This is a genomic window from Arthrobacter sp. MW3 TE3886 (assembly GCF_041262145.1).
Taxonomy (GTDB): domain Bacteria; phylum Actinomycetota; class Actinomycetes; order Actinomycetales; family Micrococcaceae; genus Arthrobacter.
This window is the reverse complement of record NZ_JBGCAN010000001.1, coordinates 4,574,813-4,618,505: the sequence shown is the minus strand read 5'-3', so window position 1 is coordinate 4,618,505 and position 43,693 is coordinate 4,574,813. Positions and strand designations below refer to the sequence as shown.

Below are 43,693 nucleotides of genomic sequence, written 5' to 3'. Positions count from 1 at the left end.
CGCCGGGCGTTATGTCCGTGTGGTGGGGTTGTCAGGAGTACGCCCGTTGCGCAGACGCTAGTTCTGCGGCGGGTGCTCACGGGTGGAATATCAACAAATAGCGGCCGCCGGTTCTTCGCCGGCACCCAGTACGGACACCCGCCCTTGCGGCGGTGGTCCTGGAACGGTGCGGGAGAGGGGTCAGCGGTTTAGTGTTTGGCACACTGTTGGGTCCTGAGACAACAGGACCGGGAGGGTTTTTCCTTTCCGGGACTTGTGTTTCTGGTTTCCTGGCTGCACCGAGCATGCATGTTTCGGCCCCTTGGGGTTGTGTGTGTGGGGTGTGTGGTACGGGGTTGTTGTTTGAGAACTACATAGTGGACGCGAGCATCTTTTATAAGAAGCAATTTCCAAGAATATGAACCTGGATCTGTGCTGTTGCTCCGGTGGTGCCTTTTGGTGTTGCTGTGGTGATGGTGTGGTTTCTGTGGTTCTCTCGAAAATTACTCCTTGATCTTTTGTGGTCAAGTTTTTAAGAGCACACGGTGGATGCCTTGGCATTAGGAGCCGAAGAAGGACGTAGGAATCTGCGATAAGCCTGGGGGAGTCGATAACCGGACTGTGATCCCAGGGTGTCCGAATGGGGAAACCCCGCCAGGGGCGCGAGCTGCCTGGTGACCCGCATCTGAACACATAGGGTGCGTGGAGGGAACGCGGGGAAGTGAAACATCTCAGTACCCGCAGGAAGAGAAAACAATAGTGATTCCGTCAGTAGTGGCGAGCGAACGCGGATCAGGCTAAACCGTTCCATGTGTGATAGCCGGCGGGCGTTGCATGGTCGGGGTTGTGGGACTTCCCACTCCAGCTCTGCCGGGCTGGGAAGGTGAGAGTGCTGGCATAGGTGAACGGTCTTGAAAGGCCGGCCGTAGAGGGTGTGAGCCCCGTAACCGAAATGTTGTGCACCGCCTGGTGAAGTATCCCAAGTAGCACGGGGCCCGAGAAATCCCGTGCGAATCTGTCAGGACCACCTGATAAGCCTAAATACTCCCTAATGACCGATAGCGGACCAGTACCGTGAGGGAAAGGTGAAAAGTACCCCGGGAGGGGAGTGAAACAGTACCTGAAACCGTGTGCTTACAATCCGTCGGAGCCTCCGCAGCTTGCTGTGTTGGGGTGACGGCGTGCCTTTTGAAGAATGAGCCTGCGAGTTAGTGTTACGTCGCGAGGTTAACCCGTGTGGGGAAGCCGTAGCGAAAGCGAGTCTGAATAGGGCGTTGCAGTGGCGTGATCTAGACCCGAAGCGAAGTGATCTACCCATGGCCAGGTTGAAGCGACGGTAAGACGTCGTGGAGGACCGAACCCACTTCAGTTGAAAATGGAGGGGATGAGCTGTGGGTAGGGGTGAAAGGCCAATCAAACTTCGTGATAGCTGGTTCTCCCCGAAATGCATTTAGGTGCAGCGTTGCGTGTTTCTTACCGGAGGTAGAGCTACTGGATGGCTAATGGGCCCTACAAGGTTACTGACGTCAGCCAAACTCCGAATGCCGGTAAGTGAGAGCGCAGCAGTGAGACTGTGGGGGATAAGCTTCATAGTCGAGAGGGAAACAGCCCAGACCACCAACTAAGGCCCCTAAGCGTGTGCTAAGTGGGAAAGGATGTGGAGTTGCGAAGACAACCAGGAGGTTGGCTTAGAAGCAGCCATCCTTAAAAGAGTGCGTAATAGCTCACTGGTCAAGTGATTCCGCGCCGACAATGTAGCGGGGCTCAAGTACACCGCCGAAGTTGTGGATTTCAGACATTAGCCAAGCCCTTGTGGTTCAGGCGTCTGGAGTGGTAGGGGAGCGTCGTGTGGGCAGTGAAGTCGCGGTGGAAACCAGCGGTGGAGCCTACACGAGTGAGAATGCAGGCATGAGTAGCGAAAGACGGGTGAGAAACCCGTCCGCCGGATGATCAAGGGTTCCAGGGTCAAGCTAATCTGCCCTGGGTAAGTCGGGACCTAAGGCGAGGCCGACAGGCGTAGTCGATGGACAACGGGTTGATATTCCCGTACCGGCGAAAAACCGCCCATGCTGAACAGGGGATACTAACCGCCCGAAACCTGCCTGACCGCCCTTGTGGTGGAAGGGTTTTGGTGGAGCGCGGGACCTGATCCTGGGAGGCAAGCGTATTAACAGGTGTGACGCAGGAAGGTAGCCGAGCCGGGCGATGGTTGTCCCGGTCTAAGGATGTAGGGCGAACGGTAGGCAAATCCGCCGTTCATGATGCCTGAGATCTGACGGGACCCCCGTATGGGGGGATTCGGTGATCCTATGCTGCCGAGAAAAGCATCGACGCGAGGTTTTAGCCGCCCGTACCCCAAACCGACACAGGTGATCAGGTAGAGAATACTAAGGCGATCGAGAGAATTATGGTTAAGGAACTCGGCAAAATGCCCCCGTAACTTCGGGAGAAGGGGGGCCCCAACCTTGAACACCACTTGCTGGTGGGAGGGGATCGGGGCCGCAGAGACCAGGGGGAAGCGACTGTTTACTAAAAACACAGGTCCGTGCGAAGTCGCAAGACGATGTATACGGACTGACTCCTGCCCGGTGCTGGAAGGTTAAGAGGACCGGTTAGCCGCAAGGCGAAGCTGAGAATTTAAGCCCCAGTAAACGGCGGTGGTAACTATAACCATCCTAAGGTAGCGAAATTCCTTGTCGGGTAAGTTCCGACCTGCACGAATGGAGTAACGACTTCCCCGCTGTCTCAACCATAAACTCGGCGAAATTGCAGTACGAGTAAAGATGCTCGTTACGCGCAGCAGGACGGAAAGACCCCGAGACCTTTACTATAGTTTGGTATTGGTGTTCGGAGTGGCTTGTGTAGGATAGGTGGGAGACGTTGAAGCCCGGACGCCAGTTCGGGTGGAGTCATCGTTGAAATACCACTCTGGTCACTTTGGACATCTAACTTCGGCCCGTAATCCGGGTCAGGGACAGTGCCTGATGGGTAGTTTAACTGGGGCGGTTGCCTCCTAAAAAGTAACGGAGGCGCCCAAAGGTTCCCTCAGCCTGGTTGGCAATCAGGTGTCGAGTGTAAGTGCACAAGGGAGCTTGACTGTGAGAGAGACATCTCGAGCAGGGACGAAAGTCGGGACTAGTGATCCGGCGGTACATTGTGGAATGGCCGTCGCTCAACGGATAAAAGGTACCTCGGGGATAACAGGCTGATCTTGCCCAAGAGTCCATATCGACGGCATGGTTTGGCACCTCGATGTCGGCTCGTCGCATCCTGGGGCTGGAGTAGGTCCCAAGGGTTGGGCTGTTCGCCCATTAAAGCGGTACGCGAGCTGGGTTTAGAACGTCGTGAGACAGTTCGGTCCCTATCCGCTGCGCGCGCAGGAAATTTGAGAAGGGCTGTCCTTAGTACGAGAGGACCGGGACGGACGAACCTCTGGTGTGTCAGTTGTACTGCCAAGTGCACCGCTGATTAGCTACGTTCGGATGGGATAACCGCTGAAAGCATCTAAGCGGGAAGCTCGCTTCGAGATGAGATTTCCATACACCTTGTGTGTGAGAGGCCCCCAGCCAGACCACTGGGTTGATAGGCCGGATGTGGAAGCGAGGACTAACGACTCGTGAAGCTGACCGGTACTAATAGGCCGATAACTTACACCACACACCACCCCGCAAACGGATTCAAAAGCGTTTGCACCCAGGGGTGGTACAAAGAAACAAGACTGCTTGCGTCCACTATGTGGTTCCCAACCAACAAACCCGTTGCTTGAGGAACAAAACCACAACCAAATAACAACACCACAGATGTTGTAACCACAGTTTTCCCCACCCCCAACACACGGGTGCGTGGCGGAGCAAGGGTTACGGCGGTCATAGCGTGGGGGAAACGCCCGGTCCCATCCCGAACCCGGAAGCTAAGACCCACAGCGCCGATGGTACTGCACCCGGGAGGGTGTGGGAGAGTAGGTCACCGCCGGAACACCATTCAGGTCGAGGACCCCAACCACCAGGTTGGGGTCCTCCCGCATTTAACCCCCCTTTCCGGGCTTGACCCGGCGCTCCCGGCGGCTAGCTCCTGCTCAGATGCCCTCCGGGCGGCGCACCGGTAATTCGTGCCGCCGGCACCGTCTCTCGAAAACTTGGCCAGCGGCAATTCGCCCTCGACCACGCTGTTGCCCCCGGCTTCATTCGGCTTCGGGCACGCCGTCCCCTGACCCTTCCGCTGACTTGAGCTTCCGGCGTCTGCGCCGGCGCCAGGCGATCACTAGGCCGAGCACGACGAAGGGGACCAGCACCCAACCGCCGATGTCGAGAGCGTCACCGATTGCATTGGCCAGTGCCCCGGCCAAATAGGCGAGAACGCTGAGGCTCGCGACCCAGGCAATGGACCCCGTGATAGTCCAGAGCAGAAAATTGGGCCACGGCATCTTGGCAGCCCCTGCGGCAATGGCGCCCCAGAGCCGAACGACAATGACCCAGCGGCCGAAGAACAAGGCCTTGCCGCCGTGCCGTTCGAAGAACGACTCCAGCTGGATGATGCGATTCTCATCGGCGTGGAAGCGCTGTGCAAGTCGCAGCATGAATGGACGACCTCCCACCCGCCCAAGTACGTAGCCAATAGTGCTCCCGAGCATGGCGCCCAGGCTGCCGACGGCGATAACGGCGGCAAGGTTCAGATCTCCATGGCGCGCCGAGGCGTAGGCTCCAAGCAGTACGGCCACGGCGGGAAGCGGTACGCCGGCACACTGGGCCAGCACAATCACAAAGACGCCGAAGTAGTACGCCCAATCGTCCGCAGTCCCTGCTTCCGTCGCGACGTAGCCTGCCCAGCCGAGCGCCATGAAGCGGAGGGCAGCCAATCCGGTCATCGCTCACACCTCACTCCCGCTCCGCCGTGGTTCATCATGGCGGTCCCCGCACTGCCCGCGTTAGTTATGCGGTCGCGACCCCCGCGACGACACCGGGATGGCCCCTGTATACGCTTGTGCCCCGGGCCGCGTCAAGAGCACGCTGCGGAGACAGCGCGGCCCGGCTCGCCCTGGTTCGGGGACGACCCAACTTCCGCTGGACCACGCCCCGCGCAGCACTCCCTACGCTCCGGTCCCCGCATGGCACCACCAGTGGCCGCCTGACTGGCCAGCGATGGGTCGCGGCGCATCCGACTGGGGTTAATCGCTCGGGGGGCGTCGGGTCCTTCGACGCGGACACGGTCTTGCGTGAATTCAACGCTGCCCGCCTCCGGATGGACTGGGAGCCCAAGAGCAGCTGATCTTTCTGCGTCACAGAGTGGCTTGCCATATATGTGATTCCATAGCGGCATGTTGATACTTCCAAGCACAGAGGACTCCCTCCTGGTGCGCACGACCTTCGGCAACGAAGACGCCTGGATGGATGCGCTTTCCACTGTGCTTAGCGAGAATGACGATGGATTCCGCGCCTACGTGAAGGTCGTTGATGACATTGCCTGGGATCAGGTCGGCTGGGAACAAGTTCGCCAGGCGGCTATGGCCGGCAATGAACACGCATCGGTCCTGTTCATTGTGGACAGTGTCGCTCTTGAACCGGGGCATCCGATACAGGTCATTGATCTGAGCACGGAATCGCGCCGGCCGTTCCGATGCATTGCGCGCGAACTCTGGGGAGTCGATAACAACCTAAGCATCGCGAACATGGACTGGCAAGAGTTCGCAGATAGGACAGACGGTGGCGGTGTCTTCAGGGGTTTTGCCTGACAGTTCTTGCGGCTTCGGTGTATTGGGATAGGGCCGAAGCCCTGGGATGACCGCGGCGGATCCAGAGCCGCGAGGGGTCAGGCAACCGGCAGGCGTCCGGGAACCCGGCTGCGCCACCTCTCGAACGACACCTCGAAGGCCGCGCCCGTGCTTCGAGGCCGCGCGACCACAGCCGGCATCCGCGGATTCACATGTTCCCAACCCCTGTAGTACCCGTGCCCAAAGTGGCTACAACATGCGAAAGTCGCTGCAGAGCTCAAACCCTGCCAGGCGGGAGGGTTGGATCGCAGTCTGGACCAGACGGCATCGGGAGTAGTCCGCCAGTGTCACGGCCCCTTTGCGGCGGGCGTCCGACGACACGATGGTCTGCTTCGCTGCCGTTGCCTGGGGACGCCATGCCGGGGCTGTGCTGCTGCCGGCGGGGGTTAGGCCGTGATCGTCCATGCCCGGTTGCGTGCCGTGGTGATGCACTGCACAGTGGTGGTTTGTGGGGGTGGTGGGTCTGGTGGGGTTGTTTTGGGTGGGTTTGGGTTGTGGTGGCGGGGTTTTTGGGTGGTGGGGTGGGTGTGGGGGGTGGAGTTGCGGTGGGGGCGTGGTGGGTGTATTGTTTTCTAAGTCGCCGCGAGGGAGACCAGCGGAAATGCTGGGAACCGGAGGCGGCCAATCCCCTAAATTTCAAGACCGGATCTGGTCGGCGTTTTGTGCGCTCCGGGTTCGGGTGGGGCGGGTCGGATGGTTTGCGGGTCGCGGAAACGCTGATTTGCAAAGCGGTCCGGACTCGGGTAAGTTTGAAAAGTTGCTCCGGAGCGATCCTCGACCGAAAAGGTTGTGGTGGTGCCGGGTGTGTCTGTTGTTTGAGAACTCAATAGTGTGCCAAGTTTGTTGATACCAATTTATTGTATTGAATTGGTTGAATTTGCCGGGCCCGCCACCCCGTGGTGTGGTCTGGTGTTATTTGGCTGGTTTCAAATTTTGTGCAGCGTGTGCATCCCGTTTTCCCGGGGGCGCATGTTGTGTCTGTTTTACTTCAACGGAGAGTTTGATCCTGGCTCAGGATGAACGCTGGCGGCGTGCTTAACACATGCAAGTCGAACGATGATCCGGTGCTTGCACCGGGGATTAGTGGCGAACGGGTGAGTAACACGTGAGTAACCTGCCCTTAACTCTGGGATAAGCCTGGGAAACTGGGTCTAATACCGGATATGACTCCTCATCGCATGGTGGGGGGTGGAAAGCTTTATTGTGGTTTTGGATGGACTCGCGGCCTATCAGCTTGTTGGTGAGGTAATGGCTCACCAAGGCGACGACGGGTAGCCGGCCTGAGAGGGTGACCGGCCACACTGGGACTGAGACACGGCCCAGACTCCTACGGGAGGCAGCAGTGGGGAATATTGCACAATGGGCGCAAGCCTGATGCAGCGACGCCGCGTGAGGGATGACGGCCTTCGGGTTGTAAACCTCTTTCAGTAGGGAAGAAGCGAAAGTGACGGTACCTGCAGAAGAAGCGCCGGCTAACTACGTGCCAGCAGCCGCGGTAATACGTAGGGCGCAAGCGTTATCCGGAATTATTGGGCGTAAAGAGCTCGTAGGCGGTTTGTCGCGTCTGCCGTGAAAGTCCGGGGCTCAACTCCGGATCTGCGGTGGGTACGGGCAGACTAGAGTGATGTAGGGGAGACTGGAATTCCTGGTGTAGCGGTGAAATGCGCAGATATCAGGAGGAACACCGATGGCGAAGGCAGGTCTCTGGGCATTAACTGACGCTGAGGAGCGAAAGCATGGGGAGCGAACAGGATTAGATACCCTGGTAGTCCATGCCGTAAACGTTGGGCACTAGGTGTGGGGGACATTCCACGTTTTCCGCGCCGTAGCTAACGCATTAAGTGCCCCGCCTGGGGAGTACGGCCGCAAGGCTAAAACTCAAAGGAATTGACGGGGGCCCGCACAAGCGGCGGAGCATGCGGATTAATTCGATGCAACGCGAAGAACCTTACCAAGGCTTGACATGGGCCGGACCGGGCTGGAAACAGTCCTTCCCCTTTGGGGCCGGTTCACAGGTGGTGCATGGTTGTCGTCAGCTCGTGTCGTGAGATGTTGGGTTAAGTCCCGCAACGAGCGCAACCCTCGTTCCATGTTGCCAGCGCGTAATGGCGGGGACTCATGGGAGACTGCCGGGGTCAACTCGGAGGAAGGTGGGGACGACGTCAAATCATCATGCCCCTTATGTCTTGGGCTTCACGCATGCTACAATGGCCGGTACAAAGGGTTGCGATACTGTGAGGTGGAGCTAATCCCAAAAAGCCGGTCTCAGTTCGGATTGGGGTCTGCAACTCGACCCCATGAAGTCGGAGTCGCTAGTAATCGCAGATCAGCAACGCTGCGGTGAATACGTTCCCGGGCCTTGTACACACCGCCCGTCAAGTCACGAAAGTTGGTAACACCCGAAGCCGGTGGCCTAACCCCTTGTGGGAGGGAGCTGTCGAAGGTGGGACTGGCGATTGGGACTAAGTCGTAACAAGGTAGCCGTACCGGAAGGTGCGGCTGGATCACCTCCTTTCTAAGGAGCACCTACAACCACCCTGCCGGGCGTTATGTCCGTGTGGTGGGGTTGTCAGGAGTACGCCCGTTGCGCAGACGATTGTTCTGCGGCGGGTGCTCACGGGTGGAATATCAACAAATAGGTGCCTGGCGGCACAGGCCGGCAGCAAGTACGGATCCTCGCTCTTCTTCGGAAGTGAGGGGGTCTTGGAACGCAGGCCGGAATGAACTGCTGGGTAGTGTTTGGCACACTGTTGGGTCCTGAGACAACAGGACCATGGCCTGCGGGCCGCGGTGTCTTCCCTTCGGGGAGGGTGCGCGGGTTGCGGGGTGTGGGACTTGTGTTTCTGGTTTCCTGGCTGCACCGATCATACGGTTGGTCCCTTTTGTGGGGCTCGTGTGGGGTGTGTGGTACGGGGTTGTTGTTTGAGAACTACATAGTGGACGCGAGCATCTTTTATAAGAAGCAATTTCCAAGAATATGAACCTGGATCTGTGCTGTTGCTCCGGTGGTGCCTTTTGGTGTTGCTGTGGTGATGGTGTGGTTTCTGTGGTTCTCTCGAAAATTACTCCTTGATCTTTTGTGGTCAAGTTTTTAAGAGCACACGGTGGATGCCTTGGCATTAGGAGCCGAAGAAGGACGTAGGAATCTGCGATAAGCCTGGGGGAGTCGATAACCGGACTGTGATCCCAGGGTGTCCGAATGGGGAAACCCCGCCAGGGGCGCGAGCTGCCTGGTGACCCGCATCTGAACACATAGGGTGCGTGGAGGGAACGCGGGGAAGTGAAACATCTCAGTACCCGCAGGAAGAGAAAACAATAGTGATTCCGTCAGTAGTGGCGAGCGAACGCGGATCAGGCTAAACCGTTCCATGTGTGATAGCCGGCGGGCGTTGCATGGTCGGGGTTGTGGGACTTCCCACTCCAGCTCTGCCGGGCTGGGAAGGTGAGAGTGCTGGCATAGGTGAACGGTCTTGAAAGGCCGGCCGTAGAGGGTGTGAGCCCCGTAACCGAAATGTTGTGCACCGCCTGGTGAAGTATCCCAAGTAGCACGGGGCCCGAGAAATCCCGTGCGAATCTGTCAGGACCACCTGATAAGCCTAAATACTCCCTAATGACCGATAGCGGACCAGTACCGTGAGGGAAAGGTGAAAAGTACCCCGGGAGGGGAGTGAAACAGTACCTGAAACCGTGTGCTTACAATCCGTCGGAGCCTCCGCAGCTTGCTGTGTTGGGGTGACGGCGTGCCTTTTGAAGAATGAGCCTGCGAGTTAGTGTTACGTCGCGAGGTTAACCCGTGTGGGGAAGCCGTAGCGAAAGCGAGTCTGAATAGGGCGTTGCAGTGGCGTGATCTAGACCCGAAGCGAAGTGATCTACCCATGGCCAGGTTGAAGCGACGGTAAGACGTCGTGGAGGACCGAACCCACTTCAGTTGAAAATGGAGGGGATGAGCTGTGGGTAGGGGTGAAAGGCCAATCAAACTTCGTGATAGCTGGTTCTCCCCGAAATGCATTTAGGTGCAGCGTTGCGTGTTTCTTACCGGAGGTAGAGCTACTGGATGGCTAATGGGCCCTACAAGGTTACTGACGTCAGCCAAACTCCGAATGCCGGTAAGTGAGAGCGCAGCAGTGAGACTGTGGGGGATAAGCTTCATAGTCGAGAGGGAAACAGCCCAGACCACCAACTAAGGCCCCTAAGCGTGTGCTAAGTGGGAAAGGATGTGGAGTTGCGAAGACAACCAGGAGGTTGGCTTAGAAGCAGCCATCCTTAAAAGAGTGCGTAATAGCTCACTGGTCAAGTGATTCCGCGCCGACAATGTAGCGGGGCTCAAGTACACCGCCGAAGTTGTGGATTTCAGACATTAGCCAAGCCCTTGTGGTTGGTTCAGGCGTCTGGAGTGGTAGGGGAGCGTCGTGTGGGCAGTGAAGTCGCGGTGGAAACCAGCGGTGGAGCCTACACGAGTGAGAATGCAGGCATGAGTAGCGAAAGACGGGTGAGAAACCCGTCCGCCGGATGATCAAGGGTTCCAGGGTCAAGCTAATCTGCCCTGGGTAAGTCGGGACCTAAGGCGAGGCCGACAGGCGTAGTCGATGGACAACGGGTTGATATTCCCGTACCGGCGAAAAACCGCCCATGCTGAACAGGGGATACTAACCGCCCGAAACCTGCCCTAGCACCCTTCGGGGTGTGTGGGTTTTGGTGGAGCGCGGGACCTGATCCTGGGAGGCAAGCGTATTAACAGGTGTGACGCAGGAAGGTAGCCGAGCCGGGCGATGGTTGTCCCGGTCTAAGGATGTAGGGCGAACGGTAGGCAAATCCGCCGTTCATGATGCCTGAGATCTGACGGGACCCCCGTATGGGGGGATTCGGTGATCCTATGCTGCCGAGAAAAGCATCGACGCGAGGTTTTAGCCGCCCGTACCCCAAACCGACACAGGTGATCAGGTAGAGAATACTAAGGCGATCGAGAGAATTATGGTTAAGGAACTCGGCAAAATGCCCCCGTAACTTCGGGAGAAGGGGGGCCCCAACCTTGAACACCACTTGCTGGTGGGAGGGGATCGGGGCCGCAGAGACCAGGGGGAAGCGACTGTTTACTAAAAACACAGGTCCGTGCGAAGTCGCAAGACGATGTATACGGACTGACTCCTGCCCGGTGCTGGAAGGTTAAGAGGACCGGTTAGCCGCAAGGCGAAGCTGAGAATTTAAGCCCCAGTAAACGGCGGTGGTAACTATAACCATCCTAAGGTAGCGAAATTCCTTGTCGGGTAAGTTCCGACCTGCACGAATGGAGTAACGACTTCCCCGCTGTCTCAACCATAAACTCGGCGAAATTGCAGTACGAGTAAAGATGCTCGTTACGCGCAGCAGGACGGAAAGACCCCGAGACCTTTACTATAGTTTGGTATTGGTGTTCGGAGTGGCTTGTGTAGGATAGGTGGGAGACGTTGAAGCCCGGACGCCAGTTCGGGTGGAGTCATCGTTGAAATACCACTCTGGTCACTTTGGACATCTAACTTCGGCCCGTAATCCGGGTCAGGGACAGTGCCTGATGGGTAGTTTAACTGGGGCGGTTGCCTCCTAAAAAGTAACGGAGGCGCCCAAAGGTTCCCTCAGCCTGGTTGGCAATCAGGTGTCGAGTGTAAGTGCACAAGGGAGCTTGACTGTGAGAGAGACATCTCGAGCAGGGACGAAAGTCGGGACTAGTGATCCGGCGGTACATTGTGGAATGGCCGTCGCTCAACGGATAAAAGGTACCTCGGGGATAACAGGCTGATCTTGCCCAAGAGTCCATATCGACGGCATGGTTTGGCACCTCGATGTCGGCTCGTCGCATCCTGGGGCTGGAGTAGGTCCCAAGGGTTGGGCTGTTCGCCCATTAAAGCGGTACGCGAGCTGGGTTTAGAACGTCGTGAGACAGTTCGGTCCCTATCCGCTGCGCGCGCAGGAAATTTGAGAAGGGCTGTCCTTAGTACGAGAGGACCGGGACGGACGAACCTCTGGTGTGTCAGTTGTACTGCCAAGTGCACCGCTGATTAGCTACGTTCGGATGGGATAACCGCTGAAAGCATCTAAGCGGGAAGCTCGCTTCGAGATGAGATTTCCATACACCTTGTGTGTGAGAGGCCCCCAGCCAGACCACTGGGTTGATAGGCCGGATGTGGAAGCGAGGACTAACGACTCGTGAAGCTGACCGGTACTAATAGGCCGATAACTTACACCACACACCACCCCGCAAACCCACCTTCAAAAGGGGTTTGCACCCAGGGGTGGTACAAAGAAACAAGACTGCTTGCGTCCACTATGTGGTTCCCAACCAACAAACCCGCTACCGCGGCACGTTGCACAGGAACCGACAACAAAATAACAACACCACACCTGCGGCCACACGCCGCAGCGAACATGTTGTAACCACTAGTTTTCCCCCACACCCAACACACGGGTGCGTGGCGGAGCAAGGGTTACGGCGGTCATAGCGTGGGGGAAACGCCCGGTCCCATCCCGAACCCGGAAGCTAAGACCCACAGCGCCGATGGTACTGCACCCGGGAGGGTGTGGGAGAGTAGGTCACCGCCGGAACACCATTAACGGTCGAGGACCCCAACCACCAGGTTGGGGTCCTCCCGCATTTAACCCCCCTTTCCGGGCTCGGGCCCGTGGCTCCCGACGGCCCGGCCCCGGGGACCGGCCCCCGCCAGACCCGGGCATACGTGCCCAGTCAGGCCCGGGTTAGGGCCGGCGAGAACATCGGTCACAGGGCCCGCCACGAGCGCTTCGCGGGTCCCGCGCAGCAGGCAGTGGCATCCATAGCGCGCGCCGGCGTCGTGTCTGCAGACACACAGTCGCGGCCGACCAGGACCCTGGGGCCGGTCCCCAACTGGCAGCCCCCGGCTGGCTATCCGGCGGCGGAAAGTCCGCCGGTGGGGACCTCGGCGGATCCCGCGGAAGCGGCGGCGACGAGGGGGCTTCCGCTCTCGGCGCAATTTGACCGCGATCGGCGCCGATTCCAGTGATTTTCTCCAAAAAAGGCCGAAAACACGCGGAATTTGCCACCTCTGAGGCGCCAAGCTGGTAAGTTTTCGAACAGTGGTTTGTACGCATGCCGTGTGCAGGCTCCAAAAATCGTGACCGTCCAGGAGGACATAAATGGCTAAGAACCGTAGTGAACTTGTTGCAGAGGTAGCAGGCAAGGCCGGCACCAGCCAGGCAGCAGTCAACTCCGTGCTCGACGCACTGTTCGAGGTCTTCGAGACCTCCGTCGCCGCGGGCGAGAAGATCACCATCCCGGGCTGGCTCGCCGTCGAGCGCACCGACCGTGCAGCTCGCACCGGCCGCAACCCGCAGACCGGCGAGACCATCCAGATTGCCGCTGGCCACAGCGTCAAGCTGACCGCCGGCTCCAAGCTGAAGGCTGCAGTCGCCAAGAAGAAGTAGTCTTCTTCGCGGGCTTGAAAGGAGCGGCAACCCTCGGGTTGCCGCTCCTTTTGCGTCCCCGGCCCCCGGAGGCCCAACCGCCGGGACCGATTCGCCGCGCAAGGCGGCGTAGCGGACAATGGAGGTGTGCCTTCCGCAGTAAATCCCACGCCCACAACCGCAGCGCCCGTTCCCCCCGGGGACGCACGCGGCCCTGGCTCCGGTCCCGCCGGGATTGCCCGGCCTTGGCTGATCGCAGGCCTTGGCGCGTTGTTTATTGGTCTGGTAGCGGCACTCATCTTCTCCGGCGCAGCAGCCGCCCGCGAGGTCTCAGATCCCGGCGCACTCGTGCGCTGGGGGCTTCCGGTGAGCAAAGCGATCCACAACGTCGCCGTAGCCACCGTGATCGGCGGCCTCATCTTCGCCGTCGGCATCCTCCCGCAGAACAGGAGCGGCTCCCGGTCCAAGGAACAGGACGCCCCCGAACATCCGGCCTTCACCCGGGCACTTGCCGTGGCAGCGGCCGCCGGCGCTGTCTGGACGCTCTCCGCGATCACCGTGCTGGTCCTGGGCTACGCGGACATTGCAGGGCAGGGCATCTCCGGGGACCCGGAATTCACCCGCTCCCTCGTGTACTTCATGACGGACATCGAAACCGGACGCGCGTGGCTGGCTGTCGTGATCATCGCCGCCGTCGTTACCACCGCCCTGTTCGGCGTGCGGTCCCGCGGAGGCCTGGCACTGACGCTGGTCCTTTCGCTGATCGGGCTGGTCCCCGCCGCCCTGATCGGACACTCCTCAAGCTCCAGCGACCACGAGGGCGCCATCAACTCGCTCGGCCTGCACCTGGTCGGCGTATCGGCCTGGGTGGGCGGCATCATCATGCTCGCAGTCCTCTCCGGTGTCCTGGAAGGCACACGCGCCGGCGGCCGCACCTCAGGCGCGGCCCCGGGGACCGCAGACATCACCGAGCCAACCCTGCGCAGGTTCTCATCGCTGGCCGGCTTTGCCTTCGCCCTGGTCTTCGCCTCAGGCGTGATCAACGCCAGCATCCGCCTCACCAATTGGGCAGACCTCTTCGGCTCGGCCTACGGGCAACTCATCCTCGCCAAGACGGCAGCGGTCCTGGTGCTGGGCGGCATCGGGCTCATGCACCGCCGCTGGGTCATCCCGCAGCTGGGCAACCGCGCCATGGGCAGGTCCGCGCGCCGGGTGCTGTGGCAGCTGGTGATCGTGGAGCTGATCATCATGGGAGCGACGTCCGGGATCGCCGTCGCGCTGGGGCGCTCGGCCCCGCCGCAGCCCACCACTTTCGCCCCCGACGCTTCGCCGGCCTTCATCCTCTCCGGCTATGAGCTGCCGCCGGAACTGACCCCGGACCGGTGGCTCACGGAGTGGCGGCTCGACTGGCTCTGGATCGCCGTCGCCGTATTCGCCCTGGTGTCCTACCTCCTCGGCGTACGAAGGGTGCTGAAGCGGGGCGACTCGTGGCCCTGGTTCCGGACGGTCAACTGGGTGATCGGACTCGTGGTCCTCACCTACGTGACGTCGGGGCCGCCGTCGGTCTATGGCAGGGTACTGTTCTCGGCGCACATGGTGGACCACATGGCCCTGACGATGGTGGCCCCCATCTTCCTGGTCCTCGGCGCCCCCGTGACGCTGGCACTGCGGGCGCTCACACCGCGGCGTGACAGCTCCCGCGGCCCGCGAGAGTGGCTCATGATCTTCATCCACTCCAAGTTCTCGCAACTGGTCACCCACCCGCTGTTCGCTGCCGCCAACTTCGCCGGTTCCATTGTGCTCTTCTACTACTCGGACGCGTTCGGCTACGCGATGCGGGACCACGTGGGCCACGAACTCATGAACCTGCACTTCGCCCTCACCGGCTACATCTTTGTGCTCACCATGATCGGCACCGATCCGTTGCCGCGCCGCGCACCGTACCCCATGCGGCTGCTGCTCCTGTTGGCCACCATGGGCTTCCACGCGTTTTTCGGCGTCGCCATCATGGGCGGCACGGGGCTGTTGGCCGCCGACTACTTCGGCAACCTCGGCCGGACCTGGGGTCCTTCGGCCCTGCTGGACCAGCAGATGGGCGGCGCGGTGGCCTGGGGCATCGGGGAAGTGCCCACGCTGCTGGTGGCGATCGGTGTCGCCGTTCAGTGGTCCCGCTCCGACGCGCGCGAGTCCAAACGCACCGACCGGGCGGCGGACAGGAATAACGACGCCGATCTCACCGCTTACAACGATATGTTTGCCAAGCTGGCCGAGCGCGACGCCAGGCTTGCCGAACGCAATTCAAAGCTGGAAGGACGCTCATGACCGAAACCGTACGCACCCACCTCCGGGTCCGGGCCTCCGAACTGGTGGGCCGCAACTGGCTGAACACCGGTGGCAAGTCCCTGGACCTTGAATCCCTGCGCGGCAAGATCGTGCTGTTGGACTTCTGGACGTTCTGCTGCATCAACTGCCTGCACGTCCTGGACGAACTCCGCCCGCTCGAGCAGCAGTACTCGGATGTCCTCGTGACGGTCGGCGTGCATTCGCCCAAGTTCGAGCACGAGGCCGATCCCGTGGCGCTGGCGGCCGCCGTCGAACGCTACGAGATCCGCCACCCTGTCCTCGACGACCCCGAACTGGACACCTGGAAGGCCTATACGGCCCGGGCCTGGCCGACCCTGGTGGTCATCGATCCGGAGGGCTACATCGTGGCGCACCTCTCCGGTGAAGGCCACGCGGACGGGCTCGCCGTGCTGATCCCCGAATTGATCGCCGAACACGAGGCCAGGGGCACCCTGCACCGGGGCGACGGACCCTATGTGGCGCCGGAACCGACGTCGGGTACGCTGCGCTTCCCGGGCAAGGCCCTCTTCCTGCCCGCCGGCCGCGGCGTCGGTAGCGCTGGCGACGGCTCGTGGCTGGTGACCGACACCGGCCATCACCGGCTCGTGGAACTCTCCACCGACTTTACGACCGTGCTGGCCACGTACGGCTCCGGTGAAAAGGGCCACGCCGACGGCAACGCCGCCACCGCCCGGTTCAATGAACCGCAGGGCCTGGTGCTGCTCCCGGAGGACGTCGCCGCGGAGACAGGCTACGACGTCGTCATTGCCGACTCCGTGAATCACCGGCTCCGCGGGCTGTCCCTCGCGGACGGAACCGTCCGGACGCTGGCCGGAAACGGCGTACAGCGGCTGCTGGAAACCGGCCCGGCCCGCGTGGACGAGGAAGGCGCCGCGTACGGTACCCGGCTCGAGGCAGACCCGCTCGCGGTGTCCCTGAGTTCGCCGTGGGACGTCGTCTGGTCCAGCAAGCTCAACGCCGTGGTGGTGGCGATGGCGGGAGTGCACCAGATCTTCAGCTTCGAGCCGACCTCCGGCGCCGTGAAGATCATCGCCGGCAACGGCCTCGAAGGACTCCTGGACGGCCCGGCCGCTGAAGCCTGGTTCGCCCAGTCCTCCGGCCTCGCCGAAGACGCCGACGGCAGCATCTGGGTGGCTGACTCAGAGACCTCCGCACTGCGCAAGCTCGTGATTGATGACGCCGGCAGCATCACCGTCGAGTCGGCGGTGGGCAAGGGCCTGTTCGACTTCGGCTTCCGCGACGGCCCCGCCGCGGAGGCGCGGCTGCAGCACCCGCTCGGCGTCACGGTGCTCCCTGACGGTTCGGTGGCCATCGCGGACACGTACAACGGCGCAGTCCGCCGCTACGACCCCGCAACGGGCACGGTCTCCACGCTGGCCCGCGGACTCTCCGAGCCCTCGGACGTGATTGTGGACCACACCCAGGTCGCCGGATCCGAGCCGTTGCTGGTGGTGGTCGAGGCCAACAAGCACCAGCTCGTGTACGTGCCCATCCCGAAGGAAGCCCAGCAGGTGGACGAGGGTGCGGCGCAGACCCACCGGCCCAAGAGCCCCGTGGCTCCCGGGCCGCTCGAACTGGCGGTCCGCTTCACGGCGCCCACCGGGCAGAAGCTGGACGACCGCTGGGGCGATCCCACCCAGTTGAAGATCTCGTCCACACCCCCGGAACTGCTGGTCTCCGGCGGCGGGACGTCCGTGGGGCTCCTGCGCACCCTGGAGCTATCCTCCGACGTTCCCGAGGGCGTCCTGCACATCACCGCCCGCGCGGCGGCGTGCGACGGACCCGCAGACGCCGACGGCGAGATCCCGGACCATGCGGCCTGCCACCTCTACCAGCAGGACTGGGGAATCCCCGTGCTCCTGCAGGCCGACGGCGACACCGAGCTGGTCCTGGACCTGCGCGGGATGGACTGAGCCGCTGCGCCAAGGCTGATCAAAAGGCTGCCGTCCGTGACCTGGTGTCACGGACGGCAGCCTTTTGGCTTTCTTCGGGCCCCCGGGCCGCGGAATCCCGGCGCCGGTGGACACCCGGGGCTCAAAGTCTGCCCTGCGTGACGCGGAATTATCCACATACGACTGCCGGCCGGTCGCGGCGCCTGTTTGGCAGGGCGAATCATGAGCTCATGGATGTCTTCACGGCTTTGACCATCTGCGGAGGAGCGGCCCGGCGGCCGTCCCTCGCCGGCTTGGGCATTGACGACGCCGCATTGCGGCGGGCGGTGCGAGCCGGCGTCGTGCAGCCGTGCCGCGGACTGTACGCACTTCCGACGGCGGAGCCCGACTATGTCGCGCTGCTGCAGCACAGGCAGTTGCTTACATGCGTGAGCGCCGCGCCCTTCTATGGGCTTTGGGCCCTGGAGCAGACCGGGGCCCGGCACGTCTACCACCGGCGTGGAAACGGCGCAGCCGGAGGACCGGGACACGGTGGACTGCTGCTTGCGCCGCATCCGCACCGGCCGGTTGCGGCCCTGGGCGACGTCCTCATACATGCGCTGCGGTGCCTGCCGTTCCGCGAGTCCCTGGTGATGGTTGAGTGTGCCGTCGGCAGGGGCGATATGACGCTGGATTTCCTACGACGGCGACTGCCGGGGGCGCGCAACGGGCGGGCCCGGGAGGTCCTCACCTGGGTGGACCTGGGCGCGGAATCCCTGCTGGAGACCCTGGCGCGAACGTACTTCCGACAAGCCGGAATCAGGGTGGAGACGCAGGTGCACGTCGAGGGCGTCGGCCACGTGGATCTGCTGCTGGAGGGCAGGCTAATCGTGGAGCTCGACGGCCGTCATCACGGAGAATGGGCTCAGGTGAAGAAGGACCAGCGCCGCAACAACCGCTCCGTGGTCCGGGGCTACGCAGTGCTCCGCTACTACTATGCCGACGTCGTTCACTATCCGGCGGCGATGGTCGCCGAGGTTCTGGCCGTTCTTGCCCGGGTGAAGGCGCCATAGGTGTCACGGTCTGCAGCTTTTCGGGCACCGGGAGAGAAAGGATCCGCAGTTTCTTGGGGAGCCGGGGACACGAGGGGCTCAAAGTCTGCCCCGCGTGACGGGCAACGGTGCAGCCGCGGAATCCCTTGGGTGCTAGTAGTCCAGCTGTGGCGTGAGTTTGACGGTGTCGCCGTCGATGTCCAGCCGGGTCGTGAAGCTGAAATCGTGGACGGAGTCGATGTCGGACACGGCGCCCGAGAACAGGTCCTGTTGGCGGGCCTTGATCCGGGCCTTGCCGTCGAGGGGCGCCACCACCCAGCGGCCGCCGAACGGCTCGATGCTGACGCTCGGGTAGTCCGTGATGCTCCAGTCGATGGTCCCGTCCATCACGCGGTTGTTGGTGGCATGGTAGAAGGGGCAGTTGGGCTGCAGCTTCTGCTGCTGGTCGGCCTCGTCGGCGCAGGAGTCCAGGAACTCCTTGACCTTGCTGCTCACAGCTTCCTTCAGGGCGCCCGTGGCCTCGGTCAGCAGGTTCAGCGAGGCCGGACGCGCGTCCCCGCCCGACACGGTGGCGCGGGTGGCCGGGGCGGAGAAGTACTGGCCGTTCAGGGTCGCCTCATACTCGCCGGGGTAGAAGACGGCGAAGGAGTTGCGGCCGTTGGGCATGTTCACCGGTACCCCGTTGAGGGTGGCCTCGCTGGAGTTGACCACGGTGACGTCCAGGACGGGCAGCTCAGAGGGGACGAAAGACCATTTGTGGAAGAACAGCCACTCGGTGCCGGAGCGTTCCAACAAGAACTCGGTCCGCAACGGGTTGCCGTCGATGGTGTAGTCCATGGGCACCATGACCTGGTTGGAGCCGCGCTCTTCCGCGGCGCCAAGCTTGACGTCGGAGATGCGGGCCGCCGCCGTTTGCAGGGCCGTGCCGTCGAGCATCGCCGGGTTGCTTTGTGGCACGGAGGCACGCAACAGGCCCAGCGCCTTTTCGCCATCGCCCTTTTGCAGGGCACTCAAATATTCGCGGACTGGTTGCTGGGGCCCGGCAAGGGAGTCGTTCACCAGGTTGATCGACACGATGGCCCCGGCGACGGCAAGCATCAGTCCGAGCAGCCACACTGCCGCGATTTTGACCAACGCCTGACTCATCTGCACCATTCTTACGTTACCTGTACCCCACAGGAATCCCGGTGTCACGGTCCGCATCTGTGACGCGGAGCATGGCTGAAGGCCGCCCGGGCCGGCTGGCCGGGAGCGTTCGGTTGGATGCCGCCGCGGTGATCCCTAGCGGCGGCGGCGCTTGGAGGACGTGCCGAAGACGCCGCGGAGCAGCTCCCTGCCAAGCTGGGTCCCCAGCGAGCGGGCCATGCTCTGGAGGCCACCGCCGAGGGCCCCCGCGAGGTCGCCGCCGATGCCCCCGCCACCGCCGGCCTGCGGCTGCGCCGGCCGGGGGGCGCGCCGCTCGGGCACGTTGTCATTGTCGGGCATCCTGGGCGCCGGCGCGGGGCGGCTGCTGGGTCGGCCAAGGATTTCTTCCTCGATCCGTCGGGCTTCGGCGTCGATGGCGCTGGGGTCCAAACCGCCGCCCTGGGCTCGGTCCGGGGCTCCGCCCTGGTGTGCGGTCCCGGCGGCCGGTCCGGTGGGGGCAGCACCTGTGTAGTCACCGCCTTCGGCGGCGATCTTCTCGTAGGCCGAGATGTTGTCGACGGCGGTGCCGTACTTGGGCAGCAGGGCCGAGGCTGCGACGGTACTGGAGATCAGCTCGTCGGAGCTGGGACCCATCACGGACTCCGGAGCACGGAGCCGGGTCAGCGCCACGGGGGTCGGCGCGCCGTTCTCATTCAGAACCGTGATGACGGCCTCGCCGATGCCGGCGGTGGTGAGGGTCTCCTCGAGGTCGTAGTCGCTGCTCGGGAAGGTGGAAACGGTGGCCCTGAGGGCCTTGGCGTCCTCCGGGGTGTAGGCGCGGAGGGCGTGCTGCACCCGGTTTGCCAGCTGGCCGAGGACGTCGGCAGGGACGTCCTTGGGGGTCTGCGTCACGAAGAAGATTCCGACTCCTTTGGACCGGATGAGCCGGACGGTGGTGGTGATCGCATCAAGGAAGGCTTTCGAGGCGCCGTTGAACAGCAGGTGCGCCTCATCGAGAAAGAAGACGAGCTTGGGCTTGTCAAGGTCCCCGGCCTCGGGCAGGTCCTCGAAGAGGTCGGCGAGCAGCCACATGAGGAACGTCGAGAAGAGCATGGGCTTGGTCTGCAGGGTCGGAAGCTCCAGGCAGCTCACCACGCCGCGGCCGTCCGGCGCGGTCCGCAGCAGTTCGGCGGTGTCGAACTCGGGTTCGCCGAAGAACTTCTCCATGCCCTGCGCCTCGAGCGTGATCAGTTCGCGCAGGATCACGCCGGCGGTGGCCTTGGAGAGGCCGCCGAGTTCCTCAAGCTCGTCCTTGCCCTCGGCCGAGGTCAGGAACTGGATCACGGCCCGCAGGTCCTTGAGGTCGATCAGCTCAAGGTTTTTCTTGTCCGCGAAATGGAAGACGAGCTGCAGGCTCGATTCCTGGGTCTCGTTCAGGTCCATGACGCGGGAGAGCAGGATGGGACCGAAGGAGGTGATGGTGGCGCGGACCGGTATGCCGTTGCCGTCGCCGCCGAGCGCAAGGAATTCCACCGGGAAAGTCTTGCCGGCCCACACCTGGCCGAGGCTCTCCGTGCGGGCGAGGAGCTTTTCGCTGCCCGTGGCCGCAGTGGCCAGACCGGAGAGGTCACCCTTGATGTCGGCCAGGAACACGGGCACACCCGCGGTGGAGAGCTGTTCGGCGATCATGTGCAGCGTGACGGTCTTGCCCGTGCCCGTCGCCCCCGCCACGAGGCCGTGCCGGTTCATCATCGCGAGCGGCAACCGGACCGGCGCCTCCTTGCGGAGCTCGCCGTCGACGATCGCCGCGCCGAGCTCGATCGTCGGGCCCTCCAGGGTATAGCCCTGGACGATCGTGGCAACTTTGTCTGCAGTGGATTTGATGGCCATGCGGTTAGCTTAGCCGGGCCCGGGGTTCCCGGACCCGGCCGGGACAAGCCTATTCGGCGAGGGCCTTGAGGACCTCCTTGGCCACATCCTCGCTGGACTGCGGGTTCTGTCCGGTGATGAGGTTTCCGTCCCGCACAACATGCGACGTCCAGGCCGCGCCGTTCTCCACTACCGCGCCCTTCTCCGTCAGGACGTCCTCCACGAACCACGGCGTATTGGGTCCCGTGCCGCCGCCCAGCTCCTCCTCATTGGTGAAGACGGTCAGGCGCCGTCCGGCGAAGGTGAACGCGCCGTCGTCGTCCGTGGCGCTCAGCAGCCCGGCCGGGCCGTGGCAGAACGGCGCGATGATCTTGGCGGCCGCGTTGGCGCCGGAGAGGATACTGCCGAGGTCGGCATCCCGGTACAGATCGGCCATGGGCCCGTGGCCACCCGGCATGACGACGGCGTCATAGTCGGCGACGTCGACGCCGCCCAGCACCAGCGGGGCGGAGAGCTCGGCGTCGATCGACTCAAGGTATTTCCGGAAACCGTCGGCACGGTCCTGGCCGCCCGCGGACTCGGCCGCGAGGCTGACCTCATCCACCGTGGGCTTCCGGCCTCCGGGGGTGGCGATGTGCACGGTGTGACCCGCGTCGAGGAGGGTCTGGTGGGAGACGACGAGTTCCTCGGCCCAGTAGCCGGTGGGGTGTTCGGTGCCGTCGCGCATGGTGAGGGAATTTGCGGCCGAGACGACCATCAGGATGTTAGCCATGGTGTTGTTCCTGTTCTGCCGGCAGGGGCCGGCGGGTGGTGGAAGGGGTTAGCGGGCTGCTTGGAGTTCCGCGAAGGTGGCATCGTCGAGCACGACGCCGGCCGCCGCGAGGTTTTCTTCCAGGTGCTTCATGGAGCCGGTGCCGGGGATGGGCATTATGACGGGGGAGCGGCGCAGCAGCCAGGCCAGCGCGACCTGGGAGGTGGTGGCGCCGAGCCGCGTGGCGGCCGCGTCCAGCGGACCGCCCGGCCGGGCGAGTTCGCCGGCGGCGATGGGCGCCCATGGAATGAAGCCGATACCGTTCTCCTCGGCGTACTCGAGGACGTCCTCGGAGCTGCGGTCGGTGAGGTTGTACCGGTTTTGCACCGTGGAGACCGTGAAGTACTTCCCGGCTTCCTCCAACTCCTCCACGCTGACCTGAGACAGGCCGAGGGCCTTGACCTTGCCTTCCTTTTGCAGATCGCGAAGCACGGTGAACTGCTCCTCGCGGTCCACTTTGGGATCGATCCGGTGCAGCTGCAGGAGGTCCAGGGCATCGACCTTGAGCTTGCGCAGGCTCAACTCCGTCTGCTGGCGCAGGTATTCGGGCCGGCCGACCGGAACCCACACGTTGGGTCCGGTGCGCGCGAACCCCACCTTTGTGGCGATCTTGAGGCCGTCCCGGTAGGGGTGCAGCGCCTCGGCGAGGATTTCCTCGCTGACGTTGGGACCGTATGAGTCGGCGGTGTCAATGAAGTCGATGCCAAGCTCCACGGCACGGCGTACGACGGCGACCGCGGCCGCGCGGTCCGCCGGCTCGCCCCAGACGCCGTCGCCGGTGATCCGCATGGCGCCAAAGCCCAGCCGGTGGACGGTTCCGAGGTCCTGCAGGGCGATCGTGGCGGATGGTTCGGGATGTTGTGAATTGTCGGGGCTCATAGGTACGGGAACCTCCTCAGCCTGCTGACTATTCCAAGGGTTCCCGACCGGACGGTCCCGGCCCGGGTGATGCGGGGCCCTGCGCAGCGCCCGGCCGGTTCGAAGATATCTGCCCTGCAGGGTTACGCTACCGATTGGAATTTATGCTTTAGACTGTGGCATGCCCAACTCGCTCACGCGCATCGTACTGGCCATCGTTGTGACCCTAGGCCTTGTCTCCATGGGTGGAAGCCCGGCCTCGGCCGCCACTTCCCCGGGGCCGGGGATCGACGTGTCCTGGCCGCAGTGCGGCAAGGTCCTGCCCAAGCAGCCCATGTTCGCGATTGTCGGCGTCAACAACGGCCTTGCCAACACGACGAACCCCTGCCTGGCGAGCCAGCTGGCCTGGGCGAAGACCGCCAAGTCGCCCGCGGCAACGTCGCAGCCGAGGGTGGCCCTGTACGTCAACACCGCCAACCCCGGCCGACAGGGGTCCTGGTGGCCCACATCGAACACCTACAACGGGGTGAAGGTCACCAACCCTTACGGCAACTGCGCCTTGGGGTCGTTCAAAGCCTGCTCCTACATGTACGGGTGGGCCAAGGCCTCCGACGACGCCAGGCGCCGCGGGGTCAGCAGCCCGCAGTCCTACCTCTGGTGGCTGGATGTGGAAACGGAAAACACCTGGCAGACAGACAAAGCCGCCAACGTCGCCGTCCTGGAAGGTATGACCGCCTATTTCAAGCGGATCGGCGCCCGGGTGGGCCTCTACTCCACGGGTTACCAGTGGGCGCAGATCGCCGGAACCGTGAAGTCGACCAGCCCGCTGGCAGGATTGCCAAGCTGGCTGGCCGGTGCCGCATCGGCGTCCCGCGCCAAGTCAAACTGCGCCTTGCCCGGACTCACGCCGCGCAGCCGCGTCTCCATGACGCAGTACATTTCCGGCGGCCTGGACTACAACTACTCCTGCGGCTGAGCCGCCTGCAGAAATATCCCGGGGGCCGCCGTCGTTGACCCCAGTGTGCCCGCGCCGGAAACCCGGTGCCGCCCGGGACCGCAGTCCACACTCCGGCCCGCACACTGCTCCGCTACGAAAGGCCGGCTTTTCCGTGACTGTTCCGCTTTCCATTCTTGATCTCGCTACCATTGGCCCGGGCCAGACGGCGGCGGAGAGCTTCGCCGGCAGCGTGGCCATGGCGCAGCTCGCCGAGGACCGGGGCTACCGGCGGATCTGGTACGCCGAGCACCACAACATGTCCGCGATCGCCTCGTCCGCCACGAGCGTGCTGATCGCCCACGTCGCGGCCCACACCTCCAGCATCCGCCTCGGCGCCGGCGGCGTGATGCTGCCCAACCACTCGCCGCTGACCATCGCGGAACAGTTCGGCACGCTCGAGACCCTGCACCCGGGCAGGATCGACCTCGGCCTGGGCCGGGCGCCGGGCAGCGACCAGAACACCATGCGAGCCCTGCGCCGCGATCCGATGTCGGCAGACAGCTTCCCGCAGGACGTCCTGGAGCTCCAGGGCTACCTGACCGGCCCCACCCGCATCCAGGGCGTAGAGGCCACCCCGGGCAAGGGCACCAACGTGCCGCTGTACATCCTGGGTTCCTCCCTGTTCGGCGCCAGGCTGGCCGCGCAGCTGGGCCTGCCCTACGCGTTCGCGTCACACTTCGCGCCCAACGCGCTGCAGGATGCGGTTGCCGTCTACCGCCGCGAGTTCCGGCCCTCCGCGCAGCTCGACGCCCCGCACGTGATCGCCGGAGTCAACGTCATTGCCGCGGACTCGGCCGCCGAGGCGCAGGCGATGTTCCAGGCCACCAAGCGGGCCAGGGTCTCCCTGTTCTTCGGCAATGGCCGCGTGTTCAGCGACGACGAGGCGGACATGATCCTGGACTCGCCCCAGGGCCAGCACATGGCTCAGATGATGAAGTACTCTGCTGTTGGCACCCCCGATGCCGTCCTGGCGTACCTGGAGGAGTTCACGGCGCACGCCGACGCCGACGAACTGATCGTGGCGCACCAGAGCACCGGCACCGAAGCCCGGCTCCGTTCCGTGGAACTCCTGGCCGACGCGGCCCGGCTCGTGCGGGCATAAGGCCCCGGAGTCTTCCCGGGCTACAGTTCCCGGCGGGCGCCCTCGGACGCGGTGACGGGGAAAATATGCGGGGCCGTGTACCCGGCCCGGGCGAAGTCGCGGGCGACGCCCGCGGCCACCGCCGCGGCGTCGTCGTTGCGGACCAAAGCGATGGCGGCGCCACCGAAACCGCCGCCGGTCATCCGCGCGCCGATGGCGCCCATTTCCTGCGCGCGGGCCACGGCGAGGTCGAGCTCCGGGGTGGAAATCTCGAAGTCGTCGCGCATGGACAGATGCGATTCGTTGAGGAACCGCCCGATCGCGGCGGCGCCGGAGGTCCGCAGTGCCGTTACGGTGTCCAGCACGCGCTGGTTTTCCGTGATGATGTGGCGGACCCGGCAGTAGGTCTGTCCGTCGAGCTGTGCTGCGGCGCGGGGGAGATCGGCCGGGCCCAGCGCCCGCAGGCTTCCGACGCCCAGGCGGCGGGCGCCGTCCTCGCAGGAACGACGGCGGCTGGCATAGCCGCCGTCGGCATGCGAATGGCTGGTGCGGGTATCGATCACGAGCAGCCCCACGCCCGCGCCGGCGAAGCCGAGGGCAACCGCCTCGGTCGTCAGGTTCTGGCAGTCGAGCAGGATGCCATGATCGGGCTCGCCCAGGAGCGATGCCGACTGGTCCATGATGCCGGTGGGCGCGCCGACCACCCTGTTCTCGGCCAGCTGGCCGATCCGGGCCAGTTCCGGCCTGCCCATCCCCAAGTCCCAGAGATCGTTCAGGGCCAGGGCCACCGCGCATTCGACGGCGGCAGAGGAGGACAGCCCGGCACCGGCCGGGACATCCGAGGTCAGCGCCAGGTCCAGGCCGGACAGCCGGGACGGGACGCCGGAACCGGCCTCGGAACCGGCTGCGGAACCGGCGCCGCCGGCCGCCGCCCGGGACATCGCCCAGGCCACGCCGAGGGGGTACGCGGCCCAGCCGGTGAGGGCATCCGGGTCAAGGTGGTCGAGGCTTACCTCTATGACGCCGGGGAAGGAGCTGCTGGTGACCCGGAGCAGACGGTCTGCGCGGACGCGGGCCGCCACCGTGGTGCGCTTGTCGATAGCGATCGGAAACGCGAAGCCCTCGTTGTAGTCCGTGTGCTCGCCGATCAGGTTGACCCGCCCGGGCGCCGACCACAAACCGTCCGGCGCCCCACCGAACTGACTGGAAAAGTACCCACTTTCCCGTTCAAGGACCTCATTCATGGCCGGGGAGATTCCTGTTCTGTTGCTGGGAGTTCTGTGCGGATTGGCTCGAGCCCTGACGCACGCGGTGGCGGCGATGCTTTTTCCATGGCCTCGCGGAGCCGTGCGGCGGCCGTTTCCGGCGGGATGTCCGCGATGAATGCGCCCATCGCGGCCTCCGACCCTGCCAGGTACTTGAGCTTGTCCTCCTCCCGGCGGGGCGAGGTCAGCTGCAGCATGAGCCGGATGTCGTCCCGGTGGGCGTGGACGGGAGCCTGGTGCCAGGCCGAAATGTACGGAGTGGGGGTGTCATAGAGGGCATCGACGCCACGCAGGAGCTGGCGGTACAGCAGGGAGAACTCATCGCGTTCCTCGTCCGTCGTGGCGGCGAGGTCCGGGACGTGCCGGTGCGGGAGGATGTGAACTTCCAGCGGCCAGCGCGCGGCAAACGGGACAAACGCCGTCCAGTGCTCGCCCTGGAGCAGCACCCGCTCGGATTTCTGCTCGAAGCTGAGGATGTCCTCGAACAGCGAACCGCCGTAGTTCTCGATCGTGCGGACCAGCTGGGCCGTGCGGGGCGTGATGTACGGGTAGGCGTAGATCTGTCCGTGCGGGTGGTGCAGGGTCACGCCGATCGCTTCGCCGCGGTTCTCGAACGGAAAAACCTGTTCGACGCCGGGCAGTGCGGACAGCGCGGCCGTCCGGTCTGCCCAGGCTTCCACCACCGTGCGCATCCGGGACAGGGGCAGTCCCGCCAGGGAGCCGGTGTGTTCCGGGGAGAAGCACACCACTTCGCACCGGCCCACGGACTGCCGGCTGCGCCCCAGCCCCACCCGGGCAAGGTCATCCAGGCCTTCCGGCGCCGCGGCCCCCGCCAGGTCCGGCCCGAAGGACGGGGACTTGTTTTCGAAGACTGCGACGTCGTAAAGGCTCGGTATTTCCGAGGGATTCTCCGGCGACGCCGGGGCCAGCGGGTCCAGGTGCGAGGGCGGCAGAACCACCCGGTTCTGCCGGGCGGCCGCGATCGAGATCCACTCCCCGGTCAGGACGTCCTGGCGCATGGTGGCGGTGGGCGGCCGGACCGCCGGCGCGCGGAGATCCTCGCCCCGGTGCGGGGGCAGGACGGTATCGGCATCATCGAAGTAGATGATGTCCCGGCCGTCGGAGAGCTTGTAGGAGCGTTTCGTAATCTGGCCCATGCTAGGGGTTCCTCACGGGGTGAGCGCTGTTTGCGGCTGGATCGGCGGCCGGAGCGGCCGCGGTGACACGGCGGACGGCCAGGAGCAGCCCGTGTTCCGGGTTCAGGACCGGCATGGGGAGCCCGGATTCGGCCAGGAAACGTCCCGAGGCCTCGATGCCGCCCACAAGCCACGCCGGTGGCGCCGCCTGCAGGAACGCCCGCCGGTCATCGGCCGCGGGGTAGACCGCTTCCACCCGGTACGCGGCGTCCGGGAGAAGTCCCGGCAGGCAGACCCGCCCCGGGACTTCGGCGAACGACGTCGCCACGGACACCAGGGCGTAGAGGGCCTCGCCGCCGTCGCGGGACACGACGCCGTGCAGCCGGAGGGCCGGATCGGGCTCGTCGGCCCGCACCATGCGCCCGCTGTGCAGGAGCGGCCGGTACTGCTTGAACAGCGCAATGGCCCCGGCAAGCTCGGTCCGTTCGGCAGCGGCGAGACGCCGGACGTCCCATTCGAGGCCGAAGTGGCCGAACATCGCGGTGATCGCCCGGAACGAGAGGTCATGTGTTCGCGCGGTGGTGTGGCTCGTGGTGGGGCCGATGTGCGATCCGACGAGCTCCGGCGGCACCACCACGCCGGTCCAGCGCTGGATGGTCTGCCGTTCCAGGGCATCGTTGCAGTCCGAGGCCCAGATCCGGTCGGTGCGTTCCAGGATGCCGAGATCCACGCGGGCGCCCCCGGAGGAGCAACTTTCAATCTCGACGCTGGGGTGGGCCTTGCGGAGCTCGTCGAGGAGCCGGTAGGCGGCCAGTGTCTGGGCGTGAACGGACGGGCGGCCGGCGTGGCCCATCTCGGCCAGGTCCCGGTTCTGGTCCCACTTGAGGTAACTGATCCGGTATTCGCTCAACAGGGCATCGAGCCTGTCGAAGATGTACTGCCACGCAGCCGGATTGACCAAGTCAAGGACCTGCTGGTTCCGCCACCGTTCCGGCAGCCGGCCGGCCGGGCCGCCCGCGGAACGCTGGGCCGGGCCGGCGATCCAGTCCGGGTGGGCGCGGGCCAGGTCGGAGTCTTCGTTGACCATTTCGGGTTCGACCCAGAGCCCGAATTCCATGCCGTGGCCGGTGACCGCGTCGATCAGCGGCGTGAGGCCCGCGGGCCACAGGTCCTCGTCGACGTACCAGTCGCCGAGGCCCGCATGGTCGTCACGGCGGCCGCGGAACCAGCCGTCGTCGAGGACGAACCGTTCCACGCCGAGCCCGGCGGCCGCTTCGGCGAGTTCCAGCAGGGGTTCGAGTCGGTGGTCGAAGTAGACCGCTTCCCAGACGTTGAGCACCACGGGACGGGCCTTGCCGGACCGCACGCCGGGGTGGTGCGGCCGGGCGCGGAACCAGGTGTAGAAGGCATCGCTGATGCCGTCCAGGCCCGCGGCAGAGTACGCCGCGAACAGCCACGGGGTCTCGTAGCTGGCGTTCGCGGCCACGCTGATCTCGCCGGCGCCGAGCAGTTCCGAGGCGCCCATGACGGTCCGGCCGTCCGCGGCGGCGTCAACGAAGCTCTCGTGGTTGCCGCTCCAGCCCAGATGCACGGCCCAGACCTGCCCGTGGCGGTTGCCGAATCCGGGGGTGCCGGCGGCCAGCAGGAGCGAGGCGTCATGGCCGGTCCGGCCGTGCCGGCCCGAGCGGACCCACGTGCCTTGGCGCAGCGGCAGGCGCTGAGGGTGGGACTCCCGGCACCAGCGGCCGGTCAGGTCCAGGATTTCTGTGGCGCCGCGGCCCACGGGCAACACGGCGGCGAGTTCGTCGAGGCTGTACGGGCCGGCGCCGTGGTTATCGAGCCGGTGCCGGAGCTGGAGCAGGCCGCCGTCGTTGATCCTGATCTCCGTGCGGACGCTGACACCGGCCTCGGGGTCGGCCTGGGTGATGACCGCCGAACAGTCCTCCCCGTGGGAACATTCAACACTGGACCGCTCGACACTGACTACGCGCAGACGGGCCGAGAACGCCTGGCCGTTCCGGTGGCCGCGGAGGCCGGGCCGCCCGCGCCAGCCGGAGGACGCCTGCGGGATCAGTCCCAGCGTGACCGGGACATCGAGGGCCGAGTGCGGCACGGCCTCGCCCAGCAGCGAAAGATCCGGCAGGGCCGGGCCGAGATCGGCGCCGAAGTGCAGCATGGCGGCCTCGCCCGTGCTGAAGTCGATGAGCAGGGATGTTCCGGAGCGGCGCAGGTACAACGGCTCCAGATCCGAGGACAACAGCGCCGGGACGCCCACGGGGGATCGGGTCTCGGCGGCAACGATGAGGTCCGGGTTGTTCACGGCAGCTCCAGGCGTAGTGGTTTGGGTGGGCGGGGGCCGTGCGGTCAGGCTGTGGCTGCTGCGGGGCTGGCTGCGCTGGTGCTCCGGGCATCGCCGGTACTGGCCAGGCGGAGCCGGCCGACGCGCTCGCCAAGGATGCGCCGGGCCTCGCTGCCAAGGAGGTCGTCGCTGATGAGTTCGTCAGCGTCCTCCAGGCTGGCGATCGTGCTGATGCCGAGGGTGCCCCACTTGGTGTGGTCGGCCAGCACGACCACCCGCCGGGCAGCGGTGACGAAGGCCCGGTCGGTTTCGGCTTCGAGCACGTTGGGGGTGGTGAACCCGGCGTCGGCGTCGACACCGTGGACGCCGAGGAACAATACGTCCAGGTGCAGCTGCTTGAGCGAGGAAGTGGCCAGCGGCCCGACGAGGGCATCGGAGGGTGTGCGCTCGCCGCCGGTCAGGATCACGGTGGACGGGGACGCGCTCTGGTGGAAGACGTCCGCGATCCGCACCGAGTTGGTGACCACCGTGATCCGCGGGCCGGCGGACAGCAGCTGGGCCAGGGCCCACGTGGTGGTGCCGGCGCTGAGCCCCACCGCCATGCCCTCGCGCACCTGTGCGGCCGCCTCCTGCGCAATCGCCATCTTCTCGTCCTTGAGCTGGGTCACCTTCAGCTCGAAGCCTGGTTCGTGGGTGCCGGCCCCGCCGGGCAGCTTGGCCCCGCCGTGGATCTTCTCCACGGCGCCCGCCGCGTCGAGGGCCTCGATGTCCCGCCGCACGGTCATCAGCGAGACGCCGAGCATCTTGGCGAGGTCCGCGACACGGACGATCCGCTCACGCTGGACCTCCGCGAGGATGGCGGAATGGCGGGCTGCGGCTAGCATGTGGAGTCCTTACAGGTTTGAGCGGTTTGGCAGGCTTGACGGGTCTGACTGGCTTGACGGGGTTGAGTGGCCGGCGGAGGTGCCGACCAATTGGGCGGCAGCCGAACGGACGACGGCGACACCGCCGGCCGCGAGGCCGAGCCCGCCGTCGAGCTCGGCGCCGGTGAGCAGGTCCACGCCTTCCAGCGGCAGCCGGACGTCGTGGGCCCCGTGGTTAATGCAGAATGTCCAGTCCGTCCCGTCCTTGCTGCGCCGGACCACTTCCACATCGTCCGGCAGATGGGGAACGAGCGGCTGCACCCTGGCATCGGCGCAGACGACGGCGAGCAGTTCGGCCAGCCCCTCCGGCGCGAGTGACGTGGCGACATAGTAGGAGCGGCCGCTTCCGGCGCGGTTACGGGTCACGGCCGGAGAACCGGCGGCCGGTCCCTCCTCCACGGCCGCGAGGACCTCGGCGGTGGTGGCATGCCCCATTTCGTTCCAGCAGGTGCCGGCCCCGAAGCTGCTGAGCCGGATGCTTTCGCCGCCGCGCAGCGGGAAAAACTCTTCCATCCTCACGCCCAGCAGTCCGCTGAACGCGCCGGGGTAGCTGCCAAGCCTGATGTGGTCATTTTCGTCCACGATACCGGAGAAATAGGTCACCACGAGGTGGCCGCCGGAACGCACATACGCGTCCAGATTCGCGGCCCCGGCATCGCTCACGAGGTATTGCATCGGCGCGACGACGAGCCGGTAGCCGGAAAGGTCATCGGTGCCCTGGCGGAAGTCGGTGGGGATGCCGGCCCGGTAGAAGGCATCATGCCAGCGCCGGGTTTCGGCGATGTTGGAGGCATCCACGCTCGGGTGCGAGTCCAGTTCCGAGGCCCAGCGCGCGTCAGTGTCGTGGAGGATTGCGACGTCCACCCGGCCGGACGCGCCCGTAACCACCGAGCCGCTGACCTCGGCCAGGCTGCGCAGCGCCTGTCCCAGCTGGACCACTTCGCGCCAAACCTTGGTGTCCGTGCCGGCATGCGGCAGCAGCCCGGAATGGAACTTCTCGGCGCCGGCCCGCGAGGCCCGCCACTGGAAGAAGAGCGCACCGTCGGCGCCGCGGGCAACGTGCTGCAGGGAATTGCGCAGCATCTCACCAGGCGCCTTGGCGATGTTGCGGGGCTGCCAGTTCACGGCGGAGGTGGAATGCTCCATGAGCAGCCACGGCTGGCCCTTGGCCCAGCCGCGGGTGAGGTCCGCGGTTGCCGCCAGTTCCTGGAAGTTCCGCGGGTCTTCGGCGATCAGGTAGTGGTCGTTGGAGACCACGTCCATTTCCTCGGACCAGCGCCAGTAGTCCACGGGCTGGTGCAGGCCCATGTTGAAGCCCATGAAGTTGGTGGTCACGGGATGCCCCGAGTGCGAGCGGATGATCGCGGCCTCGGCCTTGTAGCATTCGAGCAGTTCATCGGAGGAGTAGCGGGCGAAATCCAGCTGCTGGGTCGGGTTGACCCAGGTCCCGGAGGTGCGCGGCGGCAGGATCTGCTCCCAGGCCGAGTAGCGCTGGGACCAGAAAGCGGTGCCCCACGCGGCGTTGAGGGCCTCGAGGCTGCCGTACCGGAGTTCGAGCCAGCGCCGGAAGCCGGCGGCGGCGCCGTCGGAGAAATCCGGTTGGTTGTGGCAGCCGTACTCGTTGTGGACGTGCCACATCACGACGGCGGGGTGGTCCTTGTACCGGACTGCGATCTGCTCGGTCAGTGCCGCGGCGGCCCGGCGGTATTCGGCGCTCGAGGCGGCGAAGGCCTGCCGGGAACCGTAACTGTGCCGCACGCCGTCGGCCGTTACCGGCAGGGACTCGGGGTATTTGTGGCTGAACCAGGGCGGAGGTGACGCCGTGGCGTTCGCCAGGTCCACCCGGATGCCGTTGGCGTGCAGCAGGTCCAGGACCCGGTCCAGCCAGCCGAACTCGTAGACGCCCTCGGACGGCTCAAGCAGGGACCAGCTGAAGATGCCCACGCTGACCAGGTTGACGCCGGCCTCGCGCATCAGCCGGACGTCCTCGTCCCAAGTCTCCTCGGGCCACTGCTCCGGGTTGTAGTCCCCGCCGAATGCCAGCATCGGGGAGCCCTCGGAACCGAGGCGGGCGGTGATGTAGTCCATGCCGTTGTGGTGGGTGGTGTTGAAGTCCACGTTTATCCTTTGCTGGAGCCGAGGGTCAGGCCCGCCACGAAGTGGCGCTGCAGGAGCAGGTAGATGATCAGGGCCGGAATCGCCGTGATCATGGCGCCGGCGGCGATCAGATTGTAGTTGGAGAGGAACTGGCCTTGGAGGTTGTTGATCGCGGTGGTGACCGGAAGCCGGTCGCCGCTTTGGATGAAGAGCAGGGGCCAGAAGAAGTCGTTGTAAATGAAGATCACCTCGAGCGTGCCCATGGCGGCCAGGGCCGGGCGGCACAGCGGCAGGATGATGTCCCAGTACTGGCGCCAGACGCCGGCACCGTCAACCAGGGCTGCCTCCGTCAGCTCGGGGGACAGGGCCTTCATGTAGTTCGAGAGGACGAATGTCACGAACCCGATCTGGAAGGCGGTATCCACGGCAATCACGCTGATGTAGGTGTTGAGCAGGTTCCCGGAATCGCTCACGGCGTAGGGCAGCTCGAAGTGCTTGAACATTTCAAAGAGCGGTGCCGCCAGCACCTGCGGCGGCAGCAGGTTTCCGGCGGTGAACATGATCAGCAGCGTGATGTTGAACTTCCAGCTCACCCGGCTCACGGCGAACGCCATCATGGAGGCGAAGAAGAGGATCAGGAACACCGAGGGCACCGTGATGAGCACGGAGTTCCAGAACAGCTGGGAAAAGCCGCCCTGCGTCCAGGCCTGGGCGAAGTTGTCGAAATTGAAGGCGCCGCCGGTGCTGAAGTAGCCGTATTTGTCGGTGTCAGCTTTGGGCCGCAGGGCAGTGAAAACGGCCCAGGCCAGGGGGACGAGCCAGATCGCCGCCATGACGATGAGGAAGACGTGGGTGCCGTAGTGCCTCTTGCCCTGCTTGTTGTTGGCCGGGCGGTCCGGGCGGGGGCCGGTCCTGCCGGGGCCGGAGCTGCGCTGCCGGTCGTCGGCCGGGCTGCCGGCCGCGGCGGCATCGGTTGGATGGGCGATGCTCATGCCTCTTTGTCCTTTCCGAACGCGCGGGAGAGGTAGAACGTGATGGGGATCAGCGAGATGACGAGCAGGATGACGGCCAGCGCCGAGCCGATGCCGATCACCTGCCCCTCGCCCACCAGGTTCTGGATGACCAGGGCGCTGATCAGTTCCAGCCCGTTGGTGCCGCGGTTGATCACGTAGACGATGTCGAACGCCCGGAGGGATTCGATGACGGTGATGACGATGATGATGACGTTGACCGGGCGCATGGCCGGAAAGATCACCCGGAAGAAGGTCTGGACCGCGTTGGCGCCGTCGATCTGGGCAGCCTCGCGCAGGGTCGGATCCACGCCCTTGAGCCCGGCCAGGTACAGGATCATGACGTAGCCGGCGTGCCGCCAGGTGGCGGCGAAGAGGGCAGCCCAGATGTTGACGCTGGAGTCCCCGAACCAGTCAACGGCCTGGGGCGTGCCGGCGGTGCCGAGCAGAAAGTTCAGGAGGCCGCTGTCCCGGTTGTAGAACAGCTGCCAGATGATCCCGATCAGGGCCAGGGACAGCATCACCGGGGCGAAGAAGATGCTCTGGTAGATCCGCGTGCCGCGGATGTTCTGGTCCAGGAGCACGGCCAGCAGCAGCCCCAGCGGAGTGGCGACGAGTGCCAGGAAGGCCAGCCACAGCACGTTGTGTTGCATGGCCGGCCAGAACGGCGGGTAGTCCTGGGCGATGAACTGGTAATTCTCGACGCCGGCGGGCTTGATGTCGGTCAGCTCCAGCCCGTTCCAGCGGGTGAAGGACAGTCCTACGGACATGAGGGTGGGGATCCAGACCAATACGAGCTGGATCAGCGTGGGGACGCCCACCATCAAGCCGAGCACCACCTTGTCGCGGCCGGACAGCCGCCGAACCCGCCGCGCGGGGGCGGCGGCTGCTTTGCGCCCCCGCGCCGACGGATTGGTAGAGACACTCATGGAGATTCCTTGCCTTGTGAATTCAGAGTGAAATGCAGAGTGAAATGCAGAGTGAGATGCAGTGGAGAAGAGCCGTGCTGACCGCGCGGTCAACCGCGCGGTCAGTCGCCCTACTGGGCGGCGTACAGCGACTTGGCCTGGGCTTCCAGGTTCTTCACATCGACGTTGCCGTCCTTGATGAAGGACTGCAGCGCCGGGATCATCACGTTGTTGGCCATGGCGGGCAGGGCGTCGCGGTCGAAGAACTGGCTGATGTTCTTGGCGCCGCTGATGGCCTCGGCCAGCTTCTTGTTCAGGGGCGTGAACTTGGACGTATCGGCGCCCTTGGCGGTGGCGATGTTCGACGAGTCGACTGAGGCGTACACATCCTGTCCTTCCGGGGTTCCGACGTAGGCAAGGAAGTCCCGCGCGGCTTGGTTCTGGCCGCCCTTCTTGGAGAGCAGCAGGCCGTCGATGGGTGCCTCGATGGCGTCCCGGCCTTCCACCGCGACCTCGGGGAACGGGAAGAAGTCGATGTCGTCGGCAATTGCCTTGTCCGTGTACTGCTGGGTGAGGAAGGAGCCGAGCAGGTACATGCCGGATTTCTTGTCCGCGAGGGACTTCGCCGAGTCCTGCCAGGTCATGCCCAGGGCGTTCGGGTTCTGGAAAGGGAGAAGGGCTTTCCAGGTGTCGAAGACATCGCTGACCTTCTTCTGGTCCCAGCTTTCCCGGTGCGCTGTGAGGTCCATGTGGAACTGGTAGCCGTTCAGGCGCATGTTCAGGTAGTCGAAGGTGCCCATGGCGGGCCAGCCGTCCTTGTCCGCAAATTCAATCGGGATCAGGCCGTCGGCCTTCATCTTGGTGGCGAGGGCCTTCAACTCATCGAACGTCGTGGGGACGGTGTACCCCTTTTCCGTCCAGAGGCTCTTCCGGTAGAAGAAGCCCCAGGGGTAGTTGTAGTTCGGAATCAGGTACATCTTGCCGTCGGCGCCCGTCGAGGCCTTTTTCAGGGCGTCGGAGTAGTTTCCGCCGACCTTCTCCCAGACGTCGTCGATCGGGGCGAGCAGTCCCTTGCCGGCGTAGTACTGCATGCGGTAGCCGGCGAACCAGGTGAACGAATCGTCCGGGCTCCCCTGGAGGTAGGTGTTGATTTTGTTCTGGAAGTCGTTGTGCGCCACCACGTTCGTGGTGACCGTGATGCCGGACTTCTTCTGGAAAGCGTCGGTCACCGCCTTGTAAGCGGCCTTGGGGACCTCATCGGAGGACCCGGAACCGAACGTGGCCGTCTTGGCGCCGCCGCTGGCAGGAGCGCTGCCGCCCGTGCAGGCTGAGAGCAGGGGGATGCCGGCCATCGCAACTGCCCCGGCGCCGAAGGTCTTCAGCAGCGTCCTCCGGTCCCACCCGCCTCGGCTGGAGGCCCGGAGCAGTGCGTCTTCATGCATGGTCATAATTTCTCCTTTGAAATAACGCGGGTGGAGTGAAGCAGCTCACATCATTAGCTATCATAATCGCACAATAAAGAACGTCAAGTAGCAAAAAAGAACATTTTGATGCGCGGGCCGGACTCGTCCGTTGACTTAGGGCGGGGCCGCTCTTAGCGTTAAGGCCCTCAGGGTGCCGATGTGGTCCGCCGGTTGGCGGTGGCGCCCGGAACCGCGGATACATGGCGAAAACCCAGGTGCACCCATGAAGATCAAGTCCACAGCCGCCGCCACGCTGCTCGTCCTGCTGTTCCTGGGAGGATTGCTCGGCGGCCCGTCCGCGTCCGCGCCGGCGTCGTCCGAGGGCGCCACGTATTACGTGAGCGCCGACGGCAGCGACCTGAACGACGGGACGTCGCCGCAATCGGCCTGGGCGACGCTCGACAAGGTCAGCGCCACCGCGCTGCGGCCCGGGGACTCGGTCAGCTTTCGCCGCGGAGACACCTTCTCCGGCGGTCTGGTGGTCGGCCAGAGCGGCACCAGCCGGCTCAAGGTCACCCTGAATGCCTACGGAAACGGCGATCCGCCCGCCATTACGGGCGGGCTGACAGGTACGTGCGTCAGGATCGACGGCGACTACATCACCGTGGACGGCCTGCGGGCGGAATCGTGCGGCTATGCAGGCTTCAGCCTCTATGGCGACCACGGCTCCGTGCGGAACTCCGCCGCCAGGAACAATGCCGCCGGCATCAAGGTGAGCGAGGGCTCCGACTTCGGCACCTATGCCAACAACACGCTGGCCGACAACAACATCATGAACGTCAATACGCCGGGGGAGCTGTGCGGCACCGCGACGTCCCTGAAGTGCGACGACGACTCGGGCGCGTTTGGCTTCCTGATCAACGGCAACGACAACGAGTTCACCGGCAACACCGTCACCGGCTCCACCGCGGTGTCCTACGACTTTGGCCACGACGGCGGCGCGTTTGAGATTTTCAACGGCAACCGGAACAGGATCCACCACAACGTGGCCGTGGATAACAACGTCTTCTCCGAGCTGGGGCGCGGGAAGGGCGGAACTGCCGACGGCAACACGTTCAGCTACAACCTGGTCCGGGCCACCTGCGGCCCCAACTGCTCCCAGGCCACGGGGCTGATCGCGCGAGGCAGGACGTCGTCCTTCGGCCCGACCAACGGCACCACGTTCGAATACAACACCGTGTGGCTGGACGGGCCGGACTCCCAGGCCCTGGTCTGCCACGCGTCGTGCCCTGCCTCCACGGTCGTCAAGGGGAACATCCTGGTGGCCGCCCGCAACGCGCTGTGGATGGACGGCACTGGCTGGACCGAACAGGAAAACGTCCTCAACGGCCCCACGAACATCGTTCCCAGCGCGACCTCCACCACCGAGCCGGCCGACTTTGTGAACGCGCCCGCCGATCTCCGCCTCTCCGGCGCGAGCCCGGCCATTGACCGGGCCGGGATCAGCCCCTTCCCCATGGATCTGGACGGGCGGCCGGCCAACCAAAAGGGCGACTGCCAGGGCGGTGGCGCGGCCGATGCCGGGACCTACGAATACAGGCCGGCCAACTGCTGAAACGCTGTGGCGTGGCAGGTGCTGCCCCGCCGCCGGGCGGGAACTTTGCGGGAACCGTCCTTGACAAGCCGCAACTGAACCGGTTTAGTAGGTCACATCACTTAACCGGTTCAGTGCAGGAAGCTGCCTCAGGACCCCATCCGAAGGGAACGGCTCCATGGCAGTCACCATCAGCGACGTCGCCCACGCGGCCGGCGTCAGCAAGGGTGCCGTGTCCTACGCCCTCAACGGCCTGCCCGGGGTCAGCCCGGACACCCGGGACCGCATCCTCAGGGTGGCCAAGGACCTCGGCTGGAAGCCGAGCCTCCGGGCGAAAGGGCTCTCCTCCGCCAAGGCCTACGCCCTGGGCCTCGTGGTGGCCCGGGATCCGTCCCTGCTGGGAACGGACCCGTTCTTCCCAGCCTTCATCGCCGGGATCGAGACCGCGCTCGCGGAACACGACTACACCCTGGTCCTGAGCGTCGCCACGGCGCCGGGCGCCGAGGAACGCTGCTACCGCAAGCTGGTGGACAACGGCAGGGTCGACGGCGTGATCCTCACCGACGTCCGGCACAACGACTCCCGCATCCCGCTCCTGCTGGAGCTCAAGTTGCCGGCGGTCACCCTGAACCGGCCGGGCGCCGGCTCCCCGTTTCCCGCGGTCTCCGTGGACGAGTCGGCCGGCATCGTCGCGGCGGTGGAACATCTGGTGGCCCTGGGGCACCGCCGGATCGCCCATGTGGGCGGCGGGCAGGAATACATCCACGGACGGAGCCGCCGCCAGGCCTGGGAGGATGCGCTGGCCGCTGCCGGGCTCCCGGCGGACCACTTTGCCGCCGCCGACTTCACGGCCGCGGGCGGCGTGGCCGCCACCGCAGAACTGCTCCGCCGGCCGGACCGGCCCACGGCCATCGTGTACGCCAACGACCTGATGGCCACCGCCGGGCAGTCCTACGCGCAGTCCCTCGGCCTCAGCGTCCCGGGAGACCTTTCCGTCACCGGCTATGACAATGCGGAGTTCACCCAGTACCTGAACCCGCCGCTCACCACCCTGGCCACCGACCCCATGCTGTGGGGGCGGGTCGCAGCCCAGCTCCTCTTGGACCAGCTCGCCGGGGCCCGCCCCGGCGAGGACACCTTCCTCCCGGCACCGCGCCTGGTGGTCAGGGCCTCCACCGGACCGGCCCCAGACTGACCGGCGGTCCGCCGGACGGAAATCCCCCGCGGCCCGTCGCATTCTTCCTGCCTGAAAACCAAACCCTGAACACGCAACACTGAACACGCAACCCTGAACACCTAACCCTGGCACGCACCGTCAGAATAACCCTCCCAAGGAGACGCAATGAAGCGCTTTTCAACTGCCACGCGAGTCTTGTCCGTGGCCGCACTGACCATCATGGGAGCGGGCCTGGCCGGCTGCGGCGGCGGCGCCAGCGGCGGCACCGCCGAGTCGGCAACGACCGCCAAGGGCCCCATCAAGATCTGGTACTCGAACAACGAGTTCGAGGTCAAGTGGGGCAAGGCCATGGTTGCGTCGTGGAACTCCGCACACCCGGACCAGAAGATCGATGCCCAGGAAATCCCGGCCGGCAAGAGCTCCGAGGAAGTCATCGGCGCGGCCATCACCGCCGGAAACGCCCCTTGCCTGGTCTTCAACACCGCACCTGTCGCCGTTCCGCAGTTCCAGAAGCAGGGCGGACTCGTCCCGCTGGATTCCTTCCCTGACGGCGCCCAGTACATCAAGGACCGCACCGGCGACCTCGCCGACCAGTACAAGTCCGGCGACGGCAAGATGTACCAGCTGCCCTGGAAGTCCAACCCCGTGGTCCTCTTCTACAACAAGGACCTGTTCAAGAAGGCCGGCCTGGACGCCGAGAACCCCAAGCTCGGAACGCAGGCCGAATTCCTGGACACGGCCCGCACGCTGGTGAAGTCCGGAGCCGCGGCCAACGCCGTCTGGCCGTCCCCCGCCAGCGACTTCTTCCAGTCCTGGTTCGACTTCTACCCCTTCTACGCAGCCAACTCCGGGGGCGCTCCGCTGGTCAAGGATGGCAAGGCCACGTTCGACAGCGACCAGGGCAAGCAGGTCGCCACCATGTTCGAAACCCTGTACAAGGAAAACCTGGCCTCGAAGGAGGTCTACCAGGGCGACTCCTTCGCCGAGGGCAAGGCCGCCATGTCGCTGGCCGGGCCGTGGGCCATCGCCGCCTACAAGGACAAGGTCAACTGGGGTGCCGTGCCGGTCCCGGCCGCGCAGGCGCAGGCTGAAGGCTCCACCTTCTCGGACGCGAAGAACGTCGCCATGTACTCCGCCTGCGAAAATCAGGGAACGGCCTGGGAAGTCATGAAGTTCGCCACCAGCAAGGAACAGGACGGCCAGCTCCTCGCCGACACCGGCCAGATGCCGATGCGCAAGGACCTCCCGACCGCCTACGCGGACTACTTCGCCAAGAACCCGCTTTACAAGCAGTTCGCGGAGCAGGCCGGCCGCACTGTGGAGGTGCCCAACGTACCCAACTCGGTTGAGATCTGGCAGACCTTCCGCACCGCCTACGCCAAGGCCGTGATCTTCGGCAACGAAAGCGTCGACGCCGCGTTCAAGGGTTCCGCCGAGAAGATCAACCAACTGGCAGCGCAGAAGTAGCGGGTGAATCTCCATGTCACTTCGCTCAGCTGACGGCGGCGCGGCCTCCGGCCAAACTGCTGGCGAGAGCACCCCTCAGGCAGGGGGCCGGAAGCCAGAGGACCGGCGGACGGCGGCCAGGAAGCGCAAGAACTTCCTGGGCCGCCAGCCCTTGGGCCTGCTGTTCAGTGCCCCCTACGTCATCTACATCCTGGGCGTGCTGGCGTTCCCGCTTGGCTACGCCGTCTACATTTCCTTCCACGACTATTTCTTCACCGCGCCGAAGGTCAAAGTCGACCGGCCTTTCGTGGGCCTGGAGAACTACATCACCGTCTTGACCGACCCGGCCGTGCAGCGTTCCTTCGCCAACATCGGAATCTTCCTGGTCATCAACGTGCCGCTGACCGTGGGACTGTCCCTGGTCCTGGCCAACGCCCTGAACCGCGTGACCAAGCTCAAGACGTTCTTCCGGGTCAGCTACTACGTCCCGTACGTCACGGCGAGCGTCGCCGTCGTCGGCGTCTGGCTGTTCCTGTTCCAGCAAAACGGCCTGGTCAACTCGGTCCTGGGACCACTGGCCCCGAACCCCTCGTGGCTCGTGAACTCCTGGCTCGCGATGCCCACCGTAGCCCTGTTCGTGACCTGGAAGCAGCTCGGGTTCTTCATCCTGCTGTACCTGGCCGCGCTGCAGAACATCCCGGAGGAGCTCTACGAATCCGCCGCGGTGGACGGAGGCAGCAAGTGGGTGCAGTTCTGGAACATCACCGTCCCCGGCGTCCGCTCGGCCAGCGTGCTGGTGACCCTGCTGGCCACCATCACCGGCGCCAACCTGTTCACGGAACCTTACCTGCTCACCGGCGGCGGCGGCCCGGACGGCGCCTCCACCTCCCCGGTGTTCCTGATGTACCAGATGGGCATCCTGCAGGGGAACCCCGATCTGGCCGCCGCACTCGGTGTGGTGCTGGTGATCGGCGTGCTGCTGATTGCCCTGATCCAGAAACGCCTCGTGGGCGGGAAGGAGGACTGACATGTCAATTCTCAACAAGGCAGCCGCGCCCAACGATGAGAACGACGGGACCAGCAGCAGCAACAAGAACGGCGGCCGCCCCGTCAAGCCGGCGGGCAAGCAGGGTGCGGGGGCCTCCGGCGTGGAGAAGCGTAGGAGCCTCGGCCTCGGCAGTTTCGTGCTCCTGGCGCTGGGCGCGTTCGTCTTCCTCTTCCCGTTCTATTACATGTTCATCGGCTCGCTGCAGACCTCACCGGACACCTCGGTGGCGGGGGCGTTCCCCAATCCGGCGAACATCACCGGCGAGAACTACGCGAACATCAACAACTCCATCAACCTGCTCAAGGGCCTGGTCAATTCGGGCATCTTCACCGGCGGCGTCATCTTCTTCACCGTGGTCTTCGGCCTGCTGGTGGGGTACGCCCTGGCGCAGATGCACTTCCGCGGCGAGGGGCTGGTATTCGGGATGATGCTGCTGGTACAGATGATCCCGTTCCAGCTGCTGCTCATCCCGCTCTACGTGATGATCGTGCGCGACTACGGCCTGGCGGACACGTACCTGGGCATGATCCTGCCCTTCGCGATCAACTCCACTGCCGTGTTCGTCTTCCGCCAGTACTTCATGCAGCTGCCCTCCACCCTCTTCGAGGCGGCCAGGATCGACGGCGCCTCCGAACTGCGGATCCTGTGGCAGATCGCCATCCCGCTGGTGAAGCCCGCGATTGTCACGGCGGTCCTGCTGACCTTCATCGGGCCGTGGAACGAGTTCCTCTGGCCGTTCCTGGTGACCAAGGACCAGTCCATCCAGCCGCTCGCCGTCTCCCTGGCGAACTACATCTCCAACATCTCCGCCACGGCGTCCAACCCGTTCGGCGCCATTCTGGCAGGCGCCTGCGTCCTCGCGGCACCCGCAGTCGCACTCTTCATCTTCTTCCAGCGTCAGTTCATTTCCACCAATATCGGCTCCAGCGTAAAGGGTTAATCCATGACCTCCCCCCACACTTCCGCACTGCCCACCGTCCCCTTCACCCTCACCCGCGCCGGCGTCATCATGACTCCGGAACCGGGCAACGAATTCGAGGCCGAAGGTGTGCTCAACCCCGCCAGCGGCCGCGGCCCCGACGGCGAGCTGTACCTGCTGCCGCGCCTGGTCGCCAAGGGCAACGTCTCCCGGGTGGGACTGGCCAAGGTCGTCATTGAAGACGGCGTCCCCACCGGCGTCGAACGCCAGGGCATCGTCCTGGCCCCCGATGAGGGCTGGGAACGCGGGCTGAACAACGCCGGCACCGAGGACCCCCGCACCACCTGGGTCCCCGCCCTCGGCAAGCACCTGATGACCTACGTCGCCTACGGCCCGCTGGGTCCGCGCCTGGCCTTCGCCTACTCCGAGGACCTGCGCAACTGGGAACGCCTGGGCCCGTGCCTCTTCGGCTACCAGGCAGACCTGTCGATGGACCTGAACCTCTTCCCGAACAAGGACGCCGTGTTCTTCCCGGAGCCCGTCAACGACCCCGACGGCGTGCCCTCCTACGCGATGCTGCACCGCCCGATGTGGGACCTCGGCTGGATCCGCGAGGGGGAGGGCGAGCACCTGCCGGCCGGCGTCACCGACAACCGTCCCGGCATCTGGATCTCCTACGCACCGGTCGCGGACGTCGAGGCGGACATCCGCAACCTCGTCCACATGGCCAAGCACCGGCTCGTCGCCCTGAGCGAGTTCCCGTTCGAGGAACTGAAAATCGGCGGCGGCCCCGCGCCGATCCGCGTCGAGGAAGGCTGGCTGCTGATCCACCACGGCGTCTCCGGCGCGCTGGAGAAGTCCGCGTTCGACCACCAGCAGAACGTCAACTACACCGCCGCCGCGATGATCCTCGACGCCGATGACCCCGCCAAGGTGATCGCCCGCAGCGACAAGCCGCTCCTGGCCCCCGAAACCGAAGACGAGATGTCCGGAATCGTGCCCAACGTCGTCTTCCCGACCGCGATCGAGAAGATCGGCGAGCAGCTGTTCGTCTTCTACGGCATGGCTGATTCGAAGATCGGCGTCGCCAGGCTGGACCGGATTCCCGCCAACTAGCGCCTCCCCAGCCAGCTCCGCCGTCCCGCAGTTCGACAGCCCAGCCAACCTCGACGCCTTGCTGGTCCAGCCGCAGCTCTCCACCGTCTCGGTCTCCGGTCCCGGTGCCGAGTCCACGCTCTACGTCAGCGCGGCCCCGGCACGCATCGAACGGAGGCTGAACCTGCC

The 43,693-nt window shown here is 64.8% G+C and carries 27 protein-coding genes and 5 rRNA genes (1 of these 32 only partly in view); 19 read left to right on the top strand and 13 right to left on the bottom strand.

Translation table 11 applies throughout. The annotated features are described in order from the left end of the window. Positions 1 to 501 precede the first annotated feature (501 nt). Together ABH915_RS21050 and rrf (ABH915_RS21045) are read left to right on the top strand one after the other, a co-directional pair. Positions 502 to 3,636 (top strand): 23S ribosomal RNA (locus ABH915_RS21050). A 201-nt stretch (positions 3,637 to 3,837) separates the two neighbouring features. After that, a 5S ribosomal RNA gene (rrf, locus tag ABH915_RS21045) occupies positions 3,838 to 3,954 on the top strand. A gap of 205 nt (positions 3,955 to 4,159) precedes the next feature. On the opposite strand, the gene ABH915_RS21040 is transcribed toward rrf (ABH915_RS21045), so the two are convergent. Next, a complete protein-coding gene (locus tag ABH915_RS21040; protein WP_370124894.1) occupies positions 4,160 to 4,843 on the bottom strand; it encodes a DedA family protein in 684 nt (227 codons plus the stop codon). Between the two features lie 486 nt (positions 4,844 to 5,329). Here ABH915_RS21040 and ABH915_RS21035 point away from each other — a divergent pair, with 486 nt between their 5' ends. The 8 genes from ABH915_RS21035 to ABH915_RS21000 all read left to right on the top strand — a co-directional run bounded on the left by ABH915_RS21035 (position 5,330) and on the right by ABH915_RS21000 (position 18,464). Further along, the gene (locus ABH915_RS21035) at positions 5,330 to 5,707 is read left to right on the top strand and encodes a hypothetical protein (RefSeq protein WP_370124893.1); all 378 of its coding nucleotides are present in this window, start codon (positions 5,330 to 5,332) and stop codon (positions 5,705 to 5,707) included. Between the two features lie 1,027 nt (positions 5,708 to 6,734). Next, a 16S ribosomal RNA gene (locus ABH915_RS21030) occupies positions 6,735 to 8,261 on the top strand. Positions 8,262 to 8,827: 566 nt separating this feature from the next. Beyond that, positions 8,828 to 11,967: ribosomal RNA gene (locus ABH915_RS21025) — 23S ribosomal RNA — on the top strand. Positions 11,968 to 12,205: 238 nt separating this feature from the next. After that, positions 12,206 to 12,322, top strand: a 5S ribosomal RNA gene (rrf, locus tag ABH915_RS21020). Together the 16S, 23S and 5S rRNA genes form the textbook arrangement of a ribosomal RNA operon. Before the next feature lie 567 nt (positions 12,323 to 12,889). Then, a complete protein-coding gene (locus ABH915_RS21015) occupies positions 12,890 to 13,177 on the top strand; it encodes an HU family DNA-binding protein (protein ID WP_011776355.1) in 288 nt (95 codons plus the stop codon). A gap of 126 nt (positions 13,178 to 13,303) precedes the next feature. Beyond that, a complete protein-coding gene (locus tag ABH915_RS21010; protein WP_370124892.1) occupies positions 13,304 to 15,478 on the top strand; it encodes a cytochrome c oxidase assembly protein in 2,175 nt (724 codons plus the stop codon). Continuing rightward, positions 15,475 to 17,433, top strand: coding sequence for an NHL domain-containing thioredoxin family protein (locus ABH915_RS21005; protein WP_370124891.1), 1,959 nt, complete (start codon positions 15,475 to 15,477; stop codon positions 17,431 to 17,433). The genes ABH915_RS21010 and ABH915_RS21005 overlap by 4 nt, the downstream gene beginning before the upstream one ends. Positions 17,434 to 17,642: 209 nt before the next feature. Further along, complete coding sequence (locus ABH915_RS21000; RefSeq protein ID WP_370124890.1) at positions 17,643 to 18,464, top strand: endonuclease domain-containing protein; 822 nt, start codon at positions 17,643 to 17,645, stop codon at positions 18,462 to 18,464. Positions 18,465 to 18,596: 132 nt separating this feature from the next. On the opposite strand, the gene ABH915_RS20995 is transcribed toward ABH915_RS21000, so the two are convergent. The 4 genes from ABH915_RS20995 to ABH915_RS20980 form a co-directional block, all read right to left on the bottom strand. After that, positions 18,597 to 19,589: a hypothetical protein gene (locus tag ABH915_RS20995; RefSeq protein ID WP_370124889.1), complete on the bottom strand. Its 993-nt coding sequence runs from the start codon at positions 19,587 to 19,589 to the stop codon at positions 18,597 to 18,599. Positions 19,590 to 19,724: 135 nt separating this feature from the next. Continuing rightward, positions 19,725 to 21,458: a helicase HerA-like domain-containing protein gene (locus ABH915_RS20990; protein WP_370124888.1), complete on the bottom strand. Its 1,734-nt coding sequence runs from the start codon at positions 21,456 to 21,458 to the stop codon at positions 19,725 to 19,727. A gap of 49 nt (positions 21,459 to 21,507) precedes the next feature. After that, positions 21,508 to 22,209 (bottom strand): type 1 glutamine amidotransferase domain-containing protein, encoded by a 702-nt coding sequence (locus ABH915_RS20985; RefSeq protein WP_370124887.1) that lies wholly within the window; start codon positions 22,207 to 22,209, stop codon positions 21,508 to 21,510. 48 nt (positions 22,210 to 22,257) lie between these two features. Beyond that, entirely contained in the window at positions 22,258 to 23,127 is an 870-nt protein-coding gene (locus ABH915_RS20980) for an aldo/keto reductase (protein ID WP_370124886.1), read from the bottom strand. Positions 23,128 to 23,287: 160 nt separating this feature from the next. On the opposite strand from ABH915_RS20980, the gene ABH915_RS20975 reads away from it, so the two are divergent. Together ABH915_RS20975 and ABH915_RS20970 are read left to right on the top strand one after the other, a co-directional pair. Next, entirely contained in the window at positions 23,288 to 24,082 is a 795-nt protein-coding gene (locus tag ABH915_RS20975) for a hypothetical protein (RefSeq protein WP_370124885.1), read from the top strand. A gap of 133 nt (positions 24,083 to 24,215) precedes the next feature. Then, complete coding sequence (locus tag ABH915_RS20970; RefSeq protein WP_370124884.1) at positions 24,216 to 25,205, top strand: LLM class flavin-dependent oxidoreductase; 990 nt, start codon at positions 24,216 to 24,218, stop codon at positions 25,203 to 25,205. 20 nt (positions 25,206 to 25,225) lie between these two features. On the opposite strand, the gene galK is transcribed toward ABH915_RS20970, so the two are convergent. From galK to ABH915_RS20930, 8 genes are all read right to left on the bottom strand, one after another. Further along, positions 25,226 to 26,428, bottom strand: coding sequence for a galactokinase (gene galK, locus ABH915_RS20965; protein WP_370124883.1), 1,203 nt, complete (start codon positions 26,426 to 26,428; stop codon positions 25,226 to 25,228). After that, on the bottom strand, positions 26,425 to 27,606 hold the full coding sequence (gene galT / locus ABH915_RS20960; RefSeq protein ID WP_370124882.1) for a galactose-1-phosphate uridylyltransferase: 1,182 nt from the start codon (positions 27,604 to 27,606) through the stop codon (positions 26,425 to 26,427). Before galT ends, galK begins: the two co-directional genes overlap by 4 nt. Position 27,607: 1 nt before the next feature. Further along, positions 27,608 to 29,830: an alpha-galactosidase gene (locus ABH915_RS20955; protein WP_370125054.1), complete on the bottom strand. Its 2,223-nt coding sequence runs from the start codon at positions 29,828 to 29,830 to the stop codon at positions 27,608 to 27,610. A 119-nt stretch (positions 29,831 to 29,949) separates the two neighbouring features. Then, complete coding sequence (locus ABH915_RS20950; RefSeq protein WP_370124881.1) at positions 29,950 to 30,768, bottom strand: DeoR/GlpR family DNA-binding transcription regulator; 819 nt, start codon at positions 30,766 to 30,768, stop codon at positions 29,950 to 29,952. Between the two features lie 9 nt (positions 30,769 to 30,777). Continuing rightward, positions 30,778 to 32,895 carry a beta-galactosidase gene (locus ABH915_RS20945; protein WP_370125053.1) on the bottom strand — a complete coding sequence of 706 codons (2,118 nt, stop codon included), beginning with the start codon at positions 32,893 to 32,895 and terminating at the stop codon, positions 30,778 to 30,780. A 32-nt stretch (positions 32,896 to 32,927) separates the two neighbouring features. Continuing rightward, on the bottom strand, positions 32,928 to 33,896 hold the full coding sequence (locus ABH915_RS20940) for a carbohydrate ABC transporter permease (RefSeq protein WP_370124880.1): 969 nt from the start codon (positions 33,894 to 33,896) through the stop codon (positions 32,928 to 32,930). Beyond that, positions 33,893 to 34,843: a carbohydrate ABC transporter permease gene (locus ABH915_RS20935; protein ID WP_018774003.1), complete on the bottom strand. Its 951-nt coding sequence runs from the start codon at positions 34,841 to 34,843 to the stop codon at positions 33,893 to 33,895. The genes ABH915_RS20940 and ABH915_RS20935 overlap by 4 nt, the downstream gene beginning before the upstream one ends. A 110-nt stretch (positions 34,844 to 34,953) precedes the next feature. Further along, positions 34,954 to 36,270, bottom strand: coding sequence for an ABC transporter substrate-binding protein (locus ABH915_RS20930; protein WP_043422939.1), 1,317 nt, complete (start codon positions 36,268 to 36,270; stop codon positions 34,954 to 34,956). A 238-nt stretch (positions 36,271 to 36,508) separates the two neighbouring features. Here ABH915_RS20930 and ABH915_RS20925 point away from each other — a divergent pair, with 238 nt between their 5' ends. The 7 genes from ABH915_RS20925 to ABH915_RS20895 all read left to right on the top strand — a co-directional run. Then, the gene (locus ABH915_RS20925) at positions 36,509 to 37,840 is read left to right on the top strand and encodes a hypothetical protein (protein ID WP_370124879.1); all 1,332 of its coding nucleotides are present in this window, start codon (positions 36,509 to 36,511) and stop codon (positions 37,838 to 37,840) included. A 157-nt stretch (positions 37,841 to 37,997) separates the two neighbouring features. Then, complete coding sequence (locus ABH915_RS20920) at positions 37,998 to 39,014, top strand: LacI family DNA-binding transcriptional regulator (RefSeq protein ID WP_370124878.1); 1,017 nt, start codon at positions 37,998 to 38,000, stop codon at positions 39,012 to 39,014. 147 nt (positions 39,015 to 39,161) lie between these two features. After that, positions 39,162 to 40,463, top strand: coding sequence for a sugar ABC transporter substrate-binding protein (locus ABH915_RS20915; protein WP_026538231.1), 1,302 nt, complete (start codon positions 39,162 to 39,164; stop codon positions 40,461 to 40,463). Positions 40,464 to 40,476: 13 nt separating this feature from the next. Then, a complete protein-coding gene (locus ABH915_RS20910) occupies positions 40,477 to 41,469 on the top strand; it encodes a carbohydrate ABC transporter permease (RefSeq protein WP_370124877.1) in 993 nt (330 codons plus the stop codon). 1 nt (position 41,470) lies between these two features. Next, complete coding sequence (locus ABH915_RS20905) at positions 41,471 to 42,430, top strand: carbohydrate ABC transporter permease (RefSeq protein WP_370124876.1); 960 nt, start codon at positions 41,471 to 41,473, stop codon at positions 42,428 to 42,430. A gap of 3 nt (positions 42,431 to 42,433) precedes the next feature. Next, on the top strand, positions 42,434 to 43,525 hold the full coding sequence (locus ABH915_RS20900) for a glycosidase (protein WP_370124875.1): 1,092 nt from the start codon (positions 42,434 to 42,436) through the stop codon (positions 43,523 to 43,525). Positions 43,526 to 43,583: 58 nt separating this feature from the next. Next, positions 43,584 to 43,693 carry the start of a hypothetical protein gene (locus ABH915_RS20895; protein ID WP_370124874.1) on the top strand. It continues 148 nt past the right edge of the window, so the window shows 110 of its 258 coding nt (coding positions 1–110); its start codon is at positions 43,584 to 43,586; the stop codon falls past the right edge of the window.

Excerpts from the sequence above, each read along its gene's own strand:
- ABH915_RS21015 (WP_011776355.1), top strand. The coding sequence starts at position 12,890 with ATGGCTAAGAACCGTAGTGAACTTGTTGCAGAGGTAGCAGGCAAGGCC.
- ABH915_RS20915 (WP_026538231.1), top strand. The coding sequence starts at position 39,162 with ATGAAGCGCTTTTCAACTGCCACGCGAGTCTTGTCCGTGGCCGCACTG.
- ABH915_RS20950 (WP_370124881.1), bottom strand. The coding sequence starts at position 30,768 with ATGCTAGCCGCAGCCCGCCATTCCGCCATCCTCGCGGAGGTCCAGCGT.
- ABH915_RS20995 (WP_370124889.1), bottom strand. The coding sequence starts at position 19,589 with ATGAGTCAGGCGTTGGTCAAAATCGCGGCAGTGTGGCTGCTCGGACTG.
- galT (WP_370124882.1), bottom strand. The coding sequence starts at position 27,606 with ATGGGCCAGATTACGAAACGCTCCTACAAGCTCTCCGACGGCCGGGAC.
- ABH915_RS20910 (WP_370124877.1), top strand. The coding sequence starts at position 40,477 with ATGTCACTTCGCTCAGCTGACGGCGGCGCGGCCTCCGGCCAAACTGCT.
- ABH915_RS20945 (WP_370125053.1), bottom strand. The coding sequence starts at position 32,895 with ATGGACTACATCACCGCCCGCCTCGGTTCCGAGGGCTCCCCGATGCTG.
- ABH915_RS20935 (WP_018774003.1), bottom strand. The coding sequence starts at position 34,843 with ATGAGTGTCTCTACCAATCCGTCGGCGCGGGGGCGCAAAGCAGCCGCC.
- galK (WP_370124883.1), bottom strand. The coding sequence starts at position 26,428 with ATGAATGAGGTCCTTGAACGGGAAAGTGGGTACTTTTCCAGTCAGTTC.
- ABH915_RS20930 (WP_043422939.1), bottom strand. The coding sequence starts at position 36,270 with ATGACCATGCATGAAGACGCACTGCTCCGGGCCTCCAGCCGAGGCGGG.
- ABH915_RS20985 (WP_370124887.1), bottom strand. The coding sequence starts at position 22,209 with ATGGCTAACATCCTGATGGTCGTCTCGGCCGCAAATTCCCTCACCATG.
- ABH915_RS20980 (WP_370124886.1), bottom strand. The coding sequence starts at position 23,127 with ATGAGCCCCGACAATTCACAACATCCCGAACCATCCGCCACGATCGCC.
- ABH915_RS20940 (WP_370124880.1), bottom strand. The coding sequence starts at position 33,896 with ATGAGCATCGCCCATCCAACCGATGCCGCCGCGGCCGGCAGCCCGGCC.
- ABH915_RS20905 (WP_370124876.1), top strand. The coding sequence starts at position 41,471 with ATGTCAATTCTCAACAAGGCAGCCGCGCCCAACGATGAGAACGACGGG.
- ABH915_RS20990 (WP_370124888.1), bottom strand. The coding sequence starts at position 21,458 with ATGGCCATCAAATCCACTGCAGACAAAGTTGCCACGATCGTCCAGGGC.
- ABH915_RS21005 (WP_370124891.1), top strand. The coding sequence starts at position 15,475 with ATGACCGAAACCGTACGCACCCACCTCCGGGTCCGGGCCTCCGAACTG.
- ABH915_RS20920 (WP_370124878.1), top strand. The coding sequence starts at position 37,998 with ATGGCAGTCACCATCAGCGACGTCGCCCACGCGGCCGGCGTCAGCAAG.
- ABH915_RS20975 (WP_370124885.1), top strand. The coding sequence starts at position 23,288 with ATGCCCAACTCGCTCACGCGCATCGTACTGGCCATCGTTGTGACCCTA.
- ABH915_RS21040 (WP_370124894.1), bottom strand. The coding sequence starts at position 4,843 with ATGACCGGATTGGCTGCCCTCCGCTTCATGGCGCTCGGCTGGGCAGGC.
- ABH915_RS20925 (WP_370124879.1), top strand. The coding sequence starts at position 36,509 with ATGAAGATCAAGTCCACAGCCGCCGCCACGCTGCTCGTCCTGCTGTTC.
- ABH915_RS20900 (WP_370124875.1), top strand. The coding sequence starts at position 42,434 with ATGACCTCCCCCCACACTTCCGCACTGCCCACCGTCCCCTTCACCCTC.
- ABH915_RS21000 (WP_370124890.1), top strand. The coding sequence starts at position 17,643 with ATGGATGTCTTCACGGCTTTGACCATCTGCGGAGGAGCGGCCCGGCGG.